The following is a 57,007-nucleotide window of genomic DNA, read 5'->3' on the forward strand; positions in this document are numbered from 1 at the left end:
ACAAAACCCGTCTTGTTACCAAGACGGGTTTTTTGTTGTGCGCATTGCAAATATTCATAGCTTGCAGCGCAATATATACAAGCACTTCAGAATGAAAACTATCTAAAGTTATTAGCTAACCTGCGTTAGAAGCTATATTTTTAGACAAACACACATACTCCCCACAACAAATGTGCAGTCCAGACGCAAAAAAAACCGGCCAATGGCCGGTTTTTTTACTGAGCAACTGGCAACGAATCAACGCTGCCAGCTTTGCCCATTAACGGTCGCGCGAGAAAGTCTTGCGACCACCGCCGAAACCGCCACGGTCTTCACGAGCACCGCCAAAGGACTTGCCTTCACGACGCTGACCACCACCGAAGCCGCCACGGTCGCGATCACCGCCACCAAAGCCACCGCCAGCAGGGCGCTGCTCACCACCGCCAAAGCGAGGGCGATCACCACCGAAACCACCGCGGTCACCACGGTCTGCAAATGCAGGCTTGCGGTCGCCACCACCAAAACCACCACGATCGCCGAAAGCGGGCTTACGGTCTGCACCGCCAGCAAAACCACCTTCACGACGCTGGCCGCCACCGAAACCGCCACGGTCGCGATCACCACCACCAAAGCCACCGGCAGGACGCTGCTCACCGCCGCCAAAGCGAGGGCGATCACCGCCACCAAAACCACCTTCGCGGCGCTGACCGCCACCGAAGCCGCCACGGTCACCGCCAAAGCTTGGCTTGCGACCATAACCATCACCGCCACGGCTGTTGCCACCGCCAAAGCTACGGCCACCACCACCGCCGCCGCCACGACGACCATCACGCTCGCCGGCTGCGGGGAAGCGCTGCTGGGGCTCCAGACCTGGAATCACTTCAGCAGTGAACTGCTGGCGTGTGTAGGCTTCAATATCAAAAATACGGCGACGATCGCGGAACTCACCAAACGTCACAGCAATACCGCTGCGACCAGCACGACCGGTACGGCCGATACGGTGGGTGTAGTCTTCGGCCTTCATGGGCAGGCCGTAGTTAAACACGTGAGTGATCGTGGGCACGTCAATACCGCGAGCAGCCACGTCAGTCGCTACAAGCACTTGGATTTGACCGTTACGCAACGCCATCAGACGACGGTTACGCAAGCCCTGGCTCAGCGCGCCATGCAAAGCAGCAGCAGAGAAGCCCGCTTCTTGCAAGTCGGTCGCCAGACCGTCGCACTCCACCTGGGTGGATGCAAATACGATGGCCTGGTTGATGGACTCGTCACGCAGCCAGTGGTCCAGCATCTTGCGCTTGTGCTGGGCGTTGTCAGCCCAGAACAGCACTTGCTTGATGTTGGAGTGCTTTTCCTGGGGCGAGTCGATCGTGATCTTCTTCACGCCAGCGCCGTTGTCGTGCATCACGCGCATGGCCAGCTGCTGCACGCGGGGTGCAAACGTAGCGCTGAACATCATGGTTTGCTTGCGCTGCGAAGTCATCTGATTGACTTCAGCCAGATCATCCGAGAAGCCCAGATCCAGCATGCGGTCAGCCTCATCCACCACCAAGAACTGAACCTTGTCCAGCTTGATTTGCATGGAGCGCTGCAGATCCAGCAAGCGACCTGGCGTTGCCACCACCAAGTCAGCGTTTTGCAACTTGGCAATTTGCAGCTGGTAAGGAATACCACCCACCACATTGGCAACACGCAGACCACGGCAGTGCTTGACCAGCTCGATGGCGTCATGCGCCACTTGCTGAGCCAGTTCACGTGTCGGGCACAGAATCAAAGCACCGGGTACGGCAGCCTTGAAGTTACGGGAATTGGTAGGGTCCTTACGCTTGGCACGCTTAGGCAAGGGCTCACCCTTGGCAGCAGCTTCAGCACACTGGCGATCAAACTCAGCCTTGGCTTCAGCTTCTGCCTCAGCGCGCTGCTGAAGAATCGTGTTCAGCACAGGCAGCAAGAAAGCAGCCGTCTTGCCGGAACCAGTCTGGCTAGACACCATCAGGTCGATAAAACCATTGGCATCTGCACCTTCACCCATGGCCAAAGGAATGGCCTTGAGTTGCACAGCAGTTGGCTGGGTGTAGCCTAGATCTGCAACAGCCTGCACCAGCTCAGGCGCCAGGCCCAGCTCAACAAAGCCGTTAGGTTGTACTTCAACAGCCTCTTGCTCGATTTCAGCAGCGGTGTCGAAAGATTCGATAATTTCAGCAACTGCCTCAGCAGCAACATTCAAAGTGGAAGCGTCCAAAGCAGTATCCGCAGTGGCCAGTTGGCCCTGCTCATTCAAAGAGTCGTTCATGTTTTCTCACGCGAAAAGCGGCCCATGAAAGCGGGCAACGCTTTTTTGACGGTTATGGAAACATCAACCGTCAAACGATACCAGCGGCGCGCATAAGGGCAGCTGGTGGGCCATTCATTGCTACGGCGCTAGCGAAAACCTAAGTTTTCGCAATAGCGGGTGGCGGACCCGGTGAGTGATGGGAGATGCACAATTGTTGCATCGCTACGTAAGCGCTAAGGCTTCAAACGTGCAAGACGGCAATTATCACACGTTCTTGTTTTTTCTGCTGAGCTGCAGGGTTAATACCACCAGCAAAGCCAAGGCTGCGTGTATTCAGACCACCAAAAAGCGGCTGCGATAGTGCTGCAGTTCGTCGATGGACTCAATCACATCCGCCAGCGCCGTGTGACGTTGCGCCTTCTTGAAGCTGGTCACCACCTCAGGCTTCCAGCGGCGCGCCAGCTCCTTGAGCGTGCTGACATCCACATTCCGGTAATGCAGGTAAGCCTCAAGCTTTGGCATGTAACGCGCCAAAAAACGGCGGTCTTGTCCAATGCTATTGCCGCACAGCGGCACCTTCCCCTTGGGCACATACTTGCTCAGAAACGCAGTCAAAGCAGCTTCTGCCTGCGCCTCAGAGATCTCAGAAGCCTTGACCCGCTCGATCAAGCCACTGCGGCCATGCGTACCCTTGTTCCAGGCATCCATGCCGTTGAGCAATTCATCGCTTTGGTGAATGGCAAATACCGGCCCTTCCACCCGGATGTCGAGGTTGGCATTGGTAATGACCACAGCAATTTCAATGATGCGATCGTGCTCAGGATTCAAACCAGTCATTTCGCAGTCAAGCCAAACAAGGTTCAAGTCAGACTTGGGCAACACAGGGGTTTCAGAAGAGGGGGCTAAAGACATGCTTAAATTGTCGCCTACACTCGCCGCCAATGCCGACCACGAATGAACTTTCCCCCTCGATGCTGCTGACACTGGCATTTGCCATTGCATTAGCCCTGCAACTGCTGGTGCAACTGTGGCTCAACACGCGCCAAGTGCGTTACGTGGCCCAGCACCGCCATGAGGTTCCTCAGAGCTTTGCCTCGCACATCTCCTTAGCAGCCCATCAAAAAGCAGCCGACTACACCCTGGCAAAAGCCCGCTTTGGCTTGCTGCACATGGCGTGGGGGGCAGTCATTTTGCTGGGCTGGACCCTGCTTGGCGGCTTGAATACCCTGCAAAACACCCTGCTGCAATGGATGGAGCCGGGCATGGTGCAGCAGCTGGCCTTGCTTGCCGCGTTTGCAGCTATCTCTGGCTTGCTGGATCTGCCTTTCTCGCTCTACCAGACCTTTGCGCTTGAAGCGCGCTTTGGTTTCAACAAGAGCACGCCAGGGATATGGCTGGGTGATTTGCTCAAGTCCACTTTGCTCGCTGCCATCATTGGTCTGCCGATTGCGTGGATCATCCTCTGGTTCATGGGCGCTACAGGCAGTCTGTGGTGGTTGTGGGCCTGGGGAATCTGGACGGGTTTTCAGCTGCTGCTGATGTGGATTTTCCCGACCTATATTGCCCCCCTGTTTAACAAGTTTGAGCCCTTGGCTGATGAGTCCCTCAAAGCCCGTGTCACCAGCCTGATGCAGCGCTGCGGTTTTGCAGCCAAAGGTTTGTTTGTCATGGATGGAAGCCGCCGCTCCGCCCATGCCAATGCCTACTTCACGGGTTTTGGCGCCTCTAAGCGTGTGGTGTTTTATGACACCCTGCTCAAGCAATTGAGCCCTGACGAAGTAGAGGCTGTGCTGGCCCACGAGCTGGGGCACTTCAAGCACAAGCACATTACAAAACGCATGATTGGCATGTTTGTGCTGAGCCTGATTGGCTTTGCCGTGCTGGGCTGGCTGTCACAGCAGGTTTGGTTCTACACAGGCCTGGGCGTACTCCCCAGCACTGCCCTCGCTTTTGGTCAGCCTTCGCACGATGACGCACTAGCTCTGCTGCTGTTCATGCTGGCCCTGCCCGTGTTCACCTTCTGGATCTCTCCGGTGATGGCACACTTTTCACGCCGCGATGAGTTTGAGGCCGATGCCTACGCCATGCAGCAAGCCAGTGGCGCTGCCCTGGCCAGCGCACTGCTCAAACTGTATGAGGACAATGCCTCCACCCTCACGCCCGACCCGGTGTATGCGCGCTATTACTACTCCCACCCTCCTGCGGTAGAGCGTCTGGCGCGCATGCCCCTGCCTGCAACCTCCAACCCTGTGAGTGCCACATGAGCCGCAGACATAGCAAATCCGCTGTCGCCTCGGCAGCGGCCTCCACCGAAGGCCTGATCGTTGGCAGCCACGGCCGCCACTGCATTGTGGAAACCGATGATGGCGTACGCCGCATCTGCCACCCGCGCGGCAAAAAAAGCCAAGCCGTAGTGGGCGACCGAGTGCTGTGGCAAGCACCGCCCCCCGGTCAAGGTGAAGAAGGCACCATCGAGAAAGTGCTGGAACGCCGCAACCTGCTGTATCGCCAGGACGAAATACGCACCAAAACCTTTGCAGCCAATCTGGACCAGGTGCTGATCGTGATTGCGGCTGAGCCCGTGTTCTCTGAAAGCCAACTGGCACGCGCCCTGATTGCGGCTGAAGACGCTGGCATCACCCCCATCATCGCGCTCAATAAATACGACCTGCAAGAGCCATTTGCAATGGCTTGGGAGCGCTTAGAGGCCTACCGCAATATCCTGAATGAAGACGGCAGCGACCACTACCCCATCATTCCGCTGAACCTGACCAGCGACGACCCTGAGCAAAAAGAAGCCTTGATGGCTTTGCTCGAAGGCAAGCGCACCTTTGTGCTCGGCCCTTCAGGCGTGGGAAAAAGCACGCTGATCAATCTGCTGGTACCCGGCGCACAGGCGGCCACCAACGAAATTTCGCGCGTTCTCAACACCGGCAAGCACACCACCACCACCACCAGCTGGTACTGGATGGATGCAGAGCGCACCACGGCCATCATCGACTCGCCCGGTTTCCAAGAATTTGGCCTCTATCACATCAAGGCCACCGAGCTACCCAAGTGCATGCCAGACATCGGAGCATTGGCCAACCAGTGCAAGTTCTACAACTGCACGCACCTGCATGAGCCGGGCTGCGCGGTCATGGCAGAAGTCGATAACGAAGGCAGCCCGCACTACATCCACCCCAATCGCTACCGCATCTACACCGAGCTATTTGAAGAGCTAAACACCGACTTCAAGTACTGAACCGAACCAGCCTTGCATAAAAAAACCTGCTCGATTACGGCAGGTTTTTTTACATGAAACGGGCTTAAAGCGCTGGTACTGAAAAAGCTAAAAGGTATTCAGTTAGCCCAGCAAACGCGCCAAGCTGAGCAGCGCCAGCAGCAGCATCCAGACCACCACACTGCGCCACACCAAGCCCACCACCGAACGCAAATGGCCCAACTCTGCCTCTCGCCCTGGCGTTACCCCAGGCTCTTGCCAGGCATCTTCATCGTCATAGATGGGCGCAGTTTTCAGCTCTTGTCGCATCTTCAAAGCACTGCCGCCCAGCCGTACATTGATAGCACCTGCCGTGGCCGCCAAGATCACGCCATCGTTGTCATTCGGAAAATGCTTGGTGTGAAAGCGCCAGCCATCAATGGCTTCTTCAAAGCTGCCCACAATGGCAAAGCTCAGCGCAGTCATGCGCGCAGGCAGCCAATCCACCAGCAACCACGCTTGCTTGGCCGATTGCTGCAGACGCTCACTCACCGGGGCTGCGCCTGCCACCGACTTGCGCGACCAATAGCGCGACAAGTACTCCGTCAATCGGTAGAACACGGCTCCTGCTGGCCCCAGGCCCAAAGCAGCCAGTACCGCAAACCAGAACAGCACGCCAAACACATGGCGATGGGCGCTGAGAGCGGAGTATTCAATGACATGGCGCACCACTTCGCTGCGTGGCACTTCGGTGGTTTCAACTTGCTGCCACTCGGCCAACGCTTCGCGGGCAGCATGCTCGTCACCACTTTCCAAGGCATCACGAATCCGGGTGAAGTGGTGGCTGAACTGGCGAAAGCCCAAAGTGACGTACAGCACCACCACGTTCCACAGCATGGCTGCAGGCCAGCCTACCCAGCGCATCAACAGCCAGTAAACACCCACCGTAAAAAGCACTGGGGGCACAATAGCCAGGCCCCAGGCCACCCATCCATGGTGTTCCTTACCTGCGTCAAAATTGCGGCGAACAGACACGGTCCAAGCCCGAATTCCTGCATGCACAGGGTTGTCCCGCGACAGTGGTCGGGCCTGCTCCAGCAACAGGGCAAGCATGATGGCGAAGAAACTCATGTCCAGATGATACTGGCAAGCATTCCGAATGCCACACCGATGCCGTGGACTTTGGCTCAAGCGACCATAAAACGATAGAAATTGCGCAGCATGCCAGCGGTTGCCCCCCAGATGTACCGCTCACGTCCCGCATCGTCATAAGGCATGGAATACCACTGACGCTCCATTCCCTGCCAATGCAGACGATGGCGCAGGTGATTGCGAGGATCCAGCAAAAACCGCAACGGCACTTCAAACACATCCGCCACCTCATACGGATTGGGCTGAAGCTGCATGTTCGGCTGCACCAAAGCCACCACCGGGGTCACAAAGAAAGCGGTGCCTGTTTCATAGACAGGCAAGCTGCCCAAGACCTCAACCTGATCAACTGCCAGCCCAATTTCTTCCTGTGCCTCACGCAAGGCAGTGGCAGTGGCATTGGCATCTTCGGGATCTTGTTTGCCCCCCGGAAATGCGACCTGCCCAGAGTGGGTGGACAGATGCTCGGTACGCTGCGTCAAAAGTACCGTCAGCTCATCGCGCATCACCAGAGGAATCAACACCGCTGCCTGCGTCGGTGCACGCTCACTGAAACGATCTTCACGCCGCACCTCTGGCTGCCACACAGGTGGTCGCGCAAACCGTGCGCGCAAGGCTTGCGGCGTTTGATTCGTCAACGCCACTGCAGGCAAAAGCCTGTCAACGCCAATGACTGGCACCTGGCGTGGATCAAAGTTGGGAATACTGGCGGTCAGAGACCCCGGCCGCAACTGCTCTGAATGGGAAGACAAACGACATCTCCGCAGGCATAAAAAAAGCCGCTACAGCGAACTGTAGCGGCTTTTGCCTGAAAGGCTGAACGCGAATTACGCAGCTGCGACAGCAGCCTTCTTAACGCGTTGTGGCAGCTTTTCCTTGATACGTGCCGACTTACCGCTGCGCTCACGCAGGTAGTACAGCTTGGCACGACGCACGTCACCACGGCGCTTGACTTCAACGCCAGCAATGATGGGCGAGTAAGTCTGGAACGTACGCTCCACGCCTTCACCCGAAGAGATCTTACGCACTGTAAAAGCGCTGTTCAGACCACGGTTGCGCTTAGCGATCACCACGCCTTCAAAGGCCTGCACACGCTTGCGTGCGCCTTCAACCACGTTCACAGACACGATCACTGTATCGCCAGGAGCGAAAGCAGGGATGGTCTTGTTCAGGCGAGCAATTTCTTCTTGCTCAAGAGTCTGGATCAGATTCATGATTTCATCCAACTCGATCGTGTCCGCGCCAAAATTGGCAGGCACCGGGATTGGTGCTATGGCTGCATTCAAACCGATGCAGCGGCCGGATATAGGATCGAAGAACCGGGGATTATAGCTTGCCCGCGTTTTTTGCCAAAAACCCTTCGTCTTTGACGTTCAGCAGCCCCTGCGCACGAGCCTGATCAATCAGTTCAGGACGGTGACTTGCCGTAATGCGCAAGCGCTGGTCACGACGCCAACGCTCAATGTTGGCATGGTGACCCGACAGCAGCGCGCCGGGCACCTCCTGCCCCTCCCACACTTCAGGGCGTGTGTAGTGGGGGCAATCGAGCATTCCATCCAGCGCAGGATTAAAGCTGTCCTGCTGAAAGCTGCCCTCATCGTTGAGCACGCCGGGCTGCAAGCGCGCAATGGCATCGAGCATCACCATGGCGGCCAGCTCTCCGCCAGAAAGCACAAAGTCACCCAAGCTCACCTGGTGCGTGACATGCTTATCAATAAAGCGCTGGTCAATGCCCTCGTAGCGGCCGCACAGCAAGACGGCACCTTGGCTGTCCGACCATTGCGCCACCACCTCGTGCTTGAGGGTAACGCCAATGGGTGAAAACAGCAGCACGGGTGCAGGCTGCACCTCGCCAGCTTCTGCGCGCGCAGCACGAATGGCGTCCAAGCAATGCTGCAACGGCTCCACCATCATCACCATGCCGGGGCCGCCACCAAAGGGGCGGTCATCTACACGGCGATAGTTGCCTTGCGCGTAATCACGCGGATTCCACAAATGCACCGCCACCTGCCCCGAGGCATAGGCACGGCGTGTCACGCCGCTTTCAAGGAAAGCAGCAAACATCTCGGGGAACAAGGTGATGATGTCAAAACGCATGCGCTGCACTCAATAGTCCAGCTGCCAGTCAGCAATGATGGTTTTGCCAGCCAGGTCGACCTTGTCGATATACGCATCCACAAAAGGGATCATGCGCTCGAGTTCTTTGCCATCTACTTCATAGCCCAGCACCAGCGTGGTTTGCGGCCCCGTAGCCAGCAGGTCTTTGACCACACCCAGGTTTTCACCTTCGCGGTTATGCACCTGCAAGCCCATCAGGTCGACCCAGTAAAACTCGCCGTCATCTGTCTTGGGAAAGTGCTCGCGCGAGACAAAAACGCGCGAACCGCGCAAAGCTTCGGCTCCATTACGATCCAGCACCGCTGGTGAGGTAGCCACGATGGTGTCGGAGTGAGGGCGCACCTGCTTGATCGGCAGCAGACGCGTACCCGTGAAATTCTTGGCCCCTTTTTCGGCTGGCAACAGAAACCATTGCTTGGCGGCAAACAGGGCCTCAGGGTCTGCGCTGTGCGCAATGACCTTGAACCAACCCTTGATGCCCCAAGCGTCCGCAATGCGCCCCACCTCCACGGCATCTTCAGGCAGCGCGGCAGATTCGAGTTCAGGCATGTGACTCATGGATATTTACAAATGGCAAGTGACAGAAGAAAAAGAAAAAACGGGCTCCGTCAGACTAGCCAACGGAACCCGTTTTCAATGGGGGTGCTGATTAAGCAGCAGCCTTAGCGGCAGCTTGCTTGAGCAGGCGTTCGACAGTGTCGGAAGCCTGGGCGCCAACGCCCTTCCAGTAAGCCACGCGGTCCAGCGCAACGCGCAGACCTTCTTCAGCGCCACGGGCGGTAGGGTTGTAGAAACCCACGCGCTCGATGCAGGCACCGTCGCGGCGAACGCGCTTATCGGCAACAACAATGTTGAAAAACGGACGAGCCTTAGAGCCGCCGCGGGAGAGTCGAATGACGACCATGATTTATCCTTCGGGTGGTTGCAGCGAAATTTGCTGCAATATTTTCACGACGTTTGAGACACGCGACATGGCCACCCGGCCAGCGACACGTCGAAAAACGTAGATTATATAGGCTTCTGATTTCCATGCCCATTCTTCGCGCCAGCCAGCCTTTGGATATACCGGCCATTACCGCCATTTACCGCCACCACGTGCTCAATGGCACCGGCACTTTTGAAATCGATCCCCCTTCTGTGGCAGACATGTCAGGCCGCATGCAGGACGTACTGAGCAAAAACCTGCCCTGGCTGGTGGCCGAGGGAGAAGACGGCACCATTTTGGGCTATGCCTACGCCAACTGGTTCAAACCACGCCCGGCCTACCGGTTTTCGGCGGAAGACTCGATCTACGTGGCCGAACACGCACGCGGGCAAGGCATTGGCCGCTTGCTGCTGGATGCTTTGTGCCGTGAGTGCGAGGCCCTGGGCGTGCGCAAACTGATTGCGGTCATTGGCGACAGCACCAATGCGGGTTCTGTGGGCGTGCACCGTGCGGCGGGGTTTGCCGATGTGGGCACCTTGCGCGGAGTGGGTTGGAAGTTTGACCGCTGGCTGGACGTAGTGATGATGGAGAAGTCCCTAGGTGCAGGCACCAGCACCTCGCCCGAATAATGGGTGCATGAAAAACAAAACGGTTGCTGCGTGGCTGGCATTCATCGGCGGGCCTTTGGGCTTGCACCGGTTTTACCTGTATGGTCTGGGTGACACCCTGGGCTGGCTGCTGCCCATCCCTACAGCGTTGGGGCTGTATGGCATTCAGCGTGTGCAGCAGTTTGGGCAGGACGACCAGCTCAGCTGGGTGCTGATTCCTTTGCTGGGTTTCACCATCACCGGCTGCGCCCTGGTGGCTATTCTTTATGGGCTGAGCAGCCCCGAAAGATGGAACAGCCGCTTTAACCCGCAGGCCCCGCAAAATGCAGTCCCCGGCACAACCAACTGGTTCACCATTGCTGCGATCGCGGTGTCACTGATGGTGGGTGCAGCGGTGCTGATGGCCAGCCTGGCCTATAGCTTTCAGCATTACTTCGAGTACCAGATCGAAGAAGCACGCAAGATTTCTCAATGAAACGCTTTCTTTAATAAGTGAGCATCCAGCGCTTAAACAAAAAGGACTTCAAAGTGCTTTCACCTTGAAGTCCTTTGTTTTCAAGCGCTATGCGCTCATTTATTACTCAGCGGCTTAATACAGCTGCAGGCTCACCCAGTAAGCAACAGCGGCCACAAACGCACTGGCGGGAATGGTCAAAATCCAGGCCCACACGATATTGCCCGCCACGCCCCAACGCACAGCGCTCATGCGCTGCGTTGAACCGACGCCAACAATGGCACCAGTGATGGTGTGCGTGGTTGACACAGGAACGCCCAGAAACGTTGCGAAAAACAGCGTGAACGCACCACCTGACTCGGCGCAGAAACCACCCACCGGCTTGAGCTTGGTGATCTTCTGGCCCATCGTTTTCACAATGCGCCAGCCACCCATCATGGTGCCCAGACCAATCATGGCGTAGCAGCTGACAATGACCCACATGGGGGGCGCAGCCTCTTCGCTCGACATGTAGCCAGTGGCCACCAGCAACAGCCAGATGATGCCGATGGTCTTTTGCGCATCGTTACCACCGTGGCCCAGCGAGTAGGCACCGGCAGACACCAGCTGCAAACGGCGGAACCACTTATCGACCTTACTGGGCCGCGAGCGACGGCAGATCCAGGCGACGATCACCATCATCAGCGAGCCAAACAGGAAGCCCAGCAAAGGCGAGATCAAAATGAACGCCACCACCTTCAAGATGCCGCTGGCAATCAGCGAGCTGGTGCCTGCCTTGGCAATCACAGCACCCACAATGCCGCCAATCAGCGCATGCGACGAGCTCGATGGAATGCCGTAGTACCAGGTGATCAGGTTCCAGACAATCGCGCCGGCCAGTGCGCCGAACACCACGTGGGTGTCTACCACCTCAGACTGCACAATCCCCTTGCCCACGGTGGCAGCCACACTCAGGTGAAAGACAAAAATCGCAATGACGTTAAAGAACGCGGCAAACAAAACGGCTTGCCCGGGCTTGAGCACGCCAGTAGAGACAACAGTAGCGATGGAGTTAGCAGCATCATGAAACCCGTTCATGAAGTCAAACACCAGCGCCATTGCCACCAGCAAAATGACCACCCACAGGGCGGCTTGTACGGTTTCCATGGTCAGGATTCCCAGTGCTGGTCGATCAGGAGTTCTCGAGGACGATGCCCTCGATGATGTTGGCCACGTCTTCGCACTTGTCGGTGATGGTTTCCATCAGCTCGTACACGGCCTTGAGCTTGATCAGCTCACGCACATCGTGCTCTTCGCGGAACAGCTTGCTCATTGCAGCACGCAGCACACGGTCAGCGTCCGACTCCAGACGGTCGATTTCTTCGCAAGTCTTCAGCGCCGCTTCAGCAGTGGCTTGGTCGGCAATGTGGTCAAGCAACTTGACGGCATCGCGCAGGCGTTCGCAGCACTTGAGACTCAGGTCGGCCAGACGATGGATTTCATCGTTCATGCTGCGAATGTCGTACAGGGACATGGCTTCGGCAGAGTCCTGAATCAGGTCGGCCACATCATCCATGCTGTTGATCAGGCTATGGATGTGTTCGCGGTCAATCGGCGTGATGAAGGTCTGGTGCAGTGTTTTGCTCACTTCATGCGTAACGCGGTCCGCAGCGCGCTCGGCGTTGTCCACGTCACTGTTGTATTTGTCGCGCAAGTGCGGGTCGTTGTAGTTCGCCACCAGTTGCGAGAACGCACGGGCTGCTTCAACAATGCGATCCGCGTGTTGATTGAACATTTCGAAAAAATTGCCTTCGCGCGGCAAGAGCTTGCCAAACAGCATGGGCGCCCCTTCAGAGGATATTGCTTGTGAAAGTTGAACAGCCCACACGCGAACAGCGCGCAGGCAGCAGAAAATTTTGTTTGCCAGGTCACAGTGCCAAAGCAGATTTCAATCCGCACAGGCTTGGGCTACGTCACGTATCGCCCAGACTTGCACGCAACGGCTGAACACATCAGCCGCCGCTGGCTGCCGCGATTTTCCATGACAACGGCATGAAGATTTAATTAAATTTTTATGACAGTCTCGTGACATCACTTGTAACAAAACCAATGGACGTGAGCGCACGCTCTGAATCTGGACTTTTGCAGTCAATCATCGTAAAAAAACCTTAACGTGCTGCGAACCTGCCTGCGGTTTGTTGCAGCGCAACAACAATCACGCCACCCAAAAACCCTCTAGGACTTGCGGCGCTCAGCTGCCGCCGCGTTCAACTGCCGCAAGCGCTCAAGCTTTTCTCCGATTTTGATCTCCATCCCCCGGGCTACTGGCTGATAGAAATGGGGGTTATCCATGCCATCAGGAAAGTAATCCTCGCCTGCCGCGAAGCCGCCGTCTTCATCGTGGGCGTAACGGTAGCCCTTGCCCCAGTCCATATCTTTCATCATCTTGGTGGGTGCATTGCGCAAATGCATGGGCACTGGCTGCGTGCTGCCAGACTTCACCAGGGCCTTCATCTGGTTGTAGGCCTTGTAGCCGGCATTGCTTTTGGGCGCTACGGCCAGATAAATCACGGCCTGCGCCAGGGCCAGCTCTCCCTCGGGGCTACCCAATCGCTCATAGGTGGCGGCGGCATCATTGGCCATTTGCATGGCGCGCGGATCAGCAAGACCAATGTCTTCCCATGCCATGCGCACAATGCGCCGCGCCATGTAGCGCGGATCAGCTCCACCATCGAGCATGCGCACCAGCCAATAAAGTGCAGCATCGGGGTCTGAGCCGCGCACCGATTTGTGCAGCGCGCTGATGGTGTCGTAGAACTGCTCGCCCCCTTTGTCATAGCGCCGCATGCGCTCGCCCAGCACTTGCAGCAGCCATGCATCGGTCATCACCTCGATCTTGGCCTGCTCGGCCGTAATCGACAGCGTCTCCAGCGTATTGAGCAAGCGGCGGGCATCGCCATCGGCATAGGCGATCAAACGCTCAACCGCCTCATCTTCTATCGCTGGAACCGCATGTATCGCCTGGGCTTTCGCCACAATGTTCTGCAAGTCCTCAGGCGTCAGGCTTTGCAGCACATACACAGCAGCACGAGACAGCAGCGCCGAGTTCACCTCAAACGAAGGGTTTTCGGTCGTGGCACCAATAAAGGTGAACAGCCCGCTCTCAACGTGTGGCAAGAAGGCATCTTGCTGACTTTTGTTGAAACGGTGCACCTCATCGACAAACACGATCGTGCGCTGCGGCATCAAGCCACTGCGTGCAGCTTCGGCTTTTTCTACTGCTTCACGAATATCTTTGACACCGCCCAGCACGGCGCTGATGGCAATGAACTGCGCATCAAACGCATCGGCCATCAGCCGGGCGATGGTGGTTTTGCCCACACCAGGTGGCCCCCAGAGAATGCAGCTGTGCGGGCGTCCAGACTCAAAAGCCAGCCGCAAAGGCATGCCTTCTCCCAGAACATGCTGCTGCCCAACGACCTCACCCAAAGTGCGTGGACGTAAACGCTCTGGTAACGGCTGGTGCAGTGCAGCATTGCCACCTGTATTGACGTTGGACAAATCGACTTCGCCTTTCAGGGTTGTTTGAGATTTGGTCATATAACAGAACTTCAGATGCGGCAAAATAAGTACTTCAGCGGATCTATGCTCTTCTTGTGCGATGGCTACCCCCATCGCCTTTGAGGACTGCATCACCTGACCAGCAAGCCACAAGCTTAACGGTACGATGCCCCACACCGCTTGCCAGCGCTGCAATCCACGCTTGGCAACGCTTCTAAATCCTGATTGCACTGAATTTTGTAATTAGTGAGCACCCACTAGATTCCGCAATCCCTTGATTTGCAACACACCTACCGCGTGCACTGACCTTGCTGCGGTGAATGAGGTATTTCGGTTTTTCCCATGAAGACACTCAAAACGCGGGACATTGTCGCCCTCGGTTTCATGACCTTTGCGCTCTTTTTGGGCGCAGGCAACATCATCTTTCCTCCTAGCGTGGGCCTGGCTGCTGGTGAATTTCAGTGGTCGGCAGCGCTGGGCTTTTTGCTGACCGGCGTGGGCCTTCCCCTGCTTGGCGTGGTGGCGTTGGCGCGCGTAGGCGGTGGCCTGGACACCCTGACCAGCCCCATCGGCCGTGCCGCCGGCACACTGATGGGCTTGTCCATTTACCTGACCATTGGTCCTTTCTTTGCTACGCCGCGCACAGCCACGGTTTCTTTTGAAGTGGGCATGGCCCCCTTCACCGGGAACACGCCTGAAGCACTGCTGATTTTCACCATCGGCTACTTCGCTTTAGTGATGATGCTGTCGCTCTTTCCGGGCAAGCTGATGGACAACATCGGCAAGGTCATAACACCCGCACTCATCGTCGTGCTGGCCGTTCTGGGAGGGGCAGCCGTGGTTGCACCTGCCGGAGCCATCGCGACACCCGCCGCTGAGTACGCATCATCCGGTGCAGCCTTGGCCCAAGGCTTCTTGCAGGGCTACCAGACCATGGATGCACTTGCCTCTTTGGTGTTTGGCATTGTGATTGTGGCCTCCATCAAGGCCGCAGGAGTGACCGACACCCGCCTGCACACCCGCTACACCATCATTGCCGGCACTATTGCCGCTGTCGGGTTGGGATTGGTTTACCTGTCACTGATTTATCTGGGCGCCATGAGCGGCTCCGTGATTGACCCCAACGCCAGTGGCGTGCAAATCTTGACCACCTACGTCGAGCACACTTTTGGCACCGGTGGCATTTTGCTGCTGGCCGCCGTCATTTTGCTGGCGTGCTTGACCACAGGCGTAGGCCTGGTCAGCGCCTGTTCTGCCTATTTCAGCGCGTTGCTGAATGTGCCGTACCGCACCGTGGTGATTGTGATGTCGGTGTTCAGTGCTGCCGTAGCAAACCAGGGCCTGGCACAGCTGATCGCTGTGGCTGTCCCTGTGCTGGTGTGCATTTATCCGGTAGCGATTGCCTTGATCGCTCTGGGCCTGCTGTCCAAGCTGTGGAAGCATCCATCTCGCGTATTCATTCCTGTCATGAGCGTGGCCCTGTTATTTGGCATTGTGGATGCCATCAAGGCCACAGGTTTTACCCAGATCGTGCCCGCCATGCTTGATGCAATGCCTGGCAGCGCCATGGGTCTGGGCTGGCTGCTCCCCGTGAGCATGGTTTTGGTCGTCGCTGGTACGCTGGACCGTATCCGCCCACTGCCGGCTATCGCACGCGCTTAAACGCACCTTCATAAAAAAGCCCCACTGACCTACGGCCAGCGGGGCTTTTTTAATGGAGCGCCATCGCGCTTATTGCGTCATGACATCTGCCCCCATGGGCACTTCAAATTTGAAGTTCGCAGCAGGCAGCGCAGGCAGCACTTTCAGATTTTGAAAGCGAATCACCGAACGCTGCCCAAAACCGTCCAGGATGTCCATCGCAGCCAGGCTCTCACCCTGAAACCCTACGCGTACATTCTTAAGCTGGCCATCGGCTGATTTGGGCGTTGCCTCCACCCACTGCAGACCGTCGGCATCCGCAGCTGCCTTGAGTGTGAAGTCCTTTTTCAGGCTCGCCAAGTCATTGGCTGACGCCAAAATAGCCGCAGGTGTACTACCCAGCGCCTGCGCTTGGTTACGTTGCGTCACCTGATTCAAATCCACGTCGTACAGCCACACCGTTTTGCCATCCGCCACAATGGTTTGTTCAAACGGCTTGGTATAGACAAACTTGAACTGACCCGGGCGTTGGAACGAAAAATCACCGCTGCTGGTTTTGGAGCGCACAGGCTGCCCCTCTTTGGCTGGCGCTGTTACCGTCTGCGTAAATTGCGCCTGACCCGCTTTGGCATTGCGCATGAATTGCTCCAAGCTTTGCAGCCCATCAGCCCATGCAGCCAAGGGCAAGGCCGCCAACACTGCGCAGACACCTAAAGTCTTTTTCATCCAGATATTCCTTTCAAGGCATGGACTTGCGCCCACCTCATGCTGGAGGCGCGAACTTATGTCCCGCCTCTTTACTCCGGACGCGCAGGAACCAGTACTTCTCGCTGACCACTGCTGGTGAGCGAACTCACCAAACCTGCTGCCTCCATCTGCTCGAGCAGATTGGCCGAGCGGTTGTAGCCGATGCGCAATTTGCGCTGCACATACGAAATACTCGCCTTGCGGTCCTTCAAAACAATTTCCACCGCTTGGTCGTACATCGGGTCTTTTTCGCCCCCGTCACCACCATCACCATCAGCGCCACCATCTTCCGACGTTGCCGCCTCAAGTACTCCTTCGATGTAATCGGGCTCGCCTTGTTCCTTCAAATAACTCACCACACGATGTACTTCATCGTCTGACACAAAGGCACCGTGCACACGGATCGGCAAGCCTGTGCCGCTGGCCATGTAAAGCATGTCCCCCATGCCCAGCAGGCTTTCCGCCCCCATCTGATCTAGAACGGTTCGGCTATCAATTTTGGATGACACCTGAAAAGCGATTCGTGTCGGAATGTTGGCCTTGATCAGGCCTGTAATCACATCCACGCTGGGCCGCTGGGTGGCCAAAATCAGATGAATGCCAGCAGCGCGCGCCTTTTGTGCCAGGCGGGCAATCAGCTCTTCAATCTTCTTGCCAACCACCATCATCAGGTCGGCCAGCTCATCAATCACGATAACAATATGCGGCAGGCGATCCAGCGGCTCAGGCGCTTCTGGCGTAAGGCTGAAGGGGTTACCAATAATTTCACCCTTGACCTTGGCTTCACCAATCTTCGTGTTGTAGCCCGCCAAGTTGCGCACACCCAGCTTACTCATCAGTTTGTAGCGGCGCTCCATCTCGGCCACACACCAGTTCAGGCCATTGGCAGCCTGCTTCATATCCGTCACCACAGGGCTCAGCAAGTGCGGAATGCCTTCGTAAACGGACATTTCCAGCATCTTGGGGTCAATCATCAAGAGGCGCACATCCTTGGCCTCTGCCTTGTACAGCAGCGACAAAATCATGGCGTTGATACCCACCGACTTACCTGAGCCCGTTGTTCCCGCCACCAGCACGTGGGGCATTTTGGCCAGATCGGCAACCACGGGCTTGCCTTCAATGTCTTTGCCCAGACCCATTGTCAACATGCTCTTGGCCTCGTGATAGACCTGAGAGCCCAGTACCTCTGACAGCCGGATGGACTGGCGCTTGGCGTTGGGCAATTCCAAGGCCATGTAGTTTTTCCCGGGAATGGTCTCGATCACCCGCACCGATATCAGCGACAGTGAACGCGCCAGGTCCTTACCCAGGTTCACTACCTGTGAGCCCTTCACGCCCGTGGCCGGCTCAATCTCATAGCGAGTGACCACCGGGCCCGGCGTGGCCTGCACCACACGCACTTCCACGCCAAAGTCTTTGAGTTTTTTCTCAATCAGACGGCTGGTCATCTCCAGCGTATCGGGCGAGACGCTCTCCTGCTTGGCAAGCGGTGCATCCAGCAAATCCACCTGCGGCAGCCCACTTTCGTGCATTTGAGAGTCTTGAAACAAAGGCTTTTGGCGCTCTTTCAGAACACGCTCACTGGGCACTGCAGGTGCTGCCTGCGGCGTCACGATCAGTACGGGCTCATGGTGGGTCTCTTCAATTTCAATACGCTCTTCTTCCACCACCTTGGCACGCTCTTGAGCAGCCTTGCGGCCTTGCGCCACATCTTTGCCTTTTTCACGATTTTGCTGACTAAGGCGCACCAGCCCTTCGATACGCGCACCCAGTTTTTCGGCCGCTTTGCCCCATGAAAAACGAAACACCAAGGCCATGGCCAGCACCATCAGCACAATGCCAATCAGGCCTGAGCCTGTAAAGCCCAGCCAGCGGACGCCCCCCAAACCCAGAGAGTAGCCCACCACCCCCCCGGCATGTCCGGGTAAAAACGATTCAAAGCGATACAGGCGCGACCATTCCAGTGCGCAACTCACACCCACCAGCAAAAAAACACCAGCCCACCACTGCAAGCGCTCTTTCAAAGGAGTGTCCAGCATGCTTTGGCCACGCACCCAGCGCAAAGATGAGCGCGCCAAGGTGTAGGCAGCCAGCAGCACCAGCCACCAGACAGACAGGCCGAAACCGAAGTAGCAAGCATCGGCTATCAAGGCACCCAGGCGCCCCATCCAGTTGTTCATCAGCGCCACATCGTTACTACCTGAGGTAGACCATGCAGGATCCATGCTGGAGTAACTGAGCATCGCCAGCAGCCAGAAAAACAGGCCAAGCGAGCCAGCGATCAGGCAAATTTCATGACCAAACCGTGCCAAACCATTACGGGGCACTGTTTTAGCGGAATTTGCATTCAAGGCATTCGAGGAATAAGTCATACGCAGGCGGAAGCTTACCTTAGGCCCACCACTCTCCAACAAACGGTTGCAAACACCAATGCAAGCACTTGCAACATCCGATGAGTGACAAGGGTTCCGCCAGCTTTCTACAATGATCAATCGACCCGTGCAAGCGTCGGCAGTGATTCATTGGCCGACAGAGTAGTCCACCGTACTGCCACACTGCTGTGGCAGCTTCCAAAGAAAAGCAACGATGTCCACCAACCAACACGCCAAAGTATTGATTCTGGGTTCCGGCCCTGCCGGCTACACCGCCGCCATCTACGCCGCACGCGCCAACCTCAGCCCCATGCTGGTCACAGGCATGGCCCAAGGTGGCCAGTTGATGACCACAACCGAAGTGGACAACTGGCCCGCAGACGTCAATGGCGTGCAAGGCCCGGAGTTGATGCAGCGCTTCATGGAGCATGCAGAACGCTTTAAGGCCCAGCTTGTGTTTGACCACATTCACAGTGTGGACCTGTCCAAGCGTCCGTTCACACTCACCGGTGACAGCGGCACTTACACCTGCGACAGCTTGATCATTGCCACAGGTGCTTCTGCCAAGTACTTGGGACTGCCCTCCGAAGAAGCCTTCATGGGTCGTGGCGTTTCAGGCTGCGCAACGTGCGACGGCTTCTTCTACCGTGACCAGCCCGTATGCGTCGTGGGCGGTGGTAACACTGCAGTTGAAGAAGCGCTGTACCTGTCCAACATCGCCAGCAAAGTCACTGTGGTGCACCGCCGCGACAAATTCACGGCTGAGCCCATCTTGGTCGACCGCATGATGGAAAAGGTCAAGGAAGGAAAAATTGAACTCAAGACCCATTTCACACTGGAAGAGGTCCTGGGCGATCAATCCGGCGTAACCGGCATCCGCATCAAAAGCACAAAGGACGGGCACAGTGAAGATGTGGCTCTGCAAGGCTGTTTTATTGCCATCGGCCATGCCCCCAACACAGAGATTTTCCAGGGTCAACTGACCATGGAAAACGGCTACATCGTCACGCAAGGCGGTCACAAGGGGTTTGCCACCCAAACCAGCGTACCCGGCGTATTTGCTGCTGGTGACGTACAGGACCACGTGTACCGCCAAGCCATCACCAGCGCAGGCACAGGCTGTATGGCAGCGCTGGATGCCCAGCGTTTCCTGGATCAATAAACTGCCACTGCAAGGGGTATTGGAGGCTAAAACCCTGCCATGCCCCGCCTTTTTTCACAAAGCCCGTATAATCGCGGGCTTTGCTGCAATTGGACGGTGTTTTTCACTGCGCCTGCTGTAACAAATTTGGGCTACCGCCACCCTTTATCTGGCGAGGTGAGGTTATCGACACATCTTTGTATCTGCAAAGATCCGGCGTCGGTGACCGTTTCAAATATCGGAGTGTCCAAATGGCACGCGTATGTGAAGTTACGGGCAAGAAGCCCATGGTGGGCAACAACGTTTCCCACGCCAACAACAAGACCAAGCGTCGTTTCCTGCCTAACCTGCAGTACCGTCGTTTCTGGGTTGAAACAGAAAACCGCTGGGTGCGTTTGCGCGTTTCCAGCGCTGCTCTGCGTTTGATCGACAAGAACGGCATCGACTCCGTGCTCGCAGACATGCGCGCCCGTGGCCAAGCTTAATTTCCACTGAAGGAGAATCAACATGGCTTCCAAAGGCGGACGCGAAAAGATTAAGCTGGCTTCTACTGCCGGTACAGGTCACTTCTACACCACAACCAAGAACAAGAAGACGATGCCTGAAAAGATGTCGATCACCAAGTTCGATCCCAAGGCTCGCAAGCACGTCGAGTACAAGGAAACCAAGCTGAAGTAATTCAGCCGTTTCTTCGGACAATAAAACCGCCACTGCGCAAGCTCTGGCGGTTTTTTGTTGCTCGCCGTTTAGCCCCCCTCAGGAACGCGGCGCTTGTCCCAACTGTGCGCAAGCCATGCTACCCAGCAGTTGCATGGCTTGCTCCATCACTGCATCGACCGGCTGTGTGCAGGCCAAACGCAGGCAATGCTCATAGCGTCCGGAGTTGGAAAACATGCTGCCCGGAGCAATCCGGATGCCTTGCTCCAGCGCCTGCCCAAACAAGGCAGCACTAGAGAAACCATCTGGCAGCTCAACCCACAGGCACAAACCACCAGCAGGCAAGCTCATACGGGTTCCCACAGGGAAAGTACGCGCAACCAGACGGGCCATCGACTCGCGCTGATTTTTCAGCTGCATTTTCAAACGCTCCAAACTGCGCTGGTGCGTGGGTGACCCTAACACCTCGGCCACCACCAGTTGGCCCAATGTCTGGGTGTTGCGACTTTGCGCAAATTTGAGCATTTGCACCCGGCCATGCCATTGACCACCATTCATCCAGCCCTGACGCAAGCCAGGCGCAAGGCTTTTGTTAAAGGCTTGGCAGTAAATAACCTGCCCCAGACCACTGTCCCACGCTTTCAACGGCTTGACCGGTTGCGCACCCTCTACAAACAGCCCGTAAGAGTCATCCTCAATCAAGGCTGCGCCGTAGCGCGTGCACAGCGCAACCAGCCGCGCCTTGTGCGCATCGGGCATGCGAGTACCCAAAGGCATCTGCAGCTCCGGCACCACGACCACGGCCTTCAGCCGGGGCTGGGTTTGAAAAGCCAGCTCCAGGGCCTCGATCGACAGCCCCGTGCGCGGGCTGCATGGAATCTCCAGGGTCTGCAGCTGGAGCGACTCCACCACCTGCAGCAAACCATAGTAAGTCGGCGATTCCACTGCCACCATATCTCCCGGCACCGCTACCGCAGCCAGCGCCAGGCTCACTGCCTCCGAATTGCCAGTGGTTGCCAGTACATCTGCAGGGGCCACCCGAATGCCAGTGGCCAAAGCCCGCCTTGCCATGGCCTGCTGAAACACCGGATGGTTACCCTGATTGGCCAGCAAGGAGCGCCCCTGCACCAGCAAGGTCGGCTGCTCCCGCAACAGTCGCGCCACCAGCTGGTTCAGATAACGGTGATCAAACAGCGCAGCAGGCGGTGTGCAGCCTCCAACATCCAGGTGCACCAGCGCCTGCCGTCCTCGCTCCAGCAGCAACGAAATATGCTCATTGATCCCCACGAAGTGGGCTTGAGCATTGGGCTGCACGGGCTGACTTAAATCTGGCTCACTGGTCAACGCCAGGCTGCCACTTAACGGCGTGCGTGCATCACGCACAAAGTAGCCGACTCGGGGTTTGGCCTCCAGATAGCCTTGCTCTTCCAGATAACGCAACACCTGCAAAGCAGTGGAAAGACTGACTTGATGGCGCCGCATCAATTCGCGCACCGAGGGCATCTTCTCCCCCAACTGCAGCGTCCCAAGACCCATGGCCTGCACGTATTCAGCCGCCAATCGGCGGTACAGGGGGCGCGAAGCCGTCGATACAGAAGTCAACATGGGTCTCATTGCCAAGCAAACACAGGAGGCGTCCATCATGCCCTAGGCTTCTGTTGTGCAACAGATACAGATAGATCACACAGAGACCAGAACAGGCTGCCAACTTCTTGCACTGCTGCGGTGCAACAAGGCGATCTCTGTGTCTGGTGAGACCAAAGGTTCATCCCTAAGCTAATCCGTCTGTTTTGCCTGATTGCAGCTCTGTATGAACACCCTGACACAGCACCTTCCCCTTTCCACCTCCCTGCGACTGACCACCGGTCACAGCCATGCCTTAATGCTTGCCCGTGGTGATGAACTGTTCTGCATCCACGGCCCACTACTGCTGAGCACCTCCCCCATGAGTGGCATTGAAGGCACGCCCAACCTGCAGATACGCCTGCACTCCGGTCAAAGCTGGCGTGCGCCGTGCATGCTGACTGCGCAAGTGACCGCGCTGCAAAGTTCAGGACAACTGCGTTACTACCCAGCTCCAGCAGCGATGAAAGCGGGTATTGCCAGCACCACAACCCCTTGGTGGCTCCGCCTGCACGCTGGCATCACCCGCGTCTGGCCTCGCCGCTTGTTGCGCTAACCCTTTTCATCTCTTGTCAGGCCATGGCGACTGCAGACGCACTGCCATCGTTCTACAATCTGTTTTGTCGCCTCATCGAAAGATAGGCGACATACGTTCTCAGGGCGGGGTGAAATTCCCCACCGGCGGTAAGCAGCTTTAGCTGTAAGCCCGCGAGCGCTTGGATGGCTCTGCCATCCAAGGTCAGCAGATCTGGTGCAAATCCAGAGCCGACGGTCACAGTCCGGATGAAAGAGAAACGTGAAGACCTGTTCTCCAGCCCACGGCTGGACGTGCGCCTGCACGTCCTGTTTTGTGCTGCGCCTGCCTTCGCGCGCCCTGATTCATTTGTTGCACGTCTTTGAAAGACACATCCCATGAATCAGACCATGACCAAAACTTCCTCCAATGCCGCATTGGCACAAGCCCGTATCGCCATCATCAGTGCCAACTGGCACACCGATGTGGTGCACCAGGCCCGTGACGCTGCCGCACTGCGCCTGCAGCAGCTTGGCGCCGCACCTGCCCGTATTCACCAGGTTGAAGTGCCTGGTGCCTTCGAGATCCCGCTGATGGCGCAAAAACTGGCCGCCTCCGGCAAGTTTGACGCAGTCATTGGCTGCGCAGTGATCGTCAACGGAGGCATCTACCACCACGAGTTCGTTTCAGCCGCCGTGGTCGACGGCCTGATGCGCGTGCAACTGGACACCGGTGTGCCTGTTTTCTCGGTGGCCTTGACACCCCACAACTTCCAGCCTTCCGAGGATTTACTGGGCTTTTTCCACGCGCACTTTGTCAAAAAGGGCGAGGAAGCGGCAGATTCCTGTGCGCAAACACTGGCAGCGCATGCAGCGGTAGATGCGCTGCTGGACGAAGCTGTACCCGCTTAAGTCTTTGCAGGTTTTAGGGCCCTATTACCTTCAGACGTTGTGTAAGCAACATTTAAAACCTTCTTATCCACTCTGAGCTGCAACCGAGCAATGGATGGCAGGACTTACGACATTGCTCAAACAGTCGCCAGAGATTCGAAGGTCACCCATGGCATATGCAACGCTTGCGTATGCCATGGGCACGCGAATGCGTGGCGCTGAAAAGAGTTTTACGTAATTCCTCTCTGGATACCCCCTTATTCAGCCTCCAGAGGCAAAGTCAAATCAGCCTCTAACACCCATCTTGAAAGCACTGACAGCTATCAAAAACAAAAGCCTGCTGCTAAAGCATTGCAACAGGCTTTTCTGCTTTCCAGATACAGCACGGCAGCTACAAGCGCACACGCCTGTCAAAGCAATCGGACAGCGACCACCCCCATCTATGCAGCACGCTGGCGCACCTTGCAGGCACACCAGCGCAGCGCCAGACGGGGCTGCTGCGCTAGCCGACTAACTCATCGCAGCTGTCTGAGCGAAGCGCCACAGGTGCATAGCAATGTCCATCGAAGGACTTCCACAGCGCTTCGTTGGCTACTACCTGAGCGCGATAAGAGAGTGATTCTCCAGCGGGTGCGACGAGCCGCCTCCTGCCACACAACTTGCAGCAGCAAAAAAAGAATTAAATCAACGTCTGACGCCCACTCAACAAACACCAGCAGTTATCGCAATAATCAATCCAGCCATCCCTTTGGCTTTTTATCTTGCTTGTTCTCCACCGGATTGGCCAGCATCCAGTTAGCGGGATAGGCCCGCATGAATTCGCGCGCTTTGTCTTGGCGAGCTGTCAACCAAGCGTCGTACGTGCCCTCACCCAAAATGGCCGGCATGCGCTTTTCACTGCCTTCATGGCCGTAACGGCGCATCAAGGCATGGCTGTTGGCATTAATAGTCAACAGCGCGTAGCTCATCAGCTCTTGACCTGTTTCAGGATCTTTCCAGCTATTCCACACCCCTGCCACGCCCATCGGCTGGCCATCCACGCGCGCAATACGTGTAGGAATGGCTTTTTTGCCGCTGCGCATATCGTCTTCATAAAACGCCTGCATGGGAATGATGCATCGCTGCCCCGCCAGCCACGCATCACGAAAAGCTTGCGTGGTGCTCACGGTTTCGTTGCGTGCTTCCTGCAGTTTGATGGATCGCAGCCGGGCATCGGAGAGCGATTTGGAGGCGTTCGGCACAAAGCCCCACTGGGCAGGCACCCACTCGCGAATCACACGGGGTGCAGCTTTTTTGCCCACGGGAAGCTCTTCAGTGCCCGCGTCGACTGCGGTATCCACGGCAGGCGTTACAGCATTGCTGGGCTCCAAGCTGGCAGCTTCGGCCACAGGCTCTGCCGTACCGCGGATGAACCCGCTCATGCGGCGTGCGCGCATCTGCCGCTCAGGCAGTTCATGGGGGGTAACTTTGAAAAAGTCGGTCCACAAATCCAGTGTGGCGAGGTTTTCGTATTGGGTTGTCATGCCGACATGGTACGAAGATGCAAGCCCCCCCGGAGCTTGCCAAGTATTGCCCGCAGTAAAAATTAAGAAAATGCTGGAAATCCAGGCGAGAAATGCACTTTTAACGCTGAACAGCCCGTTCTTCTTGAGAGTGTCAGCAGCTACAAAAAAGCCCCATTAGCTTGCGGCTATGGGGCTATGGACTGCTTGCAGCAGTGGCAGCGCCGGTACGCCAGCACTGTCAAAACTTTGGAAAGCCTTACTTACGTTGCCATGCGGCTGCAAAGAAACCGTCGGTTTGATGAGCATGGGGCCACAGACGCACGTACTGCGTGCCTGTTTCGCCACCGGCGCAAAGGCTGGCGGCGTTATCGACCTTGAGTTGGGCCAGCGTTTCGCCTGCATCCAGAGGCACGAAGTCGGGGTTCGCTTGCTGAAACGCTTGCGCAATCAGCTCATTTTCTTCAGGCAGCACGGAGCAGGTGGCGTACACCAAGCGACCGCCGGACTTCACCATGCGCGCAGCGCTGGCCAGGATGGCCGTTTGCTTGGCAGTCAGCTCGGCAATAGCCGTCTGGTCCTGGCGCCACTTCAAGTCAGGGTTGCGGCGCAAGGTGCCCAGGCCCGAGCAAGGGGCATCCACCAGTACCCGGTCAATCTTGCCGGACAGGCGTTTGACCCGCTCATCGCGCTCGTGCGCCAGAGCTGCGGGGTGCACGTTCGACAGACCACTGCGTGCCAGACGGGGTTTCAATGCCTCCAGACGGTGGGCGGATACGTCAAACGCATACAGGCGACCTGTGTTGCGCATTTGGGCACCAATGGCCAGCGTTTTACCGCCCGCGCCAGCACAAAAATCCACCACCATTTCGCCACGCTTGGCATCCAGCAACAAAGCCAGCAGCTGCGAGCCTTCGTCTTGCACCTCGATGCGGCCTTCCTGAAAGGCTTCCAGACGGGTCAGCGCAGGCTTTTCATCAATGCGCAGGCCCCACGGCGAGTACGGCGTGGGCACAGCCTTGATGCCAGCCTTGGCCAGCTCTTTCTGCACGGCTTCGCGCTTGGCATTCAAGGCATTGACACGCAGGTCCAGCGGGGCAATTTCCAGCATGCTGGCGGCCAATGCTTCAAATTGGTCACCCACCTGGGCTTGCAGGGCATCGGCCATCCACTGGGGCAGGTTATGGCGGTGCTGGGGCATCAGCTCTTCGGGCTTGATGGCATCGCACTCGTCCACCCACTTGATTTCTTGCTCGCTCAACGCGCTTTTCAAGAAATTGCGGGGGCCGTGAAAACCCAAGATGGCCAGACGGCGTTCTTTAGGGCCGGAGCCAGAGCGGGCCAGCGATTCAAACAAGGTCTTTTTGCGCAGCACCGTGTACGCGGTCTCAGCCAGCGTGGCGCGCTCGCGCGGCCCCAGGTTGCGATGGTCGCGAAAATAACGGGACACCACGGAGTCGGCCGGGTGTTGGAATTGGAGGGTCAGCTTGACCAGTTCGGAGCAAGCGTCCAGAAGGGCTTTGGGATGCATAGCCTGTATTGTCCCACTGCGCACAAATCCCGGTGGCGCGCTGGCTGCTGCGGCTGTGCAAAATCATTGCTGACGCACAGTGCAACCCTTGCGATCAAAGTCTTTCACGCTGCCAACTCAATGCCAACAAGCGCTGGCAGCTCTCTTTTTTACAAACCCTCTATGCCTGACAAAAATCTACCCCCCTTGATTACCACCCCGCCCGGCCTGTACCGCCACTACAAGGGCATGCTGTACGAAGTGATCGACACAGTGCGTCACAGCGAAACACTGGAGCCGCTGACGCTGTACCGCGCCCTGTATGGCGAACGCGGGCTGTGGGTGCGCCCGGCAGCCATGTTCAATGCAACGGTAGTGATAGATGGTGTGGCCCAGCCACGCTTTGCCAAGACAGATATCGCCTGACCAAGGTCTGTCTGAGACTGCTGCCAACCTGCGCTACTTTGGCATGATGAACCCGCTTGTTACCCACGAACCACTATGTACACACCTGCCCACTTTCATGCCAGCGATGCAGACGCTTTCCATCTGATTCGCACCCATCCTCTGGGTGCGCTGGTGCATGCACATGCCAGTGGTCTGGATGCAAATCACATTCCATGGGAGCTGGAAACGCCAGATCAAGCGCCTGCGCGGCTGATTGGCCATGTCGCCCGCGCCAATCCGCTATGTACACAACTGCAGGACGGTACGCAGGTGCTGGTGATTTTTCAGGCGGAACAAGGCTATATCTCGCCCAACTGGTACCCCAGCAAACACGAACACCACAAACTGGTGCCCACCTGGAATTACCGCGTGGTGCACATCCACGGAACGGTGCGCCTGCACGATGACAAAAAATGGCTACTGGCAGCCATTGGCAAGCTCACACGCACCCACGAGCAGCGCACCCACCATGCACTGCCCCATGCTGCGGGCCCATGGAAGATCAAAGACACGCCACCCGAGCACCTGGAAAGCCTGATAGCGAACATCGTCGGCATTGAGATTGCCGTGCAGCGCGTTGAGGCCAAGTTCAAACTCAGCCAAAACCGCAGTGAAGCAGACATGCACAGCGCAGCTACGCAAGTCAGTGCAGCGGGCAATCCCGCCCTGGGCACCGCCATGGGCCTGGCCTGAGCCGCTTACTCAGTGCTTTTGTAGGAAAGCTGCTACGGCGCGCGGATAGATCACATGCTCTTGTGTAAGCACGCGCGCGGCCAGTGTCTGTGCAGTATCGTCTGGCAAAACAGGAACGGCGGCCTGATCCAGAATGGGGCCCACATCCAGCTCGGCCGTCACGCCATGCACACTGCAGCCGGCAAACTTGCAGCCCGCATCAATCGCCCGCTGGTGGGTATGCAAACCAGTAAAGGCTGGCAGCAATGAGGGGTGGATGTTGACCATTCGGCCTTCAAAGTGCTGCACAAAGCCCGGCGTCAGAATACGCATGAAGCCGGCCAGCACCACCAGCGTGGGGGTGTAACGGTCTACCACCTGCGCCAGTTGGGCATCAAAAGCCTCACGGCTGTCAAACTGCTTGTGGTTCAACACCTCGGTGGCAATGCCGTGGTCCTTGGCAAAAACCAAGCCCTGTGCATCCGCCTTGTTACTCACGACAGCCGCCACACGAGCGCCATAGCGGCGCTCCCAGTCCTGCTGTTTGGCTGCCTTCACAATGGCAGCCATATTGGATCCGCCGCCAGAGATCAAAATCACGATGTTTTTCATTGCGCCGCAATTATCCCTGCCATGACCTTCGACCATCAGAACCATCCCCTGTCTCCGACTGAAGCACGTGTGCTTGCCACCCTCATGGAAAAAGCGCGCACCGTGCCAGACAGCTACCCCATGACGCTCAACAGCCTGGCCAGCGGTTGTAACCAGAAAACCAGCCGTGACCCAGTGATGCAGCTGAGCGATGCGGACATTCTGGCCACGCTGGACAGTCTGCGTGACCGCCATCTGGTGATGGAAGTCAGCGGCCAGCGCGCCATGCGCTGGGAGCACAACTTTGAACGCGTGCTGGGCGTGCCCAGCCAGGCCAGCGCCCTGCTGGGGCTGCTGATGCTGCGTGGCCCACAAACCGCAGCCGAACTGCGCACCAACGCCGAGCGCTGGCACCGTTTTGCCGACACCGGATCAGTGGAAGCTTTTCTAGAAGAGCTGCAAGAGCGCAGTGAAGAAAAAGGCGGTGCACTGGTGCAATTGCAGCCCAAGGCCCCCGGTGCCCGGGAAGCACGCTGGGCGCATTTGCTGTGCGGCACCCCCGTTGTGCCCGTACACAGTGGTAGCAATGCCACAGTAGGTCCATGCACAGATGCATCGCGCATTGAAACCCTGGAAGCGCGCGTGACCGCTCTTGAAGCACAGGTACAGCGCCTGTGCACGGCATTGGGTGATTCCGCCTAACGGAACCAGAGGCACCTAAGCGACAAGTTCTCCGCGTTCCCCCTGTTGCTGCGCAGCAGCAGGCCGCTGCAAGCTCTCTGTCATGGCGGACTGGATGTCCGTCTTGCTAACTAGGAGAGCACCTGCATGGACTTGGCATACACGCCCGAAGAACAGGCCTTCCGCGAAGAAGTACGCGCTTGGCTCAATGACCACCTCGACCCCGCACTGGCCACCAAGGTGCGCGAAGACCAACGCCTGAGCCGTGATGACATTCAAGGCTGGGCCAAGGTGCTTGGTAAAAAAGGCTGGCTGGCCTATGGCTGGCCACAGGCATTCGGTGGCCCCGGTTGGGGGGCTGTGCAAAAGCACGTATTTGCCGAAGAGCTGGCCCGCGCAGGTGCTCCCGCCATCGTGCCGTTTGGCCCCGTGATGGTGGCCCCGGTCATCATGGCATTTGGCACCCCTGAGCAGCAAAAGCGCTTCTTGCCCGGAATTGCCAGCGGTGAAGTCTGGTGGAGCCAGGGCTACAGCGAACCCGGTTCGGGCTCTGACCTGGCCAGCGTCAAAACCCGCGCCGAGCGCGTGGGCGACCACTACATTGTCAACGGCCAAAAGACCTGGACCACACTGGGCCAGCATGGCGACTGGATGTTCAATCTGGTGCGCACCAGCAACGAAGGCAAGCCGCAAACCGGCATCAGCTTCTTGCTGCTGGACATGAAAAGCCCCGGTGTAACGGTACGCCCCATCAAGTTGCTGGATGGCGAGTGCGAAGTCAACGAAGTCTTTTTTGACAACGTGAAAGTGCCCGCTGACCAGCTGATTGGCGAAGAAAACAAGGGCTGGACCTACGCCAAGCACTTGCTGGCCCACGAACGCACCAACATTGCCGATGTAAACCGCAGCAAGCGCGAGCTGGAGCGCCTCAAACGCATTGCCAAGCAAGAAGGCGTGTGGGAAGACCAGCGCTTTCGCGACCAGATCGCCCTGCTGGAAGTGGACATCGTGGCGCTGGAAATGCTGGTGCTGCGCGTGCTGTCGGCTGAGAAAAGCGGCAAGAACTCGCTGGACATTGCAGGCCTGCTCAAGATCAAGGGCAGCGAAATCCAGCAACGTTACACCGAGTTGATGATGCTGGCCGCCGGACCCTACAGCCTGCCTTTCATCCAAGAGGCCATGGCCGCAGGCTGGCAAGGTGACTTTCCCGGTGGCGAGGTGGCCAACGCGCCGCTGGCCAGCCGCTACTTCAACATGCGCAAAACCACCATTTACGGTGGCAGCAATGAAGTTCAAAGAAACATCGTCGCTCAGACGCTGCTGGGTTAAGACAGGGAGACAAGCACATGGATTTCGATTTTTCTGACGATCAGCAGCAACTGCGTGATGCTGCCCGCCGCTGGGTAGATAAGGCCTACAGTTTTGAGCACCGCCGTGCAGCGGTAGCCGCTGGCGGTTTTAGCCGCGATACCTGGAATGCCCTGGCCGAACTGGGCCTGACCGCCTTGAACGTGCCCGAAGAGCACGGTGGCATGGGCATGGGCGCCGTGGAAGCCATGGTGGTGATGGAAGAGATGGGCCGAGGCATGGTGCTGGAGCCACTGGCGCAAAGCTTGATAGCCGCCAAGGTACTGGCCAATTACGGCACCGATACCGTGCAAGCCGATTGGCTGCCCCGCATTGCCAGTGGCGAAGCGCTGGTGGTGCTGGCACACCAGGAACGCCGTGCGCGCTATCGCCTTGATAAATGCGAGTCAAAGGCAACCCAAACGCCCACTGGATATACGCTGACAGCTCACAAAAGCTTAGTTCCTGCAGGCGATCAGGCCGATGCCTTCTTGGTACCAGCCCTGCTCAATGGCACACAGGCATTGTTTCTGCTGGAGCGCAGCGCGCCGGGCGTAACCACACGCGGCTATCTCACCCAAGACGGTAGCCGCGCAGCTGAAGTCGAAGCCGAACACAGCCCCGCCACGCTGGTTACACCCGAAGGGCTGGCTGCGCTGGAGCTGGCTGTCGATATCGGCAGCGCCGCAGTCTGTGCCGAGGCTGTGGGGGTGATGGACCAGGTGATGACCATCACCGCCGACTACCTGAACCAGCGCAAGCAGTTTGGCGTGGCGATTGCCAGCTTTCAGGCCTTACGCCACCGCCTTGCCGATATGAAGATGCAGCTGGAGCTGGCACGGTCCATGAGCTACTACGCCAGCCTGCAGCTGGAGCAGCCCGCCGAACAGCGCCGCCGCGCCATTGCTCGTGCGCGCGTGCAGCTAGGCCAATCCATGCGTTTTGTCGGGCAGCAAGCCGTGCAACTGCACGGTGGCATTGGTGTAACGGATGAGTACATCGTTTCGCACCAGTTCAAAAAGCTGACACAACTGGAGATGACCTACGGTGACAGCCTGCACCATCTGGGCGAAGTCTGCGCACGTATGCAAGCCACCGCAGGCGTAGCTGATACATAACCTGCACCCACAATGAGCAAAAAGGCCACCTTGCGGTGGCCTTTTTTTCAGCTCCAGTCTGCGCTGTGCGTCTTCAGGTCAGCCTGCACTCCACAGGTTGCATGGGCGCTGGCAAATCTGGGTCGCCCAGTAATTGCAGCAGATTGATTTCCATACTGCGGCACATGGCATCGAGTGGCAGATCGTTGTTCTCTGTACCAAAAGGCTCCTCCAGTTCATCGCCCAGCGCATCCAGGCCAAAGAAGGTGTAAGCCACAATGGCCACCACAAAAGGTGTCATGAAACCTGTCACATCCACCAGCCCGAAAGGTAGCAAAAAACAGTACAGGTGGGCTGTACGGTGCAACAACAAGGTGTACGAAAACGGAATGGGGGTGTAGCGCAGGCGCTCGCACGAGGCTGCGGCAAATGTCATGTGCGTCAGCGTTTCATCCATCTTGGTGGCGGTGCAAGGGTCCATCAGCCCTTGACGCAAACACTCTGCCAGGTCATTGGCATTCGCTTGCACGATGGCATCACCTCGATAGGGCAAAGGCAGGTTGCGCACTTTGTCCCAATCTGCAGCAGTCAGCCAGCGCTCCACGGAACGGTCATCTACGTGGTCACGCAACTGAGCGCGCAAGGCATGGGCATGGGCAATCGCGCGGTGCACGATGCGCACGCGCACGTCCCCTTCGCGGTTACTCGGATCCAGTGGCTGATCCAGACCAATCAGGCTCAGACACTGGCGCGCCAAAACCCGGGCTCGAATGTTCAGATCCCCCCACAGCTTGCGCCCTTCCCAGTAACGGTCGTAAGCGGTGTTGTTCCTGAAGCCCAGAAAAATGGCCAGCGGCAAACCAATCAGTGTGAAAGGAATAGGGGTGACCGTGATCTTGATATCGAACAGGTTGCCGTGAGCCAGAGTCACCAGTGCTGCCAGCAAGATGTTGAGGCTGAGCTTCCAACGGATGCGCTGCAGAACGGACCCTCTCGAGATGAGAAATAAGGTCAGCCCATTGGGTCGCTCTTGAACAATCATGGTGGCATGTGCAATTAAGGGAAAACCCTATATTTCACCACGCAGCCAGAGCTGATTTCAGGCATCGCTGCAATTTTCAAACTCTAAAGCATGGTCTTTGCTCTGTGCCTGCCGCGATGTCTTGGGCACATGCATGCGCAAAAACTCCATTTGATCGGCCAGGATGCGGCGGTTGCGAAGAATGAAGTCCTCCCAGATGCTGGGTACATAGGGTGCATATAGCAGCGGCATGCGCGCCTGCTCAGGAGTACGAGGGCCTTTGCGGTGATTGCAGCCTTTACAGGCCGTGACCAGATTCATCCAGGTGTTCTGGCCCTGCTGACAGATGGGCAGGATGTGCTCGCGCGTCAGGTGCTCCACCGCCAGGGTCTTGCCGCAATAGGCGCACACATTGCAGTCGCGGGCGAAGAGCTTGGTATTGGTCAAGCCCGGTTTCATGCCATGGGGGTTGACACGGGGCACGCCACGCGTGCCGATGATGCTGTGCACTTCAATGCACGACTGCTGGCCTGTTGCAGCGTTATGTCCACCGTGAAATACAGCCACAGAGGATCCCATGGTCCAGCGCACATCATCTGCGGCGTAGTGCAGCACGGCATCTTCCAGCGTGATCCATGACTGGGGCAAGCCATGGGCGGACAGCTTCAAAACTCTCACGTTCGGCCTCCTTGCATAACGGCAGGCAATGCTGTGTCACCCGCAGTCGGGCTAAGCGCGCCGTCCATCTTCAGAGCAATATACTTGCTTTCGGTGACAACCTGCCACCACGACACATACGGCAGGTTTTGCAAGCTATAAAAACCCAAGCACACAATGAAGATTTTTCGCGGATTCAAGCACCCGGGATTGGCCCCACATTGCGCCGTCACGATCGGCAACTTTGACGGCGTACACCGGGGACACCAAGCCATGCTGGCATTGCTGTCCGCCGAAGCTGCGCAGCGCCATATTCCCACTTGCGTCCTGACGTTTGAGCCGCACCCGCGCGACTACTTCGCTGAAAAATTCAAGAAGCCTGAGCTGGCACCTGCCCGTGTAGGCACGCTGCGCGACAAGCTCTCGCAACTGGAGTTTTGTGGTGTGGACCAAGTGGTGGTTCTGCCCTTTAACCAAGCCTTGGCCAGCCAGTCACCAGAGGCATTTATTCAGCAAGTCCTTCTGGATGGTCTGGGTGCCCAATATATTTTGGTGGGCGATGACTTCAAGTTTGGCTCCCAGCGTGCTGGTGACTACGCCATGCTGGATGCCGCCGGTCAAAAGCTGGGGTTTGATGTGGCGCGCATGAACAGCTACGAGGTACATGGCGAGCGTGTCTCCAGCACCACCGTGCGTGCTGCCCTGGCGCAGGGAAATATGGCTTTGGCCGCGCAGATGCTGGGACACCCCTACACCATCTCCGGTCATGTGGTTCATGGCCGCAAGCTGGGGCGCCAGTTGGCCGAATCAGCCCCCGGTGCCATGGACGGATTTCGCACCTTGAACCTGCGCTTTAACCACTGGAAACCCGCTGCCAGCGGCATTTTTGCCGTACTGGTGCATGGCTTGACCGAAGCGCCGCTGCGCGGTGTCGCCAACCTGGGGGTGCGCCCTTCCATTGACCCCAACGATGTCAATGGCGGGCGCGTCTTGCTAGAGACCCATTGCCTCGATTGGCCGCCTCAACTCGGTGGCGAAGGGGGCTACGGTAAAATCATCCGCGTGGAACTTTTGCACAAACTGCACGACGAGCTGAAATACGACAGTCTGGCCGCCCTCACTGAAGGCATTGCCAGGGACTGCGATGACGCGCGCGCGTTTTTCGCAACCTATACCGAAACGCATCGCCAAACCACGCGCGACCGAATTTGACGCTCGCCTTCGTCAGCTCGGGTGCCGGCTGCGCCCGGTGCTCCTCCCCCGCTTTTTTAGCCCGGCCCTAAAGCCCGGCATGCCTTCAAGGTTCCCCCATGTCTGAATCGAAATCCAACAAGCCCGAAGCGTCCGTGTACCGCGCCACGCTGAATATGCCTGACACGCCATTCCCCATGCGCGGCGATTTGCCCAAGCGCGAGCCCCAGTGGGCCAAGGACTGGGATGAGCAAGGCGTCTACAAGAAATTGCGTGTGGCCCGTGCGGGTGCGCCCAAGTTCATCTTGCACGACGGCCCACCGTACGCCAACGGACAGATCCACATCGGACATGCAGTGAACAAGGTGCTCAAGGACATGATCGTCAAGAGCCGCCAGCTGGAAGGCTACGACGCGCTGTACGCACCCGGCTGGGATTGCCACGGCCTGCCCATCGAAAACGCCATTGAAAAGCTGCATGGCCGCAACCTGCCCCGCGACGAGATGCAGGCCAAGAGCCGCGCTTTTGCCACCGCGCAGATCGCACAGCAAATGGTGGACTTCAAGCGCCTGGGTGTCCTGGGTGAATGGGATCACCCCTACAAAACCATGAACTACGCCAACGAGGCCGCCGAGTTGCGCGCCTTGAAGAAGGTGATGGAGCGTGGCTTTGTCTACCGCGGTCTCAAGCCCGTGTACTGGTGCTTTGACTGCGCGTCGTCGCTGGCCGAGTTTGAGATCGAATACGCAGACAAGCAGTCGCAGACGCTGGATGTGATGTTCCCTGCCGCCGAGCCCGCCAAGCTGGCTGCCGCCTTTGGCCTGCCTTCGCTGAACAAAGAAGCCTTTGTGGTGATCTGGACCACCACCGCGTGGACCATTCCTGCCAACCAGGCGCTGAACGTCAACCCCGATCTGGAATACAGCCTGGTGGACACCGAACGTGGCCTGCTGGTGCTGGCCTCTGCGTTGGTTGAAAAGTGCCTGGCACGCTGGAAGATGGAAGGCGCCGTGGTGGCCACAGCCCAGGGCAAACAGCTGGACCACATGCCCTTCAAGCACCCGCTGGCGCACGTGGACAAGGGCTTTGACCGCATCTCTCCCGTGTATCTGGCCGAATACGCCACCGCCGACGACGGTACCGGTATCGTGCACTCGGCCCCCGCCTATGGTGTGGATGACTTCAACTCCTGCATCAGCAATGGCATGGAGTACAAGAACATTCTCAACCCCGTGCAAGGCAACGGCGTGTACGCAGCCGATCTGCCCATGTTTGGCGGCCAGCACATCTGGAAGGCCGTGCCCGTTATTCTTGACGCCCTGAAGGTAGCCAATCGCCTGATGGACACCACCAGCCTGACGCACAGTTACCCGCATTGCTGGCGCCACAAGACGCCGGTGATCTACCGCGCCGCTGCGCAGTGGTTCATCCGCATGGACGAAGGCGAAGGCGTGTTCACCGACCCTGCGCAAAAACCTGCGCAAACGTTGCGTCAGATTGCGCTGGATGCCATCGAGCAAACCAGCTTCTACCCCGAAAATGGCCAGGACCGCCTGCGCTCCATGATCGCAGGCCGCCCGGACTGGTGCATCTCGCGTCAGCGAAGCTGGGGTGTGCCCATACCTTTCTTCCTGCATGTGGATACGGGCGCGTTGCACCCCCGCACCATGGAGATCATCGACCAGGCGGCAGCCATGGTCGAGACCGGCGGTATCGAGGCCTGGAGCCGCGTGACCACCGAAGAAATTCTGGGCACTGAAGAAGCCAAGCACTACACCAAGAGCACCGACATTCTGGAAGTGTGGTTTGACTCTGGCTCCACCTTCTGGCACGTGCTGCGCGGCACGCACCCTGAGCATCACCACGACAAAGGCCCCGAGGCCGACCTGTATCTGGAAGGCCATGACCAGCACCGTGGCTGGTTCCACAGTTCGCTGCTGCTGTCCTCGGCCATCTTCGGCCGTGCGCCGTATCGCGGTCTGCTAACGCACGGTTTCACCGTGGACGGTCAGGGCAAGAAGATGTCCAAGTCCGTGGGCAACACCGTGGCCCCGCAGGACGTGTCCAACAAGATGGGCGCAGAAATCATCCGCCTGTGGGTGGCTTCGACCGATTACTCGGGCGATCTGGGTATCGACGACAAAATCTTGGCCCGCGTGGTGGACAGCTACCGCCGCATTCGCAACACGCTGCGCTTTTTGCTGGCCAATACCAGCGACTTCGATGCCGCCACCGAATCGGTGGCCTACGCCGACATGCTGGAGATTGACCAGTACGCACTGGCACGTGCGGCTGAGCTGCAAAAAGACATCCTGGCGCACTACAAGGTGTATGAATTCCACCCCGTGGTTGCCAAGATTCAGTTGTTCTGCTCGGAAGACCTGGGCGGCTTTTATCTGGACGTGCTAAAGGACCGCCTGTACACCAGCGCACCCAAGAGCCTGGCCCGCCGCTCGGCACAAACCGCACTGCACCAGATCACCCACGCGCTGCTGCGCTGGATGGCTCCGTTTTTGTCGTTCACCGCTGAAGAAGCGTGGAAGATTTTTGGTCACAGCGAATCCATCTTCCTGGAGCAATTTACCGATCTGCCCGAAGGCAGCGAGGCCTTGCTGGCCAAGTGGAAGCGTCTGTGCGAAATCCGCAATGTGGTCAACAAAGACATCGAAGTGGTGCGCGGCACCGGCGCTGTCGGCTCTTCTTTGCAAGCTGAAGTCACTTTGACGGCAGAGCCCGAAGACCTGGCCCTGCTGCAAAGCCTCAGGGATGACCTGAAGTTTGTCTTCATTACCTCTGCAGCGACTGCCGTGGCCGGCGACGCACTGAGCACAACTGTGAAAGCCAGCGAGCACGCCAAGTGCGAGCGTTGCTGGCACTACCGCGACGATGTGGGCGTGAACCCCGCACACCCCACACTGTGCGGCCGTTGCGACAGCAACCTGTACGGTGACGGCGAAGTGCGCACCAAGGCTTAAACATGCTGGCAAACGCTGGGATCGCTCTTACAAAAAGAGCACCCAGCGCTTGTATTCACTAGATTTCAAATATATTTCATATTGAAACCTAGCATTCACGGCGTTAAACGCTATTGTTTTAAAACGACTTCACCTTCAAAGGCACGCCATGCGCTCTTCGGCAACTCTCCCCAGTGGTGCAATCCGCAAGCCTGCTTATTGGCCCTGGCTGTTATGGGCAGCATTGCTCATTGGGGTGGATCAGTTCACCAAACAGTGGATCTTGAGCTTCTACCAATACGGTGACTGGACGCCCATCACCAGCTTCTTCAACATTGTGCGCGCGCACAACACCGGGGCAGCCTTTTCATTTCTGGCCAGTGCCGACGGCTGGCAGCGCTGGCTGTTTGTGGGCATTGGCGCGGTAGCGACCGTGCTTATCGTCTGGCAGCTGCGCAAGCACCCCGAACAAAAGTTCTTTTGCTTTGCCATCTCGTGCATTCTGGGCGGCGCCTTGGGCAATGTGATTGACCGCCTGCAGCACGGCTATGTGGTGGACTTTCTGGATTTTCACTGGCGCGGTTCGCACTACCCCGCCTTCAATGTGGCTGACATTGCCATCTGTATCGGGGCCGCCAGCCTGATTCTGGATGAAATTTTGCGCGCCAGACGCGCCAAAGCAGCCCGTTAAACACAATTCTGCCCTGCGCACCCTCTACCCGCTGATCCGTTGTGGCAGCGGGTTTTTTCTTTTTTGCACTCGACGTGTCGGCGTTTTCATGCGCCCAGCCGTTGATCAGGCTTGTGAAGCTCCATGGCTGTCGTGGCTCGTGGCATAGGCCACCGTGCCATTCACTTCGCAACCCGCAGCCGCTGCAAGACTCAGGGTATTCCCTTTAGCGTATGAAAAATTTTAGATCCAGTCTAAAAAGAACAGAAACGAAAACTATATTCACTCAATCCGCACTGAAATGTGCGTCTTGGAGCGTACCCCAGAGCCATGCATGGGCGGTCAGGGGTATATTCGATCGCTTCCTCGCTTGCCGCACATGAAGCACTTACTGAATCTTTTAGCCGCCATCGCCCTGCTTGTCTGGGGCACCCAACTAGTCCGAACCGGCGTTTTACGCGTCTTCGGGGCTAATTTGCGCCAATTTATTTCGCGCGGGGTCAGCAACCGGCTCAAAGCAGTTCTGTCCGGCGTTGGCGTGACAGCCATCGTGCAGTCAAGCACCGCCACTGCGCTCATCGTTTCATCGTTTGTCGGCCAGGGCATGATTTCGCTGACGGCTGCACTGGCGGTCATGCTGGGCGCCGATGTGGGCACCAGCGTGATGGCCGTGGTGTTCTCGCTGGACCTGTCGTGGCTGTCGCCGCTGTTTATTTTTGTTGGTGTCGTGATGTTCATCTCGCGCCAGGACAGCACCGTCGGCCGCGTGGGACGCGTATTCATCGGTCTGGGCCTGATGCTGCTGGCGCTGCGCCTGATTACCGAGTCCACGACGGTGCTGACCCAAAGCCCCACCATGCTGACGCTGCTGGAAGCCTTGACCAGCGACATCACCATGGAAGTGCTTACGGGCGCCATCATCTCCATCATTTCGTACTCCAGCCTTGCCACCGTGCTGCTGGTGGCAACCTTGGCTGCATCGGGGGGTATTCCGGTTGACGTAGCGCTGGGCCTGGTGATCGGTGCCAATCTGGGCAGCGGCTTGCTGGCCGTACTGACCACTTTGAAGGCCAATGTTCAGACCCGCCAGGTGCCTCTGGGCAACCTGATGTTCAAGATGGTGGGTGTCGTGCTGATGATTCCCTTGGTGACCCCATGGCACCAGCACATGCGCGGTATTGCGCCCGACGTAGGTACGTTGGTAGTCATGTTCCACCTGGCTTTCAACACGGTGGTTGCACTGGTGTGCATTTTGCTGACCGGCAAGGTGGCATGGCTGGTTGAAAAAATTCTGCCTGTACAAGTGGCCTCCCCGTCCACCTCGCGGCCGCACCATCTGGATGCTTCAGCCCTGAGCACCCCGTCGCTGGCAATTTCATGCGCTGCGCGCGAGGCACTGCATCAGGCTGACGTGGTGGAATCCATGCTCATGGGGTTGCAAAAAGTGTGGATGACGGATGACCAGAAACTGGCCGAGCATTTGCGCAAGCTCGATGACGAAGTGGATGACCTTTACTCCGCCATCAAGTACTACATGACCAAGATTTCACGTGCTGAGCTCGATGAAACCGAAGGCCGCCGCTGGACAGACATCATCAGCTTCACCATCAATATGGAGCAGGTGGGCGACTTGATCGAGCGCATCCTGCAGGATGTGGAAGACAAAAAGATCAAAAAAGGCCGCCAGTTCTCGCAAGCGGGCCTGGAAGAAATCAACCTTTTGCACGCGCACCTGGTCTCTAACCTGCGTTTGGCCATGAGTGTGTTTCTGAACGGCAATGTCCGTGACGCTCAGAAACTGCTGGAAGAAAAGGCACGTTTTCGCGACCTGGAGCTGGCCTACTCTGCCACCCACCTGGATCGCCTGTCTGACAACACGGTACAAAGCATTGAGACAAGCTCGCTGCATATTGACCTTATCAGCGACCTCAAGCGCATTAACTCGCTGCTGTGCTCGGTGGCCTACCCCATCCTGGAGTCGGCCGGTGCGCTGGCACACAGCCGCCTTCGTGAGCCCTCGGTCACTCGCTGAGCACGCCAGCTAGCAACACCCACGCACGAAAAAAGCCGCTGATTCAGCGGCTTTTTTCGTGCGCTCGCTTGGCTAAAGCTTGAGATAGTCAGCCAGCACCAAAGAGGCCTCTGGCGTGAACTTGCCCTGCACCAGCCACTCCATCAGCGTGGCCTGGTCAATGCACTGGAACTGCTGCACTTCCCCATCCTGGTTTTTAGGCTCCATTCCTTGCGGCACAGTGGCTGTGAACCAGTCAATACGCTCGCGCATATAGGCCACGCCACCCGAGACTTCATCGCTAGGGCAGGCAAACGTAACCTGCCCCCCATGCTGCAACTGCAGCAGCTGCGTCAAGTCCAGTCCCGCTTCTTCCTGTGTTTCACGCGCCAGCGCTTGCTCCAGCGTATCTGCGGCGGAGAGCATGCCTCCCATCAGGGTGTCCCACTTATTAGGGTGGTTGGGTTTTTTCTTGCTGCGCTGCTGCACCCACATGCGTCCATCAGGCGTCAAGCCAATCAGATGCACGGCATGCGTGTTGACGCCCAGCAAACGCACGGCCCCGCGCTCCACCGTAGCTACGCGCTGGCCCTGAGGGGTACACACGGCAATTTGCTCATTGCGCCAAGGGCCGCTGCGGCCTTTTTCACGCATCAGCTGAGCCAATGCGTTCAGACCAAAGCTGGCATCAGGTGCCGTGAAGCTCCACGTTTCACCCAGACCCGGGGTTTTCTTGTGCGTAAAGGTAATGCGTTGTCCGCGCAGAAAATCTACGTCCACACTCTCCAAAAAGCCTGGGGCCACCGTACCGATGACCTGCCCGCTCCACAGCAACAGCATGCGCGGTTGTGCGGGTGGGCGCTGTGCTTCGTCACGTAGTTTTTCCAACCAATTCATCATCTCTCCTCTGGGGCTTACACGGTCAAGATTGTTGACCCCGTGGTTTGCCGTGCTTCCAAGGCCTCGTGCGCTGTGCGCACCTGCTCCAATGCATAGCGCTGGGCAATATGAATATTGACCTTACCGCTGGAGACCACATTGAACAAGTCATCAGCCATAGCTTGTGTTGCGCTGCGGCTATGGGCATAGACAAACACGCTGGGGCGTGTCACATATAGACCTTTGGGGGCCAGCGCGGCCAAACTCAGGGGCGGCACCGGACCTGACGCATTGCCAAACGAAACCATCAGACCAAAACGACGCAAGCTGGCAATGGAGCCCTCCCAGGTGTCTTTGCCCACACTGTCATACACCACTTTCACGCCTTGCCCGCCCGTAATGGCTTTGACCTTGGCGGCAAAGTCTTCAGTTCTGTAATTGATCGCGTGTGATGCACCATTAGCTAGAGCTAGCTGACATTTCTCATCAGATCCTGCGGTGGCGATCAACTGCAGTCCCAGTGCTTTGGCCCATTGGCAGGCAATCAAGCCGACGCCACCGGCAGCGGCGTGAAACAGCACAAAATCACCAGCCTGCAAACCTTCGGCAGGCAGGCATTGCTTGAGCAGATACTGCACCGTCAGGCCCTTGAGCATCATGGCTGCACCGGTATCAAAGCTGATGCTGTCCGGCAGCTTGCACACGTGCGTGGCGGGCATTACCCGGCGCTCGCAATAACTGCCTGGAGGGTTGCTGGCATACGCCACTCGGTCACCTGTTTGGAGATGGGTCACACCGTCTCCTACGGCCTCAACCACACCGGCACCTTCCATGCCCAGCTGTAAAGGCAACGGCAGGGCATACAAACCAGAGCGCTGGTAAACGTCAATGAAATTCAAACCCACGGCGTGATGGCGCAGCAAGATTTCACCAGCGCCGGGCTGTCCAACATCCCGTGTAACCAGCTCTAGAACTTCGGTGCCGCCATTGCGTGAAATTTGCACGCATTTACTCGTTGTGGTGACCATGCTTGTCCGTCTCCTTGTGTGTTTACATGCAGGCAAGTCGTCTATCGTGCCATGTCCGTGCCGCTACACAATGACACAGCCACGCTACCATTCGGGCAATGAGTTCCCCATTGACATTCGGCACAGCAGCCATGCTGACCGCAGCGCCCCTGCTCTGGGCAGGCAATGCCATTGTTGGCCGCCTAGTCCACGACTTAATCTCGCCCTTCACTCTCAATCTGATGCGCTGGGGCCTGGCCTTGCTAGTGCTGCTGCCACTGGCTGGCCATGTACTACGCAAAAACAGTGCCATCTGGCAGTGCTGGAAGCAATACGCCTTGCTGGGCGTGCTGGGCATTGGCAGCTACAACGCACTGCTGTATCTGGCGCTCAAGACCTCGTCGCCCATCAATGTGACGCTGGTGGGCTCCAGCATGCCGATCTGGATGCTGCTGATTGGCCGCTTCGTGTTTGGCAGCACAATCAGCGGGCGACAGGCAGTGGGTGCTGTGCTGTCTATGCTCGGGGTGGCCTTGGTACTCAGCCGTGGCAGCCCACAGCAGCTGCTCAGTCTGCAGCTGGTGCCTGGTGACTGGTTTATCTTGATGGCCGCCATTGTCTGGTCGCTCTACAGCTGGCTGCTGGCGCGCAGCGCGCAAACCATGCCCAGCCAGGCACAGGTACGCAGCAATTGGGCGGCATTTCTGATTGCCCAGCTTATTTTTGGTATTGGCTGGTCTGCCGTCTTGGCTGGAGGTGAAGTTGTCACCGGCCATTTTGTCTGGGTGCCCAGCGCAACGCTGGCTGCCGCCATGCTCTTCATTGTGATTGGCCCGGCCATTCTGGCCTACCGGTTCTGGGGTGAAGGCGTCAAACGCGCGGGTCCGGCAACAGCGGGCTTCTTTGCCAACCTGATGCCGCTGTTCACGGCCTTGCTGTCTATCCCCATCCTGGGTGAGATGCCTCAGCTGTACCACGCGCTGGCGTTTGCACTGATTGTGGGCGGCATTGTGGTGTCGTCACGGCGCTAAGCACCTGCACACAGTCATCAGCAGAACCATAAAAAAAAGGCAGCCGTGGGCTGCCTTTTTTCTTCAACGATGCGCCTGCTGCAGGCGGCCACTTAGAACGTACCGTTGTACAAACCGCCATCGGGCAGGATGTTTTGGCCTGTCATATAGCCTGCGTGCACACTGCACAGGAAGGCGCAAATGGCACCAAACTCATCGGCATTTCCAAAGCGCTTGGCGGGAATTTGCGCCGCTTGTGCACTTCGGATGTCGGCCACCTCTTTGCCACTTTTACTGGCCGCTGCCTGGTGGGTAGAGGCCAGACGGTCAGTGTCAAATTTACCGGGCAACAGCGAGTTGATGGTGACGCCATGACCGGCAATACCAGAGCGTGCCAAGCCTGCAACAAAGCCTGTCAGGCCACTGCGTGCACCGTTGGACAGACCCAGAATGTCGATAGGTGCCTTTACGGCGCTGGATGTGATGTTGACGATGCGGCCAAAACCACGTGCAGCCATGCCATCCACCACCGTCTTGATCAGCTCAATGGGGGTGAGCATGTTGGCGTCCACCGCCTTGATCCACGCATCGCGGTCCCAGTCGCGAAAATCGCCGGTGGGGGGGCCGCCTGCATTGGTCACCAGCATGTCAAAGGCAATGCCGGGGCCACCCGCCACGCCAAACACCGCCTCGCGCCCGGCAGGCGTGGTGATGTCGCAGGCCACCGCTAGCACTTGCGCAGGCTTTTTACCGCCAGTGCTGGCTGCATCAGCGCTGATAGATCTCAATTGTGCAGCCGCTGCTTGCAAGGCTGCATCGCCACGCGCATTGATGACCACGTTCACACCTTCCTGCACCAGGGCCTTGGCACAGCCATAACCCAAACCCTTGCTGGCGCCACATACCAGCGCCCACTTGCCCGCGATTCCCAGATCCATGGTTTCTCTCCTGCTTTTTTAGGTTGCTACTTCGCTGCGCCCGGTTTTCTGGCCCAGCGCGTGAATACAAAAATGCCCACCATGACCAGACTGGTGCCGGCCACCATCCAGACATTGAGCTGCTCATCGAGCAGCCACACCCCCATCAAGATGGTGGACAGCGGCCCAATCATTCCGGTCTGTGCCGTCATGCCCGCGCCAATGCGCTCAATGGCCATCATCACCATCAGCACGGGGGCCACAGTGCACGCAGTGGAATTGAGCAGCGACAGCCACAGCACCTGCGGTGCAACGTGCATGGCCGACAGCGGATGGGTGATCAGAAACTGCGCAATGCAAAAAAAGCACGCCACGCTGGACGCCAGACCAACCAAGCGCATGGAGCCCAGGCGTTTGACCATCTCGCCGCTGTAAACCATGTAGATGGCATAGCTGATAGCGCTGCCAAGCACCAGCAGTGCGCCCCATACGGCGTTACTGCCTTGCGCACCCACCTCATGGCCAAACACCAGCAACACGCCGCAGTAGCTCACCAGCATGCCCGCAAACTGCCCCCAGGTGATGCCGCGCTTGTAGACCACCCAGCCAAAGATCACCACCAAGGTGGGGTTGAGGTACAAGATCAAGCGCTCCAGCGCTGCCGAGATATAGGCCAGCCCGGCAAAGTCCAGATAGCTGGCAAGGTAGTAGCCCGAAAAGCCCAGCCCCACCACGCCCATCCAGTCCTTGCGTGTCAGCGCCGCTTTGCCGCGCCCCGCCCACCAGGCCATGATGAGAAACACCGGCAAGGCAAACAGCATGCGGTACATCAGCAGCGTGACCGCATCCACGCCATAACGGTAGGCCAGCTTGACAATGATGGCCTTGCCACTAAAAGCGATGGCCCCGAGCACGGCCAGCGTCAACCCAATCGCTACACCTTTCTGAGCAGCTTGCGCTGATGAATTCTTAACTTCAGACACTTTTCTCTTTCAAACCCAGCACACACAAGCGCTATGCGCTCTTATTCTTTAAGAAGCTGTTTCAATGCTTGTCGCCAAACAAGCGGTGGTGCAGACGGCGCAATGACCACCAGACGCTGAACGCCACCACCGGAATGGCAATGGCCGCAGTGACTTCTGGCGACAGCGGCCAGCCCACTTTTTGCGCACCTTTGCTCAGGTAGGCAATCAGGCCGGTGATGTAGTAAGTAATGGCAGCCACCGACAGGCCTTCCACCGTGGACTGCAATTTCAGCTGCATGCCCTGACGGTCATTCATGGTGGCTAAAATTTCCTGGTTGCTTTGCTGCTGCTCAATCTCGACACGGGTGCGCAGCAAGTTGCTCACACGCGATACGCGCTGTGACAGCGCATTCTGGCGGTGCGTGGCCCATTCGCAGGTGCTGCGTGCCGGAGACAGGCGCCGCTCCATGAACTCCTGAATCGTCAGCAGCCCCGACAGGCGCTCTTCGTGCAGATCGTGAATGCGTTTGTCCACCAGCTCAAAGTAGGCCTTGCTGGCCGAAAAGCGCGAGTGCGTGGCTGCATATTCACTCTCTACCTGCCCGGCCAGACGCGTCAGCCGGTCCAGCAGCACAGGCTCGTCTTCACGCCCGGCTTCACGAATCGCATGCGCCAGCTCGGCCAGCTCTTTCTCGGCAGAGCCCAGCACCCCGGCCGCTTTGCGCGCTGCAGGCAAACCCAGCAACGCAGCCATGCGATAGGTTTCAATCTCCAGTACCCTCTGCACCAGACGCCCCAGACGGCGTGCACTGATGCTGTCCGAGGGCTTGACCAAGATGCGCGAGTAACCATCGGCATGGATCGCAAAATCAGTGCACACCTCTGTATGGCCGATATGCACTGTCGAGCCTGCCAGCGTCTCATCATTGAGCATTTGCTGCACCAGATGCCTGATGCCATGGCCCTCGCACTGCGCGTCTTTGATGATCCACAGGTGCACGCTGCTCAGGCACAGACCGGGCAGATTTTTCAGCCACTGCTGGGGCACCTCTTCAATTGCTGTCGCAGGGGAGCGAGCATTCAAAACGCCCTCTGCGGGCAGCGGCACCATGAAAGTCCAGCACACAAACTCAGTGTGCAGCTCCCAGCGCAGGCGGAATGCGCCAAAGTCCATGCGCAAATGCGTGCAATCAGCATCCGGCCCCGTGCGGTGGTGGTCATGCATCAATGTCGCCAGATGACGCCGGCTGGCTTCGCGCTCGGCCGGGTCGGTCAGCATCACCAGATGCGTAATGGCGGCGGGCCCTTGGACGGGTTCTGCGGGACGGGCGTGCACCTCGTTGTGTAGCAAGGCGCGCAGGGGGTGCTGGGTAGGCTGGGGCAAAACGGGCATGGAGCGGTGCGGAACAACGGCAAATAGGTGCTTATTGTGGGGCTTTGTCTGCATGGGCGACAGCACAAACAAAGTGGCCCCGCATCGCGGGGCCACACCAAAGCATGACAGCACCTGCATCCACACTGCCTGACAGCACCATGCATGCGCCCTTGAAAATGCCCAGCAGCAACCAGCTAATCAGAGCTTGACAGCCAAGACGCTGTGCCAAGCAGCAGCTTGTACGACACTGCAAAGCATCAATGCCTCCACACATCAAGGGTGGTGCAGACGTTCCTTAGAAAGACTCCCATTCGTCAGTCTGGTGGGCTGCAGGCTTTGAAGCGGCAACGAATGCGGGCGCAGCCACAGGCTTTGGCACCCTGGCCGCTTGCAGGGTGCGGGTGACTGGGGATGCGGGCAGTTTCACTGAGGCTGCGGTGGGAGGCAAAGCGGGCTCAACACCCGCAGCTGCAGCAGAGGTCCATGCTGTCTGCCCCACCTTGAATACCGCCATGGCCTGAATCAGCCGCTGCGCCTGTTCACTCATGGCGTTTGCCGCTGCGCTGGACTCTTCGACCAAGGCCGCATTTTGCTGGGTCATCTGGTCCAGATTGCTCACGGCCTGATTCACCTGCACAAAACCATCACGCTGCTCATTGGTTGCCGCAGTGATTTCACCGATCAGATCAGTCACCCGGCGCACACTGGCCACAATCTCATGCATGCTGGCACCTGCTTGGCTGACCTGGGTGGAGCCAGCGTCCACATTGCTGACACTGGCTTCAATCAGGCCCTTGATTTCCTTGGCTGCTTCTGCACTGCGGCCAGCCAGACTGCGCACCTCGGCGGCCACCACCGCAAAACCGCGGCCTTGCTCACCGGCACGTGCCGCTTCAACGGCGGCGTTCAGTGCCAGGATGTTGGTCTGAAACGCAATGCCATCAATCACGCCAATGATGTCGCCTATCTTGCGGCTGGAGGTGTTGATCTGCTCCATGCTGAGCACCACCTGCTGCACCACCTGACCACCGCGCTCTGCTGCCTGCACAGCCGTTGCCGCCAGCTGATTGGCCTGGCGCGAGGTATCTGCCGACTGATTGACGGTGGCTGTCAGTTGCTCAATGCTGGCCGCTGTCTCTTCCAGATTGGCGGCTGTCTGCTCTGTGCGCGCCGACAGATCCTGGTTGCCGTTGGCAATTTCAGCAGCTGCCGTAGACACTTCATGCACACCACCACGAACGTTCAGCACCACATCCCGCAAGCGCTGTGCCATGGCATCCAGGGCCTGCATCAACTGACCAAACTCATCCTTGCGCTGACTGGCTGCGTGAATGGTCAGGTCGCCCCCACCGATGGCTTCCGTCATCTTCACCGCCTCGCGCAGCGGCACCGTAATGCTGATCACCAGCCAGCGTGCAAGCAACACGCCCAGCAACAGCAGCACTGCTGTGCTGAGCCAGCCCATCCAGATGCTGCTGCGGCGCGCGGCATCAGAGTTTTGCATCAGTGCACTGAGCTGCTGGCGCTGCGCACCAATGAAGTCTTCGATCTTGCTGCCGTAAATTTCGGACAGATTGGTGTACTCACCAAACGCATAGTTGCCCCGTGCGTTGTAGTCATCCAGATCCATGGTGTCCAGCGCCGTCTCGCGGCTGTTCTTCAAATCCTCAAAGGCTTTGAGTACGGATGCAAAGGACGCACGCTCCTGCTCGGACATCAGCGAGTTTTCCATCTCGGCCAACGCTGCCAAGGCAATGTCATGCTGCCTTTTAAAGCGCGCTTCAAACTCGTTTTGAAGGCGGTTTTCATTCGTCGCCATCAGTGCTGTTCCAGCCTCAATGCTGCGCAGTATCTTGCCGCGCATGGTCTCGGCCAGCGCAATCTTGCGCTCAATACGCTGCACGTCTTCCCGGGAAGTTTCCAGCGTCTGCATCGTGCTTTGCTGCACCCAGAAGTTCGACAAAGTCATGATGACCAGCAAACCCAAAATAGTAGTCCATAGCTTTGGAGCTACCCGAATGTTCGAAAAATTCATGATGGATATAAGACTTCACACAATTTGGCCATGCGCGCCCATCAGCAGTGGTTGCGCGCGTCAGAGGATGCCAAGATGCCTGCATGGCCTAAGCCACGGGCTCTGTGCTAGACAGGAAACAGCAAAACGTCTCCTCCAAGACGCTTACAGGCAACCCGGCGACCATGACTTGGAGAACAAGCGTTAGGCCCGTGGCTTTGCGACGCTGGCTTTCGCGCAGGTGTGCTTCGGCATAAAGCCATTATCCAGTAACTTTTATTTACAAATAATGGTTTACACCAATAACCTTGGTTGGCAACTTTCCATAAAAAAAGCGCCCCGCAGGGCGCTTTTCACAGTGCAATAGCAAGCTCTGTCACTCTTCAACAAAAGCTTCTTCGCGTTTACTTTTCACTGCTGGCAAGCATACGATCACCAGCAACACCACTGCCAGGACCAGCATCACAGCGGAGATAGGACGTGTCACGAACACAGACCAGTCACCACGCGACAGCAGCAGAGCACGGCGCAGGTTTTCTTCCATCATTGGGCCCAAGATGAAGCCCAGCAACAACGGTGCGGGTTCGGTGCCCAGCTTGTAGAACACATAGCCAATGAAACCGAAGATACCGACCATCCAGACGTCGAACTCAGAGTTCTTCGTGCCGTACACGCCCACTGCACAGAACAGCACAATGGCGGGGAACAACCAGCGGTAAGGCACTGACAGCAGCTTGATCCACATGCCAATCATGGGCAGGTTCAAGATGATCAGCATGGCGTTACCAATCCACATCGATGCGATCAGACCCCAGAACAATTCTGGGTTGCTGGTCATCACCTGAGGGCCAGGCTGGATGTTGTGAATGGTCATCGCGCCCACCATCAGTGCCATCACGGCATTCGGTGGAATGCCCAGTGTCAGCAAAGGAATGAACGATGTCTGTGAACCAGCGTTGTTGGCCGATTCAGGAGCCGTCACACCACGGATATTGCCTTGACCGAAAGGAACTTCACCAGGACGCAGCTTGGTCTTCTTTTCCAGTGTGTAGGAGGCAAAGGCCGACAGCATGGCACCACCACCGGGCAAGATACCCAGTGCAGAACCCAGCAACGTACCGCGCACCATGGCGGGGAACATCAGTTTGAAGTCCTGCTTGGTGGGCATCAGGCCCGTGACCTTGGCCGTGAACACTTCGCGCTCGTCGTCAGGCTTGGACAGGTTGGCAATGATTTCACCGTAGCCGAACACACCCATGGCGATCACGACGAAGTCGATACCGTCGGTCAACTCAGGAATGTCAAAGCTGTAACGTGCCACACCGGAGTTCACGTCCGTACCGATCATGCCGAACAGCAGACCCAGCACGATCATGCCCACAGCCTTGAGCAAGGAGCCGGAAGCCAGCACCACAGCACCGATCAGGCCCAGAATCATCAGCGAAAAGTATTCCGCAGGGCCGAACATGAAGGCGACTTCTGTCAGCGGAGGAGCAAAGGCAGCCAAGATGATCGTGCCCACGCAACCTGCAAAGAAAGAGCCAATGCCCGCAGCGGCCAGCGCAGGGCCAGCCCGCCCCTTTCGCGCCATCTGGTAGCCGTCAATCATGGTCACAACGGACGACGACTCCCCAGGCAAGTTCACCAAAATGGCCGTGGTCGAACCACCGTATTGCGCACCGTAATAGATACCGGCCAGCATGATCAGCGCAGCCACAGGAGGCAGCGAGTAAGTGGCAGGCAGCAACATGGCGATGGTCGCCACTGGGCCCAGGCCAGGCAAGATACCAATCAGCGTGCCCAAGACACAGCCGATCAGGCAGTACATGAGGTTTTGCGCTGTAAACGCAACGCCAAACCCCAGCGACAAATGTTCAATCAATTCCACGATGCAAGTCTCCTGGGGGATTAGCCAACGATGAAGGTAGGCCAGACGGGGAACTGCAGGTTCAAGGCCCACACGAACACCGCATAGCTGCCAGCTGCCAAGATCAGGGAAAGCACGAGCACTTCCTTGTAATTGACCTTGCTACCAGCAGTACTGGCGATAAACACCAGAGCAATGATGGCAACCATCAGACCCAGGCCAGGAATACCCAGAGCAGGCACGCCAACCAGCAACAGACCAAAAGCGAAGTTGGCAGCCAAGACAAAGAACACTTGTTTCCAAGCCCACTTGCCCACTGGATCACCATCGCCAGGGCCATTGACCGTTGCCTTGAATGCGATCATCAGACCGATCAGCGACAAGATCACACCCAGAATCAACGGAAAGTAACCAGGACCCATACGTGCTGCAGTGCCGACGTTGTAGTCAATAGCACCAATAGCAAAAGCAAGGCCGACAACCAGATACATCAATCCGGCGAAGAAGTCTTTTTGACTCTTAATTTTCACGAAACGTCTCCCATCAGAGGATTTGCGACTGGTGGGATTCTGTAAGCAAAGTGAAGGCAAATTCATGTGGATTCCACCTACTGAGATGCCTTTTACGCACCCTGTCAGCAGGATTACCCAGTGTTTACCCTCGAATAGCGCCCAATGCAGCGCCATCGCCCACGCATCAGTGGATGCGCGCCTGAGCTGGGCTGCGCAGCATGGATTGCACTGGAGAAAACTCCTTAGCGCAGTGGCGGTGTTGCGGCCATCACTTCAGCCAAAGTGGTCAGCCCTTCTGCCACGCGCAGTGCACCAGCCAGTCGCAGTGGTCGCATGCCGTCTTTCACGGCCTGGCGGCGCAGCGCGTCCATCGATGGACTGTGGTTAATGTGCTGCTGCAAACTCTCGCTGCCAAGCAGCAGTTCATACAAGCCCATTCGCCCTTTGTAGCCTGTCATGCGGCAAGCCTCGCACCCTACGGGCTGATAGGGTTTGAAGCTGCCACTGAATTTCCAGGGGCTCATCACCTCGGCCAGACTTTCTGGCGTCAACTGCGTATCCGGCTGCTTGCACTGAGGGCACAGCACCCGCACCAGTCGCTGCGCCAGCACCCCCAGCAAAGTTGCATTGAGCAAGTAAGGCGGCACACCCAGCTCCATCAAACGGCTCACAGCACTGGGCGCGTCATTGGTATGCAGGGTCGAGAACACCAGGTGCCCGGTCAGTGCGGCCTGCACAGCCATCTCTGCCGTGGCCGTATCGCGGATCTCACCCACCATGATGATGTCCGGGTCTTGTCGCATCAGCGCACGCAGGCCTTCGGTAAAGCCAAAGTCCAGCAACGGCTGCACCTGTGTCTGATTGAAGGCAGGCTCAATCATTTCGATGGGGTCTTCCACCGTGCTGACGTTCACCTCCTCCGTGGCCACGCGCTTGAGGGTGGAGTACAGCGTGGTGGTCTTGCCCGAGCCCGTAGGACCTGTCACCAAAATGATGCCGTGGGGGCGCTGCACCAACGCCTCCCAGCGCTGGGCATCGTGCGGCATAAAACCCAGCTGATCGAGCTGCTTGATGGTGTTGTCGGGATCAAAAATGCGCATCACCATCTTCTCGCCAAAAGCCGTGGGCAAGGTCGACAGGCGCATTTCAATTTCTTCACCACGGGGATTACGCGTTTTGATACGGCCATCCAGAGGGCGCCGTTTTTCCACGACATCCATACGCCCCAGCAGTTTGATGCGCGCAATCATGGCGTTGAGCACGCCCATAGGCATTCGGTAGACCGAGTGCAGCACACCATCAATGCGAAAACGGATCACACCCTGTTCGCGCCGTGGCTCCAGATGGATGTCGCTGGCGCGCTGGTCAAAGGCGTATTGCCACAGCCAGTCCACCACACGGATCACACCCGTGTCGTTCGCATCCAGCTGTTTGTTGGTACGCCCCAGCTCCACCAGTTGCTCAAAACTGGCGGTTGATGTCCCTCCCAGTTTTTGCGCTGAACGCACAGAATTGGCCAGTGCAAAAAATTCACTGGTGTAGCGCTGAATATCCTGCGGATTGGCCAGCACACAGCGCACTTTGCGACGAGTCTGGCGCTCAACTTCTCCCACCCATTGCATGACAAATGGCTCAGCAGTAGCCACCACAATGTCGCTGTTGCTGATCTGTACCGGCAGGACTTTATGGCGCTGTGCGTACTGGACGCTCATGGCGTCGCCCACCCGGCCCACATCGACCTTGAGCGGGTCAATGCGCAGATACGGCAAGCCCGTGCACTCTGCGACAAAGGCAGTCAATGCTTCAATATCCAGCGTCACGCCATCCGCCAATCGGGTAACGCCCACACTTGCCAGCCTGATCAGCGGGTGCTGCGTACTGTGCGCAGTAGAGCAGCGTGCGCGAATGCGTGCACATTCGGCCGTATCGACAATACCTTTGGCCTGCAGCCATTGCAGCACCTGCACCCAGTCCAAAGGGTGATCGATAGAAGCCCCGGCGGGGGAAGAAAAAGGTGCAGTAATTTCTAAAGACATAGCAGGCAAAAAAAGTCAGCAAGGCCGGTGCATTGTGCAGCTTTGCCCAGATATTGAGCGTGCGCTCAATCAGGCGTAGGTGTCCACCTGGCTACCCAATGTGCTCAGATTGCTGCGGCGCGCAGCAACGCTCTCTTCACTGCCCAGCACTGCCTTGTTCAGCGCACCGTCTTTGCTTTGGATTTGCTGCTGAGTTTGCTGCTGCTGCAAGGCCTGAATCTGCGACTGAATGGCTGCAATCTGGGCCTGCAGCATTTGCAGCATCTGGGTCTTCGCCTGCGCTTCCATGTCAGAGTCGCTCGTTGCCTTGAGCTTTTGCGTCAAGTCCTTGAGCTGGCCCTGCAACTGCGAGATCTGACCCGAAACATTAGGCTTGGAGGAACTGGCAGCGCCAGCGCTGCTGGAAACGGCAGAAATAGACATAAAAGTGCAGTGCGTTCATTGTCAGAATAAATGCCAGTGTATGCCTGCTTAATGCCGCGGGCCTGTATTAAGTACTGGGTGTAACTTCTACCTGCTTGAACACCTTGAGCCATTTACTGGCGGGCAAATCCCAGCGGGCCTGCACAGCCTCAGCCCGCACCACCAGCTCATCGCGTGTCAGTGGTGTGGACACACGCTGAGCCAGCACAATCGTGTTGCCTTCGCGCGTGGGCTTGAAGGCCCAGACATGGCCTTCACCAAACGCTTGCATGATTTTTTCCAGACTGCGCTGGTAACTGGATGCCCGTCCAAACAGGTTCACGGTCATTGCGCCTTCCGGCGTGAGCATATTGCGGCAGTCGTTATAGAACTCCACGCTGTCCAGCACAGGCGCTGCAGCATTGTGGTCATACAGATCTACCTGCAAGGCATCAACCACACCCTGCCAGCGGCTCTTGAGGATTTCCATGGATGCATCACCCAGCACGACCTCCAGCATGTCATTATCAGGCGGCAGCTTGAACCAGTTGCGACAGATGTTGACCACCAGCGGATTGATCTCAATGGCGGTGGTGTGCATCTTGAGCTTCTTGTAGTGAAACTTGGTCAGCGCAGCGGCCCCCAGGCCAAGCTGCACGGCATGCCGTTCGGCCACACTTTCTGGCTCGACAAACAACAGCCACGCCATCATGCGCTGCACGTATTCCAGATCAATCTCAAACGGTGCTTTGAGCTTCATCGAGCCTTGCACCCATGGGGTCCCCAGGTGCAGATAGCGTGAGACACCGTCGTCCGAGACACTCACCTGAGGCATCTCTTCTTCGGTAAAAGCGCTGGAGTTTTTCTTGCGTGCAGCCACGGTTTAATCTTCTTTCTTCAAAAGGCCTGCGGCCTGCATCACATCACGCCAGGCGGTGAGCTTGCGCTCAAAGCTCCACCCGGCATTGGCCGGGCTGGTCGAGGGAAGCTTGTAAGCCTGCAGACCCAGACCTTGCAGCGCGCTGGCGTGCTTGTAGCTTTCTGCGCCGTTGTGCGCAACAGCCTGCAGTTGCGGGCAATGTGCTCTCAACGCCTCAAAATTATTGACCTGCGGTGTGCGGATGGCACTGTCCAGGCTACCTTGACGTTCACAGCTGTCATAGACATCCCACAACCCCAGCCCACGTGCCAGCAGCCATTCGCACCGCGCCGCATAGTCGCTGTGCGCAGGCTGAGGGTGCTGCGGCCACAGTGTCGCCAAGATGGGCCACAGCTTGTTTTGCGGGTGTGCGTAGTACTGCTGCGCCCGCAGCGAAGCTGCACCAGGAAAACTGCCCAAGATGATCAGGCGGGTGCGTGCATCAGCCACGGGCGGCAAGCCTTGCAAACGCAGTGATTCATCCAAGGTTGGCGCAGACATGGCTGGGCATTGTGCGTGCAAACCTGTGCCGCTTGCCGCAGGTGGAGTTTTAAGAACCATAGCTTCGCCCGCAGTACTGCTGCGCACTGGTACGTTAAAGCAATGGAAATGCTGGCAGCCCTCGCAATGCGGCGCGCGCATTGCGGCCTGTCGCTTGTGCCAGCTGCTCAGGGGCAATGCCACGCAAAACGGCGATTTCAGCGGCAATACGGGGCAACTGGGCAGGGCTGTTGCGGCCCTGCGCTTTACCAGCGGCGCGTGCCTGTGCTGTGGTGTAGAGCCAATGGGGCTGAATGTCTGGCGCATCGGTTTCCACAACGATGCTCTCCAGGGGCAGCGTCGCAGCCAGTTCACGCAATTTGAGCGCGCGGTCATAGGTGACGGCACCGCCAAAGCCCAATTTAAAGCCCAGATCCATGAATGCATGAGCCTGCTGCGCGCTGCCATTGAAGGCGTGGGCAATGCCCCCCACAACAGGCCATGCACGCAAGGTTTTCAGCAAACGATCACTGCTTTTGCGTACATGCAAGATCACGGGCAGCTTGAATTGACGCGCCAGCATGATTTGCTGCTCGTAGAACCAGATTTGCTGGTCCACATCTAAATCTGGCACAAAAAAATCCAGTCCGATCTCTCCCACCGCAACCAGATGCGGGTCGTCCTGAACTTCGAGCAATAGCTCACGCAGCGCTGCGATGTCTGCTTCCTGCGCACGCGGGGTGTACAGGGGATGGATGCCCAGCGCGTAGCTGTCTCCATGGCGGTGCGCCAGCGCGATGACCTCACGCCAATGCGCACGCTGCACAGCGGGAATGACGATGTGCCCCACACCAGCTTCACTGGCTGCCGCACGCACGGCATCGCGATCCGCATTGAATTCAGCGGCATCCAGATGGCAGTGGGTATCAATCCAGCAAGTCATGCGGTCCATCATGCCACCGACTGCGCATGAAATGACCAACGGTCTCAGCTCCTTTCAGCCAATCTCCCGCGCTTATGACGACACCCCTCCTACAAACAATTACTCACACTTAATCACAATTTGTAGAAATTTTTCACCCGGCTGCAAGGAGTTTCCTATGCCGAGCTTCAATTGGTCATGGTTACGAGCAAGTGGTGGTCAACGCCAAGCCGCAGAACTGGAAGGGCAACTGGCCGCCATTCAAAAATCGCATGCGGTGATTGAGTTCGACCTGCAGGGCAACATCCTCACAGCCAATCAGAATTTTCTGGACACCATGGGCTATGAGCTGGCAGAAATTCAGGGCCAGCACCACCGCATGTTTGTGGATGAAGAAACGGCAGCTTCTGCGCAATACGCAGATTTTTGGCAACGCCTCGGACAAGGCTCTCACGATGCAGGCCGCTACAAACGCATCACCCATGACGGCACTGAGGTGTGGCTGCAGGCCAGCTACAACCCCATATTCGACCGCCGTCACCGTCCCTGCAAAGTCGTGAAGTACGCCACCGACATTACGGAGCAGCAACGTCGCAACGCCGATGCACAAGGCCAGCTGGCAGCAATTTCCAAGGTTCAGGCCATCATTGAATTTGACCTTGAGGGCTACATCCTGGCTGCCAATGACTTGTTCCTCAATGCCATGGGCTACCGCATCGATGAAATTTTAGGCAAACACCACAGCATGTTCGTTTTGCCGCAAGAGCGGCAAACCGCCGCCTATGCACAGTTTTGGCAAGCGCTCAGCCGTGGCATCAACGATTCCGGGCAGTACCTGCGCATTGGCAAAAATGGCCGCCAAGTCTGGATTGAAGCCAGCTACAACCCCATCCTGGATGCAAACGGGCACCCCTTCAAGGTCGTGAAATTCGCCACTGACATCACACGCCGCTTCACCGCAGCCCAGACCCTGCGCGTCACCGTGCAAGGGCTGACCGAAAGCGCAGAGCGTGCTGGCCACGCCAACCAGTTGGCACAAAACGCCTGCCGCGTGGCTGAAACCGGCGGCGATACCGTGCGCGAAGTCATTCACACCATGGAGAACATCTCCAGCAGCTCACGCAAGATCAGCGAAATTATTGGTGTGATGGACACTATTGCGTTTCAGACCAATATTTTGGCACTCAACGCTGCGGTTGAGGCGGCCCGCGCGGGCGAGCAAGGTCGGGGCTTTGCCGTGGTGGCTGGCGAGGTGCGCACGCTGGCACAAAACAGCGCATCGGCCGCCAAAGAAATCAAGCAGCTGATTCAGGCATCCGTCAATCAGGTCTCGCAAGGCGCTGAGCAGGTGCGCAAGGCGGGCACAACCATGGAAGACATTGTCAATTCATCCCACCAGGTGACGACCATCATGTCCGAGGTGGTGCAGTCTTCACTGACTCAGTCGGCCGAACTTCAAGCCGTCACCCAAGACCTGACCGCACAGGATGTTGCGGCTTCGCCTGCTGGCCAGCGC

Annotated in this window: 53 protein-coding genes and 2 riboswitches (1 of these 55 running past the window's edge); of the genes, 21 read left to right on the forward strand and 32 right to left on the reverse strand. The window is 57.6% G+C overall.

Annotation, left to right across the window (positions count from 1 at the left end; genetic code table 11):
• Positions 1-259: 259 nt before the first annotated feature.
• Entirely contained in the window at positions 260-2,272 is a 2,013-nt protein-coding gene (locus H9646_RS09820; protein ID WP_191723177.1) for a DEAD/DEAH box helicase, read from the reverse strand.
• Positions 2,273-2,587: 315 nt separating this feature from the next.
• Positions 2,588-3,166, reverse strand: a complete 579-nt coding sequence (gene orn, locus H9646_RS09825) for an oligoribonuclease (RefSeq protein WP_191723178.1) — start codon at positions 3,164-3,166, stop codon at positions 2,588-2,590.
• 29 nt (positions 3,167-3,195) lie between these two features.
• Between orn and H9646_RS09830 the strand changes: the two genes are divergently transcribed.
• Both H9646_RS09830 and rsgA read left to right on the forward strand, forming a co-directional pair.
• The gene (locus H9646_RS09830; protein WP_225214086.1) at positions 3,196-4,518 is read left to right on the forward strand and encodes a M48 family metallopeptidase; all 1,323 of its coding nucleotides are present in this window, start codon (positions 3,196-3,198) and stop codon (positions 4,516-4,518) included.
• The gene (gene rsgA / locus H9646_RS09835) at positions 4,515-5,498 is read left to right on the forward strand and encodes a ribosome small subunit-dependent GTPase A (protein ID WP_191723179.1); all 984 of its coding nucleotides are present in this window, start codon (positions 4,515-4,517) and stop codon (positions 5,496-5,498) included. The genes H9646_RS09830 and rsgA overlap by 4 nt, the downstream gene beginning before the upstream one ends.
• 102 nt (positions 5,499-5,600) lie before the next feature.
• Here the strand turns inward: rsgA and H9646_RS09840 are convergent, their stop codons facing one another.
• The 6 genes from H9646_RS09840 to rpsP form a co-directional block, all read right to left on the reverse strand.
• The gene (locus H9646_RS09840) at positions 5,601-6,587 is read right to left on the reverse strand and encodes a CobD/CbiB family protein (protein ID WP_191723180.1); all 987 of its coding nucleotides are present in this window, start codon (positions 6,585-6,587) and stop codon (positions 5,601-5,603) included.
• 56 nt (positions 6,588-6,643) lie between these two features.
• Positions 6,644-7,357: a CoA pyrophosphatase gene (locus H9646_RS09845; RefSeq protein ID WP_225214087.1), complete on the reverse strand. Its 714-nt coding sequence runs from the start codon at positions 7,355-7,357 to the stop codon at positions 6,644-6,646.
• A gap of 75 nt (positions 7,358-7,432) precedes the next feature.
• A complete protein-coding gene (gene rplS / locus H9646_RS09850) occupies positions 7,433-7,819 on the reverse strand; it encodes a 50S ribosomal protein L19 (RefSeq protein WP_191723181.1) in 387 nt (128 codons plus the stop codon).
• Positions 7,820-7,931: 112 nt separating this feature from the next.
• A complete protein-coding gene (gene trmD / locus H9646_RS09855) occupies positions 7,932-8,702 on the reverse strand; it encodes a tRNA (guanosine(37)-N1)-methyltransferase TrmD (RefSeq protein WP_191723182.1) in 771 nt (256 codons plus the stop codon).
• Between the two features lie 9 nt (positions 8,703-8,711).
• Positions 8,712-9,281, reverse strand: coding sequence for a ribosome maturation factor RimM (gene rimM, locus H9646_RS09860; protein ID WP_191723183.1), 570 nt, complete (start codon positions 9,279-9,281; stop codon positions 8,712-8,714).
• Positions 9,282-9,372: 91 nt separating this feature from the next.
• Positions 9,373-9,627 carry a 30S ribosomal protein S16 gene (gene rpsP, locus H9646_RS09865; protein WP_191723184.1) on the reverse strand — a complete coding sequence of 85 codons (255 nt, stop codon included), beginning with the start codon at positions 9,625-9,627 and terminating at the stop codon, positions 9,373-9,375.
• A gap of 125 nt (positions 9,628-9,752) precedes the next feature.
• Between rpsP and H9646_RS09870 the strand changes: the two genes are divergently transcribed.
• Positions 9,753-10,277, forward strand: coding sequence for a GNAT family N-acetyltransferase (locus H9646_RS09870; RefSeq protein WP_191723185.1), 525 nt, complete (start codon positions 9,753-9,755; stop codon positions 10,275-10,277).
• A gap of 7 nt (positions 10,278-10,284) precedes the next feature.
• Positions 10,285-10,731 (forward strand): TM2 domain-containing protein, encoded by a 447-nt coding sequence (locus H9646_RS09875; protein ID WP_191723186.1) that lies wholly within the window; start codon positions 10,285-10,287, stop codon positions 10,729-10,731.
• A 114-nt stretch (positions 10,732-10,845) separates the two neighbouring features.
• On the opposite strand, the gene H9646_RS09880 is transcribed toward H9646_RS09875, so the two are convergent.
• From H9646_RS09880 to H9646_RS09890, 3 genes are all read right to left on the reverse strand, one after another.
• Positions 10,846-11,856 carry an inorganic phosphate transporter gene (locus tag H9646_RS09880; protein ID WP_191723187.1) on the reverse strand — a complete coding sequence of 337 codons (1,011 nt, stop codon included), beginning with the start codon at positions 11,854-11,856 and terminating at the stop codon, positions 10,846-10,848.
• A 25-nt stretch (positions 11,857-11,881) separates the two neighbouring features.
• Positions 11,882-12,529, reverse strand: a complete 648-nt coding sequence (locus tag H9646_RS09885; protein WP_191723188.1) for a DUF47 domain-containing protein — start codon at positions 12,527-12,529, stop codon at positions 11,882-11,884.
• Between the two features lie 395 nt (positions 12,530-12,924).
• Positions 12,925-14,289 (reverse strand): replication-associated recombination protein A, encoded by a 1,365-nt coding sequence (locus H9646_RS09890; protein WP_191723189.1) that lies wholly within the window; start codon positions 14,287-14,289, stop codon positions 12,925-12,927.
• Positions 14,290-14,592: 303 nt separating this feature from the next.
• Between H9646_RS09890 and brnQ the strand changes: the two genes are divergently transcribed.
• Entirely contained in the window at positions 14,593-15,912 is a 1,320-nt protein-coding gene (gene brnQ / locus H9646_RS09895; protein WP_191723190.1) for a branched-chain amino acid transport system II carrier protein, read from the forward strand.
• Between the two features lie 69 nt (positions 15,913-15,981).
• Here the strand turns inward: brnQ and lolA are convergent, their stop codons facing one another.
• Together lolA and H9646_RS09905 are read right to left on the reverse strand one after the other, a co-directional pair.
• On the reverse strand, positions 15,982-16,617 hold the full coding sequence (gene lolA / locus H9646_RS09900) for an outer membrane lipoprotein chaperone LolA (RefSeq protein ID WP_191723191.1): 636 nt from the start codon (positions 16,615-16,617) through the stop codon (positions 15,982-15,984).
• Positions 16,618-16,688: 71 nt separating this feature from the next.
• Positions 16,689-19,010, reverse strand: coding sequence for a DNA translocase FtsK (locus H9646_RS09905; protein ID WP_191723192.1), 2,322 nt, complete (start codon positions 19,008-19,010; stop codon positions 16,689-16,691).
• A 214-nt stretch (positions 19,011-19,224) separates the two neighbouring features.
• Between H9646_RS09905 and trxB the strand changes: the two genes are divergently transcribed.
• From trxB to rpmG, 3 genes are all read left to right on the forward strand, one after another.
• The gene (trxB, locus tag H9646_RS09910; RefSeq protein WP_191723193.1) at positions 19,225-20,172 is read left to right on the forward strand and encodes a thioredoxin-disulfide reductase; all 948 of its coding nucleotides are present in this window, start codon (positions 19,225-19,227) and stop codon (positions 20,170-20,172) included.
• A gap of 230 nt (positions 20,173-20,402) precedes the next feature.
• Complete coding sequence (gene rpmB / locus H9646_RS09915) at positions 20,403-20,636, forward strand: 50S ribosomal protein L28 (RefSeq protein ID WP_066539714.1); 234 nt, start codon at positions 20,403-20,405, stop codon at positions 20,634-20,636.
• Between the two features lie 22 nt (positions 20,637-20,658).
• A complete protein-coding gene (rpmG, locus tag H9646_RS09920) occupies positions 20,659-20,829 on the forward strand; it encodes a 50S ribosomal protein L33 (protein ID WP_191723194.1) in 171 nt (56 codons plus the stop codon).
• A 78-nt stretch (positions 20,830-20,907) separates the two neighbouring features.
• On the opposite strand, the gene H9646_RS09925 is transcribed toward rpmG, so the two are convergent.
• Positions 20,908-22,413 carry an aminotransferase-like domain-containing protein gene (locus H9646_RS09925; protein WP_225214088.1) on the reverse strand — a complete coding sequence of 502 codons (1,506 nt, stop codon included), beginning with the start codon at positions 22,411-22,413 and terminating at the stop codon, positions 20,908-20,910.
• Between the two features lie 205 nt (positions 22,414-22,618).
• Here H9646_RS09925 and H9646_RS09930 point away from each other — a divergent pair, with 205 nt between their 5' ends.
• Together H9646_RS09930 and H9646_RS09935 are read left to right on the forward strand one after the other, a co-directional pair.
• On the forward strand, positions 22,619-22,987 hold the full coding sequence (locus H9646_RS09930) for a hypothetical protein (protein ID WP_191723196.1): 369 nt from the start codon (positions 22,619-22,621) through the stop codon (positions 22,985-22,987).
• A 91-nt stretch (positions 22,988-23,078) separates the two neighbouring features.
• A riboswitch (FMN riboswitch) is annotated at positions 23,079-23,231 on the forward strand.
• A gap of 112 nt (positions 23,232-23,343) precedes the next feature.
• Positions 23,344-23,856 carry a 6,7-dimethyl-8-ribityllumazine synthase gene (locus H9646_RS09935; protein WP_225214089.1) on the forward strand — a complete coding sequence of 171 codons (513 nt, stop codon included), beginning with the start codon at positions 23,344-23,346 and terminating at the stop codon, positions 23,854-23,856.
• A gap of 710 nt (positions 23,857-24,566) precedes the next feature.
• On the opposite strand, the gene H9646_RS09940 is transcribed toward H9646_RS09935, so the two are convergent.
• Positions 24,567-25,358: an SOS response-associated peptidase gene (locus H9646_RS09940; RefSeq protein ID WP_191723197.1), complete on the reverse strand. Its 792-nt coding sequence runs from the start codon at positions 25,356-25,358 to the stop codon at positions 24,567-24,569.
• A gap of 238 nt (positions 25,359-25,596) precedes the next feature.
• A complete protein-coding gene (locus tag H9646_RS09945; protein WP_191723198.1) occupies positions 25,597-26,868 on the reverse strand; it encodes an RsmB/NOP family class I SAM-dependent RNA methyltransferase in 1,272 nt (423 codons plus the stop codon).
• Between the two features lie 162 nt (positions 26,869-27,030).
• On the opposite strand from H9646_RS09945, the gene H9646_RS09950 reads away from it, so the two are divergent.
• Positions 27,031-27,273, forward strand: a complete 243-nt coding sequence (locus H9646_RS09950) for a DUF1653 domain-containing protein (RefSeq protein ID WP_191723199.1) — start codon at positions 27,031-27,033, stop codon at positions 27,271-27,273.
• A 75-nt stretch (positions 27,274-27,348) separates the two neighbouring features.
• Positions 27,349-27,987: an FMN-binding negative transcriptional regulator gene (locus H9646_RS09955; protein ID WP_191723200.1), complete on the forward strand. Its 639-nt coding sequence runs from the start codon at positions 27,349-27,351 to the stop codon at positions 27,985-27,987.
• A gap of 9 nt (positions 27,988-27,996) precedes the next feature.
• On the opposite strand, the gene purN is transcribed toward H9646_RS09955, so the two are convergent.
• Positions 27,997-28,578, reverse strand: a complete 582-nt coding sequence (purN, locus tag H9646_RS09960; protein WP_191723201.1) for a phosphoribosylglycinamide formyltransferase — start codon at positions 28,576-28,578, stop codon at positions 27,997-27,999.
• Positions 28,579-28,599: 21 nt separating this feature from the next.
• On the opposite strand from purN, the gene H9646_RS09965 reads away from it, so the two are divergent.
• From H9646_RS09965 to H9646_RS09975, 3 genes are all read left to right on the forward strand, one after another.
• Complete coding sequence (locus H9646_RS09965; protein WP_191723202.1) at positions 28,600-29,259, forward strand: YceH family protein; 660 nt, start codon at positions 28,600-28,602, stop codon at positions 29,257-29,259.
• 126 nt (positions 29,260-29,385) lie between these two features.
• Positions 29,386-30,567, forward strand: coding sequence for an acyl-CoA dehydrogenase family protein (locus H9646_RS09970; RefSeq protein ID WP_191723203.1), 1,182 nt, complete (start codon positions 29,386-29,388; stop codon positions 30,565-30,567).
• 17 nt (positions 30,568-30,584) lie between these two features.
• On the forward strand, positions 30,585-31,703 hold the full coding sequence (locus H9646_RS09975) for an acyl-CoA dehydrogenase family protein (RefSeq protein WP_191723204.1): 1,119 nt from the start codon (positions 30,585-30,587) through the stop codon (positions 31,701-31,703).
• A gap of 73 nt (positions 31,704-31,776) precedes the next feature.
• Here the strand turns inward: H9646_RS09975 and H9646_RS09980 are convergent, their stop codons facing one another.
• Both H9646_RS09980 and H9646_RS09985 read right to left on the reverse strand, forming a co-directional pair.
• Positions 31,777-32,724 carry a bestrophin family protein gene (locus H9646_RS09980; RefSeq protein ID WP_191723205.1) on the reverse strand — a complete coding sequence of 316 codons (948 nt, stop codon included), beginning with the start codon at positions 32,722-32,724 and terminating at the stop codon, positions 31,777-31,779.
• 57 nt (positions 32,725-32,781) lie between these two features.
• Entirely contained in the window at positions 32,782-33,381 is a 600-nt protein-coding gene (locus H9646_RS09985; RefSeq protein ID WP_191723206.1) for an HNH endonuclease, read from the reverse strand.
• 156 nt (positions 33,382-33,537) lie between these two features.
• On the opposite strand from H9646_RS09985, the gene H9646_RS09990 reads away from it, so the two are divergent.
• The 4 genes from H9646_RS09990 (at position 33,538) to H9646_RS10005 (ending at position 40,207) form a co-directional block, all read left to right on the forward strand.
• Entirely contained in the window at positions 33,538-34,572 is a 1,035-nt protein-coding gene (locus tag H9646_RS09990; protein ID WP_191723207.1) for a bifunctional riboflavin kinase/FAD synthetase, read from the forward strand.
• A 98-nt stretch (positions 34,573-34,670) separates the two neighbouring features.
• Positions 34,671-37,526 carry an isoleucine--tRNA ligase gene (gene ileS, locus H9646_RS09995; protein WP_191723208.1) on the forward strand — a complete coding sequence of 952 codons (2,856 nt, stop codon included), beginning with the start codon at positions 34,671-34,673 and terminating at the stop codon, positions 37,524-37,526.
• Positions 37,527-37,674: 148 nt separating this feature from the next.
• A complete protein-coding gene (gene lspA / locus H9646_RS10000; RefSeq protein ID WP_191723209.1) occupies positions 37,675-38,196 on the forward strand; it encodes a signal peptidase II in 522 nt (173 codons plus the stop codon).
• 358 nt (positions 38,197-38,554) lie between these two features.
• Positions 38,555-40,207: a Na/Pi cotransporter family protein gene (locus H9646_RS10005; RefSeq protein ID WP_191723210.1), complete on the forward strand. Its 1,653-nt coding sequence runs from the start codon at positions 38,555-38,557 to the stop codon at positions 40,205-40,207.
• Between the two features lie 72 nt (positions 40,208-40,279).
• Here H9646_RS10005 and H9646_RS10010 read toward each other — a convergent pair whose 3' ends face one another.
• Positions 40,280-41,083: an NUDIX hydrolase gene (locus H9646_RS10010; protein ID WP_225214090.1), complete on the reverse strand. Its 804-nt coding sequence runs from the start codon at positions 41,081-41,083 to the stop codon at positions 40,280-40,282.
• 17 nt (positions 41,084-41,100) lie between these two features.
• Entirely contained in the window at positions 41,101-42,093 is a 993-nt protein-coding gene (locus tag H9646_RS10015; RefSeq protein WP_191723212.1) for a quinone oxidoreductase family protein, read from the reverse strand.
• A gap of 98 nt (positions 42,094-42,191) precedes the next feature.
• On the opposite strand from H9646_RS10015, the gene H9646_RS10020 reads away from it, so the two are divergent.
• A complete protein-coding gene (locus tag H9646_RS10020; protein WP_191723213.1) occupies positions 42,192-43,103 on the forward strand; it encodes a DMT family transporter in 912 nt (303 codons plus the stop codon).
• Positions 43,104-43,195: 92 nt separating this feature from the next.
• Here the strand turns inward: H9646_RS10020 and H9646_RS10025 are convergent, their stop codons facing one another.
• The 11 genes from H9646_RS10025 to H9646_RS10075 form a co-directional block, all read right to left on the reverse strand.
• On the reverse strand, positions 43,196-44,020 hold the full coding sequence (locus H9646_RS10025) for an SDR family oxidoreductase (protein WP_191723214.1): 825 nt from the start codon (positions 44,018-44,020) through the stop codon (positions 43,196-43,198).
• 26 nt (positions 44,021-44,046) lie between these two features.
• Positions 44,047-44,982, reverse strand: coding sequence for a DMT family transporter (locus H9646_RS10030; RefSeq protein WP_318244912.1), 936 nt, complete (start codon positions 44,980-44,982; stop codon positions 44,047-44,049).
• A gap of 61 nt (positions 44,983-45,043) precedes the next feature.
• Positions 45,044-46,357, reverse strand: a complete 1,314-nt coding sequence (locus tag H9646_RS10035; protein ID WP_191723215.1) for a DUF3422 family protein — start codon at positions 46,355-46,357, stop codon at positions 45,044-45,046.
• A gap of 277 nt (positions 46,358-46,634) precedes the next feature.
• Positions 46,635-48,374: a methyl-accepting chemotaxis protein gene (locus H9646_RS18425; RefSeq protein WP_191723216.1), complete on the reverse strand. Its 1,740-nt coding sequence runs from the start codon at positions 48,372-48,374 to the stop codon at positions 46,635-46,637.
• 146 nt (positions 48,375-48,520) lie between these two features.
• Positions 48,521-48,611, reverse strand: a riboswitch (cyclic di-GMP riboswitch).
• 118 nt (positions 48,612-48,729) lie between these two features.
• Positions 48,730-50,241: a tripartite tricarboxylate transporter permease gene (locus H9646_RS10045; protein WP_191723217.1), complete on the reverse strand. Its 1,512-nt coding sequence runs from the start codon at positions 50,239-50,241 to the stop codon at positions 48,730-48,732.
• A gap of 20 nt (positions 50,242-50,261) precedes the next feature.
• A complete protein-coding gene (locus H9646_RS10050) occupies positions 50,262-50,750 on the reverse strand; it encodes a tripartite tricarboxylate transporter TctB family protein (protein ID WP_191723218.1) in 489 nt (162 codons plus the stop codon).
• Between the two features lie 224 nt (positions 50,751-50,974).
• A complete protein-coding gene (locus tag H9646_RS10055) occupies positions 50,975-52,768 on the reverse strand; it encodes a GspE/PulE family protein (RefSeq protein WP_191723219.1) in 1,794 nt (597 codons plus the stop codon).
• Positions 52,769-52,837: 69 nt separating this feature from the next.
• Positions 52,838-53,191, reverse strand: coding sequence for a FlxA-like family protein (locus tag H9646_RS10060; protein WP_191723220.1), 354 nt, complete (start codon positions 53,189-53,191; stop codon positions 52,838-52,840).
• Positions 53,192-53,258: 67 nt separating this feature from the next.
• Positions 53,259-54,050, reverse strand: coding sequence for a class I SAM-dependent methyltransferase (locus H9646_RS10065; RefSeq protein ID WP_191723221.1), 792 nt, complete (start codon positions 54,048-54,050; stop codon positions 53,259-53,261).
• Between the two features lie 3 nt (positions 54,051-54,053).
• Positions 54,054-54,590 carry a DNA-deoxyinosine glycosylase gene (locus H9646_RS10070; RefSeq protein WP_191723222.1) on the reverse strand — a complete coding sequence of 179 codons (537 nt, stop codon included), beginning with the start codon at positions 54,588-54,590 and terminating at the stop codon, positions 54,054-54,056.
• Positions 54,591-54,684: 94 nt separating this feature from the next.
• The gene (locus H9646_RS10075) at positions 54,685-55,512 is read right to left on the reverse strand and encodes a TatD family hydrolase (protein ID WP_191723281.1); all 828 of its coding nucleotides are present in this window, start codon (positions 55,510-55,512) and stop codon (positions 54,685-54,687) included.
• A 157-nt stretch (positions 55,513-55,669) separates the two neighbouring features.
• Between H9646_RS10075 and H9646_RS10080 the strand changes: the two genes are divergently transcribed.
• Positions 55,670-57,007, forward strand: partial view of a methyl-accepting chemotaxis protein gene (locus tag H9646_RS10080; protein WP_225214091.1) — the 5' portion only. It continues 75 nt past the right edge of the window; 1,338 of the gene's 1,413 nt are visible here — the first part of the coding sequence; its start codon is at positions 55,670-55,672; its stop codon lies off the right edge, out of view.

The sequence above is a fragment of the Comamonas avium genome, from assembly GCF_014836675.1.
Taxonomy (GTDB): Bacteria; Pseudomonadota; Gammaproteobacteria; order Burkholderiales; family Burkholderiaceae_C; genus Comamonas; species Comamonas avium.

What these genes read in the sequence shown, in the direction of transcription:
- H9646_RS09820 (WP_191723177.1), bottom strand. Translation starts at nt 2,272, where the DNA reads ATGAACGACTCTTTGAATGAGCAGGGCCAACTGGCCACTGCGGATACT.
- orn (WP_191723178.1), bottom strand. Translation starts at nt 3,166, where the DNA reads ATGTCTTTAGCCCCCTCTTCTGAAACCCCTGTGTTGCCCAAGTCTGAC.
- H9646_RS09830 (WP_225214086.1), top strand. Translation starts at nt 3,196, where the DNA reads ATGCCGACCACGAATGAACTTTCCCCCTCGATGCTGCTGACACTGGCA.
- rsgA (WP_191723179.1), top strand. Translation starts at nt 4,515, where the DNA reads ATGAGCCGCAGACATAGCAAATCCGCTGTCGCCTCGGCAGCGGCCTCC.
- H9646_RS09840 (WP_191723180.1), bottom strand. Translation starts at nt 6,587, where the DNA reads ATGAGTTTCTTCGCCATCATGCTTGCCCTGTTGCTGGAGCAGGCCCGA.
- rplS (WP_191723181.1), bottom strand. Translation starts at nt 7,819, where the DNA reads ATGAATCTGATCCAGACTCTTGAGCAAGAAGAAATTGCTCGCCTGAAC.
- trmD (WP_191723182.1), bottom strand. Translation starts at nt 8,702, where the DNA reads ATGCGTTTTGACATCATCACCTTGTTCCCCGAGATGTTTGCTGCTTTC.
- rimM (WP_191723183.1), bottom strand. Translation starts at nt 9,281, where the DNA reads ATGAGTCACATGCCTGAACTCGAATCTGCCGCGCTGCCTGAAGATGCC.
- rpsP (WP_191723184.1), bottom strand. Translation starts at nt 9,627, where the DNA reads ATGGTCGTCATTCGACTCTCCCGCGGCGGCTCTAAGGCTCGTCCGTTT.
- H9646_RS09870 (WP_191723185.1), top strand. Translation starts at nt 9,753, where the DNA reads ATGCCCATTCTTCGCGCCAGCCAGCCTTTGGATATACCGGCCATTACC.
- H9646_RS09875 (WP_191723186.1), top strand. Translation starts at nt 10,285, where the DNA reads ATGAAAAACAAAACGGTTGCTGCGTGGCTGGCATTCATCGGCGGGCCT.
- H9646_RS09880 (WP_191723187.1), bottom strand. Translation starts at nt 11,856, where the DNA reads ATGGAAACCGTACAAGCCGCCCTGTGGGTGGTCATTTTGCTGGTGGCA.
- H9646_RS09885 (WP_191723188.1), bottom strand. Translation starts at nt 12,529, where the DNA reads ATGCTGTTTGGCAAGCTCTTGCCGCGCGAAGGCAATTTTTTCGAAATG.
- H9646_RS09890 (WP_191723189.1), bottom strand. Translation starts at nt 14,289, where the DNA reads ATGACCAAATCTCAAACAACCCTGAAAGGCGAAGTCGATTTGTCCAAC.
- brnQ (WP_191723190.1), top strand. Translation starts at nt 14,593, where the DNA reads ATGAAGACACTCAAAACGCGGGACATTGTCGCCCTCGGTTTCATGACC.
- lolA (WP_191723191.1), bottom strand. Translation starts at nt 16,617, where the DNA reads ATGAAAAAGACTTTAGGTGTCTGCGCAGTGTTGGCGGCCTTGCCCTTG.
- H9646_RS09905 (WP_191723192.1), bottom strand. Translation starts at nt 19,010, where the DNA reads ATGACTTATTCCTCGAATGCCTTGAATGCAAATTCCGCTAAAACAGTG.
- trxB (WP_191723193.1), top strand. Translation starts at nt 19,225, where the DNA reads ATGTCCACCAACCAACACGCCAAAGTATTGATTCTGGGTTCCGGCCCT.
- rpmB (WP_066539714.1), top strand. Translation starts at nt 20,403, where the DNA reads ATGGCACGCGTATGTGAAGTTACGGGCAAGAAGCCCATGGTGGGCAAC.
- rpmG (WP_191723194.1), top strand. Translation starts at nt 20,659, where the DNA reads ATGGCTTCCAAAGGCGGACGCGAAAAGATTAAGCTGGCTTCTACTGCC.
- H9646_RS09925 (WP_225214088.1), bottom strand. Translation starts at nt 22,413, where the DNA reads ATGTTGACTTCTGTATCGACGGCTTCGCGCCCCCTGTACCGCCGATTG.
- H9646_RS09930 (WP_191723196.1), top strand. Translation starts at nt 22,619, where the DNA reads ATGAACACCCTGACACAGCACCTTCCCCTTTCCACCTCCCTGCGACTG.
- H9646_RS09935 (WP_225214089.1), top strand. Translation starts at nt 23,344, where the DNA reads ATGAATCAGACCATGACCAAAACTTCCTCCAATGCCGCATTGGCACAA.
- H9646_RS09940 (WP_191723197.1), bottom strand. Translation starts at nt 25,358, where the DNA reads ATGACAACCCAATACGAAAACCTCGCCACACTGGATTTGTGGACCGAC.
- H9646_RS09945 (WP_191723198.1), bottom strand. Translation starts at nt 26,868, where the DNA reads ATGCATCCCAAAGCCCTTCTGGACGCTTGCTCCGAACTGGTCAAGCTG.
- H9646_RS09950 (WP_191723199.1), top strand. Translation starts at nt 27,031, where the DNA reads ATGCCTGACAAAAATCTACCCCCCTTGATTACCACCCCGCCCGGCCTG.
- H9646_RS09955 (WP_191723200.1), top strand. Translation starts at nt 27,349, where the DNA reads ATGTACACACCTGCCCACTTTCATGCCAGCGATGCAGACGCTTTCCAT.
- purN (WP_191723201.1), bottom strand. Translation starts at nt 28,578, where the DNA reads ATGAAAAACATCGTGATTTTGATCTCTGGCGGCGGATCCAATATGGCT.
- H9646_RS09965 (WP_191723202.1), top strand. Translation starts at nt 28,600, where the DNA reads ATGACCTTCGACCATCAGAACCATCCCCTGTCTCCGACTGAAGCACGT.
- H9646_RS09970 (WP_191723203.1), top strand. Translation starts at nt 29,386, where the DNA reads ATGGACTTGGCATACACGCCCGAAGAACAGGCCTTCCGCGAAGAAGTA.
- H9646_RS09975 (WP_191723204.1), top strand. Translation starts at nt 30,585, where the DNA reads ATGGATTTCGATTTTTCTGACGATCAGCAGCAACTGCGTGATGCTGCC.
- H9646_RS09980 (WP_191723205.1), bottom strand. Translation starts at nt 32,724, where the DNA reads ATGATTGTTCAAGAGCGACCCAATGGGCTGACCTTATTTCTCATCTCG.
- H9646_RS09990 (WP_191723207.1), top strand. Translation starts at nt 33,538, where the DNA reads ATGAAGATTTTTCGCGGATTCAAGCACCCGGGATTGGCCCCACATTGC.
- ileS (WP_191723208.1), top strand. Translation starts at nt 34,671, where the DNA reads ATGTCTGAATCGAAATCCAACAAGCCCGAAGCGTCCGTGTACCGCGCC.
- lspA (WP_191723209.1), top strand. Translation starts at nt 37,675, where the DNA reads ATGCGCTCTTCGGCAACTCTCCCCAGTGGTGCAATCCGCAAGCCTGCT.
- H9646_RS10005 (WP_191723210.1), top strand. Translation starts at nt 38,555, where the DNA reads ATGAAGCACTTACTGAATCTTTTAGCCGCCATCGCCCTGCTTGTCTGG.
- H9646_RS10010 (WP_225214090.1), bottom strand. Translation starts at nt 41,083, where the DNA reads ATGAATTGGTTGGAAAAACTACGTGACGAAGCACAGCGCCCACCCGCA.
- H9646_RS10015 (WP_191723212.1), bottom strand. Translation starts at nt 42,093, where the DNA reads ATGGTCACCACAACGAGTAAATGCGTGCAAATTTCACGCAATGGCGGC.
- H9646_RS10020 (WP_191723213.1), top strand. Translation starts at nt 42,192, where the DNA reads ATGAGTTCCCCATTGACATTCGGCACAGCAGCCATGCTGACCGCAGCG.
- H9646_RS10025 (WP_191723214.1), bottom strand. Translation starts at nt 44,020, where the DNA reads ATGGATCTGGGAATCGCGGGCAAGTGGGCGCTGGTATGTGGCGCCAGC.
- H9646_RS10035 (WP_191723215.1), bottom strand. Translation starts at nt 46,357, where the DNA reads ATGCCCGTTTTGCCCCAGCCTACCCAGCACCCCCTGCGCGCCTTGCTA.
- H9646_RS18425 (WP_191723216.1), bottom strand. Translation starts at nt 48,374, where the DNA reads ATGAATTTTTCGAACATTCGGGTAGCTCCAAAGCTATGGACTACTATT.
- H9646_RS10055 (WP_191723219.1), bottom strand. Translation starts at nt 52,768, where the DNA reads ATGTCTTTAGAAATTACTGCACCTTTTTCTTCCCCCGCCGGGGCTTCT.
- H9646_RS10060 (WP_191723220.1), bottom strand. Translation starts at nt 53,191, where the DNA reads ATGTCTATTTCTGCCGTTTCCAGCAGCGCTGGCGCTGCCAGTTCCTCC.
- H9646_RS10070 (WP_191723222.1), bottom strand. Translation starts at nt 54,590, where the DNA reads ATGTCTGCGCCAACCTTGGATGAATCACTGCGTTTGCAAGGCTTGCCG.
- H9646_RS10075 (WP_191723281.1), bottom strand. Translation starts at nt 55,512, where the DNA reads ATGACTTGCTGGATTGATACCCACTGCCATCTGGATGCCGCTGAATTC.